Here is a 57,671-nt window from a genome sequence, read left to right on the forward strand (position 1 = left end):
ATTATTGGGATCGTCATCGGTTAATAACTCGACCGCTTGTACCGTACTCAAAAATACTCGCCCTGATAGCTCTGTAATCACAGGCGTGCTTTTAATAATATCCATCACCGGGCCTTTAATAACGCTAAAATGTAGCCGCTTTTGTTGCGCCATCAGCTCTCTATTTAGCATCGTCAGCATCTCTTGAGCGGTGAGATCAATGTGGTTAACCGCCGACATCATTAATACCAAATTAGTGGCTTTTGGATATCTGTTTAAAGCCCCTTGAATCTGAAGATGCACAGACTCGCTATTACCAAAAAATAAGCTTTCATCGACCCGCATAATCAGTAGATTATCATAAGTAATCACATCGTGACGATTTATATTACGAAAGTGTTCAGTGCCAGCCAGTCGGCCAACCACTGCAATATGAGGCTGACTAGACTGCCAGATGAGTCCTGCAAAAGAGGTGATAATACCGATGACCAAGCCAATATTTAGCCCAAATATCATAACACCCAAAAATGTGGCGCCATAATTCATCGCATCTAAGCGGTCTGTGCGCAGCGCAGTCTTTAAGGTGTCTAAATCAATCAGGCTGATAATCGACGCCATAATCATCGCGCCAAGTAACGCATAGGGCAGCGGGGCAAGACTGCGGTTTAACACCAGCAAAGCCGCTATCATCACTCCAACGGTGATAATGCTGGCCAGCGGTGTACGCGCGCCTGAGTCGACATTAATTGCGGTACGTGAAAAGCCGCCAGCAACCGGAAAGCTTTGGCTAAAGCCGCCCGCTATATTGGCCAATCCCAAGCCTCTTAGCTCGTCATTGGGCTCAAACTTCTCGCCGCGCATTCTGGCGTATGTACTGGCAACCGAACAGCTTGAAACGAAGGCAATCAGCGCAATAAGCCCAGCTCTGGGTAACAAGGTGATGATCTGTGACGGAGAGTCGAGCAGTGGTAATGTCAGCTGGGGTAGGCCATACGGTATCTCGCCTATCACCCTAATGCCATAATCGGACCAATTGCCTAAGTGGCTGGCGATGATAGCAATGATAACCACAATCAGAGGGAACAAACGCCCTGCCCATTTTGCAGCACTGTCGGGCAGCCAAGATTGCCACAACAGCTTACTGGCATAGCGATTTAACAAAAATAAGGCCAAAGTCACACCGCCAATGATTAAGGTAGGCGGATGCAAGGTATGCGCGTTGGTCACCAGTGAGTTAAGGGCGTTGGGTAGGGTGTTGCTAGAGACATTAATACCGGTTAAATACTTAGTTTGGCTAATAAAGATCAATACAGCGGCCGCACTGACAAAGCCGGCTGAGACCCCACGACTGATAAAGTGCATGATCCAGCCCAGCTTTAAGCGCCCAGCACCCCATAAGATAAGACCGACCATCAATGCCAGCAAGCTGGCTAACATTGCATATTGGGTGGTGCCTTCTTCTGCCAGGCCATGTAAGCCGCCGGCGGTCATAATGGCGGTAATTGCGACTGCACCCACTGCTTGAACATTGCTTGAGCCAATCCAGGCATAGGCCAATACCGGCACAATTGAGGAGTAAATACCATAAACCGGAGGCAGCCCAGCCAGTACCGCATAGCCTAGACTTTGCGGTATCACTAACACGCCGACTACCAAGCCAGCGATAACATCAGCCGGTAATGACTTGGCAGGATAAGGTGTCAACCAGCGGGGTATAAGTAGAGACAATGAACGAGACATAGGCATTACAATACCATTACTATGTGAAGCGGTGACAATACTATGTGGAGCAGTGAAAATGAAACCATTAAACAGATACCTATTCTATCAGTATTTGAGCCAGTAATAAGTTATTACCTTGCAACCAATTAGGCGGTGTGGATATATTTTCGATTGAATAGATAAAACACAATGGTTAATAAAACCATAACCAAATAGGACAGTACCAACTTGATATCAGCGCTACTGTAACCATTAATTAAGTATTAGAAGAATAAATATCGAAACAACTTGCAGCGTAATAAACAGACATCGCAATAACAACAACGATTTTAATCTGTATTTTTCAATTACCCTAAGGACTTTATTATGACAACTGAATCTGTTCACCTAGTTTGCCCAAACTGTGCGGCAACCAACCGCATTCCTCAAGCGCGTCTAACCGAATCGCCAAAGTGTGGTAAATGTCAGCATCAGCTACTGACTGCTAAGCCAGTGATGCTAACGGACCAAACTGCGCACAAAACCATTCAGAAAAACGATGTGTTAACCATTGTCGATTTCTGGGCGAGCTGGTGTCAGCCGTGTCATATGATGGCGCCGCAGTTTGAACAAGCGGCAGCACAATTACCGAATGTGGTATTTGCTAAGCTACAAACCGACCAATTTGAGCAAGCCGCTGCACCTTATGGTATTCGCAGCTTACCGACCATGGTTGCGTTTAAAGGCGGTAAAGAGATTGCCCGTCAATCAGGCGCATTACCTGTGAATCAAATCGTGCAGTGGGTGCAATCATTACAATAACGACAATAAATAATCAGGTTAGCCGGCTATAGCATCTAGATTGTTTTAGATGACTAGCATTCAAAAACCGCCAATCAGTGAATGATTGGCGGTTTTTTATTAATGATATGGTTCACGCGGTCATAATCTAAGCAAAGCACACTTGGCCTAAAACAACCGCTTTGCTCGCGCCAGTCACCGCAGGCAGGTTGCCAGTTTCACCCATGATGGTTTGACGTGCCAGCCACGCAAATGCCATCGCTTCTACCCAAGTTGGGGCAATGCCAAAATCTTGACTGGTTAATACGCGCCATTGCGGCAGTAATTCAGCGATTTGCTTAAGCAGATGACCGTTATAGGCGCCGCCACCACAGACGACTAGCTCGCCTTGTGTCATGTCGAGACGCTCGGCTTCGGCTTTAATAGCATCAGTCAATGTCTGCGCAGTGAGCATGGTTAGCGTGGCTTGGACGTCGGCAGGGCTAAGCGCTTGTTGCTGTTCGATATCAAGCTCAGCGATTTGAGCATTGAGCCAGTTTAAGTTGAAGTCTTCACGGCCAGTACTCTTAGGTGTCGGCAGCGTGAAATATTCGTGAGCGAGAAGTTGATCTAACAAGGCTTGGTTCACCGAGCCAGAACGTGCCCACTGTCCGTCTTTATCATATAACGGTTCAAACTCTGCATTATCAAAGTCGCCTTTGATTGTGCTAACGTGATGTTGATACCACGCATCTAGCAAGATGTTGGCAGGGCCAGTGTCATAGCCAGTAACTTGCTCAGCGTCGTTGGCAGGCAAGAGTGTGATATTGGATATACCGCCTAGATTGACCACGATACGGTGTTTGTCTGAGGCTGATTCGTCGATTGTTGTCGTTGATGCTGTATTGCCAAACTGTGCCAAATGAAATGCAGGAGCAAGTGGTGCACCTTGGCCACCCACTGCCATATCACGGCGTCTAAAATCTGTGACCACGCTAATACCTGTGCGTTCTGCGATAATATTCGGATCGACAAGCTGTAAGGTAAAGTTAAGCTTCGGGCGATGGCGTACAGTTTGACCATGACAGCCAATGGCTAAAATTGATTCAGCCGAAATGCCGGATTGTTCTAACAGCTCATTGACCACGGTACTGGCAAATTTGGCATACTCACAACTTGCCCAGCCAAACCACTCTAATTCACTGTGTGGTTGTTGCTCTAAGATAGTGTTTTTAACAGGATGTGCTAAGTCATTGGTACCATTTGGCTGACATAAAGCAAGCAGGGTATCACGCAAATTCTCTGGAAATGCTTTGCTGTGGGTCGCAACTATTTTGTTGTCTTGAACTTCATCAAATTGGCAAATCACCGCATCCATACCGTCTAGGCTAGTGCCTGACATCATGCCGATATAATAGCCACTGTCGAAGCTATCAAATAAGGTTTCAGAAAAAGCCTGTTCAAAATCATCAAAGGTTGGGGTGTCGTTATCGGTCATAGATTGGGTCATAAGATAGGTGCCGTGCTTTAAAATGTAAGTATGCTGATTATAGGCTGATTAACATGAGCTGTAAAAGGGCAGACTGTAATAGGGGTGATACTTGCTCAAAAATTGGTCGTAAAAAAGGCTATAAAGAAATGATTCTTTATAGCCTTTTAGCTTAATTCAATTAAATTCAGCTAAGAGATACGTTCGCTTATTTGAGTTTAATCAACGGCTGACCGTATTCAACGCCATCACCGGTTTCGGCTAAGATTTCATCAACCGTACCAGCAATTTTGCTTTCAACAGGCATCAGTTTGCTTAACACATCGATATAGGCCACGGTTTGGCCCACTTCGATATTGTCACCTACTTCAACCAAAAGCTCAGGACCACCATCTGGGCTAAATTGTATATAACCCACATAAGGTGCGCTGATGATTGCAGCCGCCGAGTCAGCTGGTTTATTAGCATTGTCGTTGGCTAGGTTTGACGCTTTGCTGCTTTGAGATGCCGTTTGAGCGGCAGACATAGGTTGGCCAGCCAAACGATTCACCACAGTGATCGATTTTGCACCATCAGCCACAGTCACTTGTTGCACGTGACTGCGCTCAACACGTTGTACCAATTTTTCAATAATCTCTATGTCCATTTTAAAACCTCAAAGCCGATAAACGAAACTGTATAAATTCACTTAATTGTGTAAGCTGGTTGTTAGCCACTGAAATATTTAATCAGTGTCATTAAGCTTAGACCACTCATGATAATAGCGATGACCCAACCAAATGCAGCAATCCATATTGGATGCTTATAATCACCAACAATATTCTTTCTGTACGCTGCGATTAGGATAATAATCATCGCAATCGGTAGAATTAGACCGTTTAGTGTACCAGCCAATACCAATAACTGCGCAGGCTTACCAATGGTCGCAAATACGAGCGTAGAGGTCAGAATAAATCCGATAATAAAGAAGCGCTTATTGCGTTCGATAAACGGATGGAAGTTAGACATAAATGACACAGAAGTATAAGCAGCACCGATCACTGATGTTACAGAAGCGGCCCAGATAACGATACCAAAGATGATCTTACCAACATTACCTAAAATGTGCTGGAATGGCGACATTGCAGGGTTAGATGGGTCTAGAGCGATACCTTGTGATACCACGCCTAATACCGCTAAGAATAGGAACACACGCACGATAGAGGCGATTAAAATACCCGATACCGAACTGCGCGTTACTGATGGTAGGTTCTCTTCACCACTGATGCCCGCTTCTAATAGACGGTGAGCGCCTGAGAAGGTGATATAACCACCAACCGTACCACCAACTAGGGTAACAATGGCCATCGCATCAATTTTGCTTGGCATCACTGTACGAGCGACTGCTTCAGCAAACGGAGGGTCTGACTTAAACATCACATAAATGATAAGAATCAATAAGATAAAGCCCATTAACTGGGTGAACTTATCCATTAATGGGCCAGACTCTCGGCTCAAGAAGATAGCAATGGCGATGACACCACTGATTAATGCACCGGTGATTGGCGAGATATTAAACATAGCGTTCATACCGAGGCCAGCGCCGCCGATATTACCAATGTTAAATGCCAGACCGCCGAGAACGACCAAGAAGGTTAAAAAATAACCCACACCTGGGAATACCAAGTTGGCCACTTCTTGGGCGCGCATTTTAGATACTGCAATCACACGCCAAACGTTTAGCTGTACACCGATATCCATGATAATAGATACTAGGATTACAAAGCCAAAGCTTGCCATTAAACTTTCGGTAAAAGTTGCCGTTTGGGTTAAAAACCCAGGACCGACCGCACTGGTTGCCATCAAAAAGGCAGCACCCAGTATGGCGGTGTTGTTCTTTTTAAGAGTGCTCTTCCTTAATGCTTTTTCTGATTTGTTCATAAACTTCCTTGTTGGAATGAAGGGCATGGGATAATACAAGAGCGGTATTGAGTGCCCGTCTTGCCTGTCACAAACTCTGTAATAGACAGAGTTATCGTGATTGTTTCTTTTAATCTAAATAATTTGATACGAATAAATTCCTGTTGGGCAAAGCGGCTTATGCCGTAATCGCAATGCCTTGTTGTTGTAATTTGGCTTTAATGTCAGCAGCAAACTGCACCGCGTGTTCACTGTCGCCATGTAAGCAGATGCTCTGAGCTTCTACCGGCACTTTAACGCCATCAACGCTGGTCACATAACCTTCAGTAATCATCTGTAGCGCATGCTGTGTGGCTTGCTCAGGGTCTGTGATGAGTGCGTTGTCTTTAGTACGTGATACCAAAGAGCCATCGCTTTCGTAGTTTCTATCAGCAAACACTTCTGAGATTGACGTCATGCCATGTTGTTTGGCAACGCTAATCAGATAGCTGCCTGACAGCCCCATAACCGCAAGATTTGGGTCAAAGCGTTTGATTTCGCTAATAACGATGTTGGCTAAATGTTCATCTTTAGCGGCTTGGTTATACAAAGCACCATGCGGTTTAACATAGCTCAGCTCAACGCCAACTAGGTCACATACTGCCTTTGCGGCGCCCAGCTGATAGCTGATAAGCGCACGATATTCGTCATCACTTAATTCTTGTGCGATACGCCCAAAGTTCTCTTTGTCATCAAGCCCAGGGTGTGCACCGACACGAACGTTGTTCTCTTTCGCCAGTTGCAAAGTGCGCAGCATATGCTGATAGGAGCCTGCGTGTAGTCCGCAGCTAACATTGGCTGAGCTGACAATACCCATTAGCGCATCGTCTTGACCACAGCCTTCGGCCACATCAGCGTTTAAGTCGACACTGGCGTTGTTCGCATTTGTATTAATTGTCATTTGCATATCTCCTAATGCGCTCAATGTAGTGCTGTCTTTGTTGACGAGCCTCTAGAGCGTCTTCCATTGATATCAATTCAAAACGGCAATGTTGTCCAAAGCGGGTTTGTGCCATCAGCCCAATATCGGCTTCGATGACGGTCGCTATCTTAGGGTAGCCGCCTGTGGTTTGCGCATCAGCCATCAATACAATCGGCTGACCTTGTGGCGGTACTTGAATCATGCCGGCAGCCACACCGTGTGAGCCCATGCTGATATCTTCAATCGGTTTTAATGCCACATCACCAACGCAGCGGTAGCCCATACGGTTACTGCTGGTATCCACTTTCCAGTTTTGCTGCACGAGGCGCATTTTTGATGCGTCATCGAAGCAGTCGTATTCGCTGTTTTTGACAATACGAATCACGTTATGTGCGTCGGCATCGTTATCACTAAATATACGTGCAACACCGATAACCGGTAATGGCGTGTGCGGCGTGGTCTTTAAGGTTATTTCATCACCTTGTTGTAAGAATCGACCGTCTTTGCCGCCAAACTCAGCTTTGGTATTGGTACTGGCCGAGCCAAGTACTGGCTCGATATCAAATCCGCCTTGTACACATAAATAGGCATACATACCTTGCAGTGGGCGAACCAACTTTAAGGTTTGACCGGCTTTGGCATTGATACGCCAGTAGCCATAAACACGGGTGTCGTCTAAATAAGCTTCATAAATAGCACCGGTTAAACAAAAACACGTATCTTGGCTAAACTGAATCTCCATAGCACCCAGCGCAAACTCGATAGCAGGCTCGTCCAGCTCGTTTTTCATGAGAGCATTGCCGGCTTGTAGTGCCCACGGATCCATGACACCGTTGGTGCCAATGCCTAAGCCGCGAAAGCCAAAGCGTCCCTTATCTTGAATGCTTGCGAGTGCGTTTAAGGCTAAAATTTTCATTGTGATTGCCTGTTTCTGGTTCTTATTAATGTATGGCGCTTATTGTTTATTATGTGTGCTTATTCGTTATCACACTAATTAGTTATAGTGCCTAATTGGGCTTGGTTATGCATCGTGAATATCGATGGCTTTAAACTGAAGCGTATCGCCCGCACTTAATGCGGTTGGCGGTGTTTGGGTTAAATCAAACAGTGGCATCTCAGTTTGTCCCAAAAGCTGCCAGCCGCCAGGTGACGAGAACGGATAAACGCCCGTTTGCTCACCGCCGATACCAACTGAACCTGCCGGAACCTTGGTACGCGGGGTCTCACGTCTTGGGAAGTGCAGTTTTTCAGATAAGCCGCCCAAATACGGGAAACCTGGCTGAAAGCCAATAAAGTAAACGGTATAAGTCGCTTCTGTGTGCAAACGAACCACTTCTTCAACTGATAGTCCAAGCGACTCTGCCATTGGTTTTAAGTCAGGGCCATATTGACCGCCGTAATGCACCGGAATTTCAATATGCTTGCCTTGAATGTCTTTGGCGTCAGTATCTTGGCTGATATCCGCAAGCTGCTGTTGCAAATCATTGAGCTCGTTAAAACTCAAAGGCTTGGTAAACACGCTAAGCGCATTCATACCAATAATGACCTCAACCACGGCATCAAGCTGCTCAATACGATCTGCCAATGCCCAACAGGTTTGCTGCTTTTCGAGCGTAATCGGCGGCTGCATGTACAGCGCAAGACTGGTTTCACTACACAGTTGCCACTGCATGGCTGAGTTATTATTGTCTGTTTGGGCTGTGGGCGTTTGCATCGTTTGCATCCTTTGTATTCGAGCTATCTTTAATCTTTAAAAACAGGCGTCTTTTAAAGTCAGTGAACTTGAGAGTTAATGATTCGAGATATTCTTCTCAATCCACTGTTCTAAATAGTGAATACTCACTTGACCCTGTTTAAAGCCTTCATCTGTAAACAAACGCTGATGCAAAGCAATATTGGTGTCGATACCTTCAATCTTGGCTTCGCTTAAAGTCGCTTGCATGCGTTTGATGGCATCCTTACGCGTTAAGCCATGCACACAAATTTTGGCAATTAAGCTGTCATAAGAGGGCGGTACGGTATAACCGGTCTCAATGTGACTGTCGACACGCACACCAAAGCCCGCTGGCAGGTGACAGTAGCTAATACGACCTGGCGTTGGCATAAAGGTATACGGGTTTTCAGCATTAATACGGCATTCAAACGCATGGCCTGAGAAAGTGATATCTTCTTGCTTATAGGGTAGCGGTTGGCCCGATGACACCAAGATTTGGGCTTGGATAATATCAATGCCAGTAATCAGCTCACTAATGGTGTGCTCTACCTGAATACGGGTATTCATCTCGATAAAGAAGAACTCGCCGTTTTCAAATAAGAACTCAAACGTACCTGCGCCAACATAATTCATGGTCTGACAGGCTTTAACGCACGCTTCACCAATTTGGCGACGCTGCTCTTCAGTGATGCCCGGTGCTGGCGCTTCTTCAATGATTTTTTGATGACGGCGCTGCATCGAGCAGTCTCGCTCACCCAAGTGAATGGCATGACCGTGCTTATCTGCTAATACTTGAACCTCGACATGGCGTGGCTTTTCAAGATAACGCTCCATATAAACCACAGAGCTACCAAAGTTAGCATCCGCTTCGCTACGGGTCACAGCAATAGCGTTAATCAGCTCACTTTCTTTGTGGACCACACGCATACCACGGCCGCCACCGCCACTGGCTGCTTTAATAATCACCGGATAGCCGACTTCTGCGGCCAGTTTAATAATGGCATCGTTGTCGTGAGGCAGTGCGCCTTCAGAGCCAGGCACACAAGGTACGCCTGCTAATATCATTTGTCGTTTTGCTTCGACCTTATCGCCCATTTGACGAATGTTTTTGGCTGTTGGGCCAATAAAGGTCAGGCCTGCTTGCTCAATACGCTCTGCAAACTGTGCATTTTCTGCTAAAAACCCATAACCAGGATGAATCGCTTCAGCACCTGTCATCAAGGCTGCAGACAAGATAGCATCTTGATTCAAATAGCTTTTATTGGCAGGAGCAGGGCCGATGCACACGCTTTCGTCGGCTAGACGGACGGCCATGGAGTCTTTGTCCATTTCAGAGTAGACCACGACAGAGTCGATACCCATTTTTTTACAGGCCCGCACAATACGCAGCGCGATTTCGCCACGGTTAGCAATAAGAATCTTTTTAAACATGACTGCTTCCTAGCATTTTTTAGACACAATAATTATTAATAGATACAGTGATTATTAAACAAGCAAATGACATATAAATGGTGATTTATAGTGGCACTAAAATCAGCTGCTGTGCGTTTCAAATAACTTCTGACCAAAGTCGACCACATCGCCTTCAGTGATTAAGATACGGTCAATCACACAGTCGCTTTCCGCTTTGACCTCATGCATGATTTTCATCGCTTCAATCACACACAGCGTGTCACCGGCGCTGACGCTATCGCCTTCATTAACAAACACATCAGCGCTTGGCTCTGAGCGCAAATAGAAGGTACCCATCATCGGCGCCACAATCGCATCGCCTTCAGGAGCAGTATCTGTTTCAGCTTTGGTGTCTGCTGATATCTCTGAAGCAGCTTGCTGACTAGCAGTACTGTCATTAGACACACGGCTGGTCGATTGTGCGACCTGTGCGGTTGAGCTACTGACGTTTGAGCTGTTATCAGAAACCGACTGGCGTACCACCACGTGGATACGTTGCTCGCCATCAACAACTTCAAGAGATTCGATATCAGAACGCTCGGCAAGCGCAATGATTTTTTCTACATCATCAAAATTAATATTCATGAGAGTCACTTAATTATTTCGAGGGTTTATTTACAGAGGTTTGTCTGGGCCTTGGCAACGGTGAGTGCATATAAATCAGTATCGGCTTACTCGATCACCATTCATTAGACTGGCAATGAGACAGCGGTTCTTTTATTTAAATGACAGATACTTTTAGATTAAAGACGATATTATCATGGTTGATGCACTTAGATTGACAGCAGGCGCTGGCTAGAGACAAATGATGGACAATTAAACCTGTTTTGTTGTTATTTTTATGTGGTCAATAAATAATAACGTAAAAAAAGCAAAAAACTAATTGTTATATACAAATATTCTCAATGGCTTGATCATTTGTAATACAAAGCTGTGTGTCTTTTGTATGAGATATGAGTGTAAAACTGATATAAATCGTGATAGCGTTATAAAATAAGACACAATGTCGGCCAGAACATAGCTTTTTATTGTATTCTTGATTAAAATCTTGCTAATCAGTTTTAATGATAGATGATTGTATGGTGCCAAGTCACCGTCTTAACTTTAAGTTAAGTCATTAATCAGTAACCAACAGACTGATTAAGCCAATTATAATAACGTCAATCCAAGCCCGAAGTTATCCAAATCTAAAAGACGTTCGATTTGACCTTATATAAGTCAATACTAACCACACTAATCCAAAGAGGTAATCATGACCCAGTCAGCAGATAAATTAAGTATCGAAGAACAGCTAGCCATTATTAAACGCGGCACCTTTGAGATTTATTCTGAAGAAGATTTAATTGCTAAATTAAAACTGGGTCGTCCGCTAAAAATCAAAGCCGGCTTCGATCCTACTGCACCAGATTTGCACTTAGGACACACGGTACTGATTAATAAGCTGAAGCACTTCCAAGATTTAGGGCATGAGATTTACTTCTTGATTGGCGACTATACCGCCAAAATCGGTGACCCATCGGGCAAAAACGCTACACGTCCACCGCTAACCGACGAGCAAGTGTTGGCAAACGCCAAGACATACGCTGAACAGGTTTTCAAAATCTTAGACAAAGACAAAACCAAAGTGGTGTTTAATTCTGAGTGGTTTAACAAAATGAGCGCAGGAGACATGATTCAGTTGGCAAGCCAGCTAACCGTATCGCGTATGCTTGAGCGTGACGACTTCGCCAAGCGTTATGCGTCACAAACGCCAATCGCTATCCACGAGTTCTTATATCCACTGGTTCAAGGCTACGATTCAATCGCGCTAGAAGCTGACGTTGAGATGGGCGGTACTGACCAAACCTTCAACCTATTAATGGGTCGCACCCTGCAAGGTCGCTACGGTCATGAAGCGCAGGTGTGCATCACTGTGCCAATCCTAGAAGGCCTAGACGGCGTCAATAAGATGTCAAAATCACTAGGCAACTATGTCGGTATCGAAGACGCACCAGGCACCATGTACCAAAAACTACTGTCGATGCCAGATGAATTAATCCATCGCTATTTTGAATTCTTAAGCTTCAAACCAATGGATGAAGTCAACGCATTAATGGCTGAGATGGAAAACGGTCGTAACCCGCAAGAAATCAAACGAATTCTAGCCGAAGAGCTCATCGAGCGTTTCCATGGTGCAGAAGCCGCTGCTAACGCGCACAAATCTGCAGGTAACGTATTAGCAGACGGCGAGCTGCCAGTTGATTTACCGGAAGTGACGCTTGAGTTGCCAGAAGGGCAGGACGCACTGTTCATCACTCAAATCTTAAACCAAGCAGATTTAGCCAAAAACAACGCTGCTGCCAAAGACATGCTAAAACGCAACACCGTCAAAGTAGATGGCGAAGAAGTCAACGCAGGCTTTAGCTTAACCTCTGGCCAGACTGTTGTGATTCAAGCCGGTAAAAAAGGCTTTGCAAGAGTGACGATTGCATAATGAATGCATAATGAATTAGTGCCTAATTAATAGGTGCTAATTTACAAAGAGTAGGAGGCTTAGCCGCGCTTGCTGACAGTATGTCCTTATGATGAGGACTGCTTAAACTGAACATTATTAACAGGTTATTGTCCTATGAATAAAAGCATTGCTGTGCCTCCTGTACTGACCTATCAAGGCTCTGCCCCTGGTCCGTTTCAGGATATCTTGCTTGAACCGTTGACCCAAGCGCACGCCGCTGATTTAGCCAAAGCTTGTCAAGATGGCGAGTTGTGGCTACCGGTTATTACCACTGTGCCAAGTCCCGATATGGTCGAAAGCTATATCGATCATGCCAATAGTATGGCCGATAGAGTGGCGTTTGCCGTGATTGATACCGATAGCAAAAAGGCAATTGGTACGACCAGCTTGTACGCCATCAGACCAGAAGTGAAACGGTTAAATATTGGTTACACTTGGTATGCCAAATCGTATTGGCGCACCCACGTAAACACCGTCTGCAAGATGATGTTGCTGCGTTATGCTTTTGAGACGCTGGGCTACTTAACTGTAGGCTGGCGCACTGACGTGGGCAATCTAAATTCACAGCGCGCTATTGAACGTTTGGGTGCCAAAAAAGACGGTATCGTTCGTGGTGATCGAGTCCGACAGGATGGGGTAATTTCAGACTCTGTGGTGTATAGCATGACCGCAGAAGAGTGGAAACAAGCCAAATTAAAACTAGAGGATAAGTTGCAACACTATGTTGGATAATAAAAACCAAGTCCCTCAAGGCATCTACCGCCATTACAAAGGCAATCTATACCAAGTGCTGCATACCGCGCATCATTCTGAAACCGAAGAAGCACTGGTCGTTTATCGCTGTTTGTATGGTGAATATGGCGTCTGGGTGCGTCCGCTTGAGATGTTTACCGAGACTATCGAGCTTGATGGCAAGCAAATGCCCCGCTTTGAGCTGATTAAAGCATTGGCTGACTAATAGCTAGGCTTGATTAGACCTATACCCATCACCTTAACAGCCATTTATCACGTATTAAGCCAACAGCTCAGTTTCAAGGGCTGTGGGGGCTAATCGCTAAGTTAGGAGAAGCGAAGCTACTGCGGTTTCTCAAACTGAGGATGGTCTGCATACCACTGATTGTGATCCTTAGCAAAAATAATAATCATCACTACCGGCGCTAACACGCTCATCCAAATCGCGTAAGTCAGTGGCAGCTGTAAGGTCACAGCGACAAAGCTTAGGGCGATAATAATCAGTGCCAATCCAAAGGCGAGTAAATTCGACTTAGAATGCTTGCACATCACAGTACGTAGCAAAGTTAAAGTTAGCAAAAACGCAGCCAGCTGCGGCATAATGGTTGCTATCACATACGTCTCTGATATCTGATCAGAACCAGGATGAGAGCTTAATACAGCACTGGTATCCATCACCAGCTTCAGCGCACTACTGAGCCCTGCAATAGAGGCAAATACGAAAAAGTGGCCGTAGCCAAATACGAATAGATCACGGCGGTGTCTATGCACGCTCAACATGTGGTCAAAAGGGATACTAAAGTATAGCCACCACATCGAAAATAGCAGAGCGACCAATCCAGAAGCGGACACAATAATCGAGCCTGCGTTATAAGTGGGGTCGATAACAAAAGAGTGGATAATACTGCTGATACCCACCACGCCCTCACCCAAAACGATAATGGTTAGCAGACCGTAGCGCTCAGCAATATGGCCTGGGTGCCAGTTATGGAACTTCTCTGAGCGTGCCCATAACGGCATAAACAGCTCTAAGAATATAAATAAAAACAACGAAGGCGTTTGCAGCGACTTTGGTAAAAATAGCCAAATGATCCACATGCTTTGTAGCGTGAACAAGCCAACAATACTACGCAGCGCGACTTGTCGATGGTCGGGTATGTTTCGATAGACGCGCCACCATTGGCTACAACTGGCCAAGCGCATGATGGCATAGCCGGTGACTCCAATCCACATCAATCCTTGGTCATAAAACTGATTGATATTGGCAGCAATCATTAACGAGCCAAACATCTGTAGCATCACAGAAATACGATAGACCACATCGTCAGGATCATAGCCTGACGCAAACCAAGTAAAACTGGTCCATGCATTCCATAAGATAAAAAAGGCAACCGTAAAGGTTAGAAAACCACTTAAGTCGTGCACTCTAAGTTGTTGATAAAAGCCACTGGCAGCAGCGGATACTGCAATCACATATACCAAGTCGAATAACAGCTCTAACGTGGTCGAAACCCGGTTGGGTTCTTGAGTGTCGCGTGCAACGATAGGCTTAATAAGTGCAGACTTTGCCATCAGCAGTACTCCAGTATTGAGCAAAAAGTGACCGGTAACGTTTGGATTGAGTGGTGTTTATGATAAAGCTTAAAGCATCGTATTTATAGAGGCTGCGTCAATACAGCGCAGTGAATACAAAAGGTGAGTATAAGTATAAGCGTTGGTATACTGATATGCTGATACGCAAGAAGGCGCTACCTTATCAGTAGCGCCTTCTTTTCATACTAAAGGCCATCGCCATCGCCATCAGCGACAGCTTAAGCACAGTGTTCGGCTAGATATTAATGTTATTAGCCGATTGTGCTTAATATAGTATCGCTAATCGCTAAATTAGTCTTTTGGGGTTGCTTCGATTTGTACAACAATTTTAACGTCTTTCATCATGCCGTTGTCAGCAAAAGTATTGATACCCCATTTGGTTCTGTCGATTGTGGTTTCAAAGTCGCCACCGCAAGAACGTTTTTTCAAGATAGGGTTGTCATAACAGTTAAACTTAGTAGCAGTCAAAGTCACTGGATGTGTTTGACCTACTAGGGTTAGGTTACCTTTTACTTCTTTTACTTTTTCGCCGTCAAAAACCCAGTCAGTTGATTGGAAATAAGCGCTTGGGTACTTTTCAACGTTGAAGAAGTCAGCAGATCTTAAGTGCTTAGTAAATGGTTTGAAACCTGTTTCTAGGCTGCCCATAGGGATGGTGATACCAGCAAAGCCTTTTTGTTCTTCTGGAGCATACTCAAGGACACCAGAGATGCCATAGAATCCGCCAGAGTTAGTGGTTGTGCCAAAGTGGTCAACATAAAAGCGAACGTTTGCATGATCAGAATCGATTTCATAAGTAGCAGCGTTAGCAGCGAAGCCAAAAGTGCCAAGACCAGCAAGTACAGCTAGGGTTACTGTGTTCTTTAATAATTTCACAATGAGATCTCCTAAAAAAAGCCTATATAGTTAGGCTGACAACGAAAAGAGCAGGTTATATATCATCAAAGCTCTATAACATTAACGTTGAAAAAATAAACGGCATCTATATCCTACCGCCGTTAAATGTTAAGGCCAGCTTACAGATAATAGCGTATTTGATAATATTCTAACAAAAAAATAGTCAAATTTGGGTATGAAAAGCGCAACAATCCAACTTTTTGGTTGTTGTTCGGTTAACAAAAGCGATTATTAGCATTGACTGGTACTTAAATCGATACTTGTGATTATTGGTGTTTGTTATTACCAATACTTTAAGTCGAGATTTACCAATAATCGCTTTTTATTTTAAGATCCGTTTTATTTTTAAGATCTATGGGGTGTTTTCTATGGGATGTTTATTGATAGGCAGGTTTGATTTTACGACCCATCAAGGTATTGGCTACCCAAGCTGGACCAATTAATAAAAACTGTAGGTCTTTAAAGAAAGACGGCTTTTTGCCTTCAATTTTGTGACCGACAAATTGTCCAATCCAGGCAATGACGAAGATGGCGGCCCATGCTTTAAAGCCCAGTGGTAAGGCACTGATGGCGGCCATGCTGATTAGCATAAAGATACCCATCGCAATAAATAAAGGCGTCGATAGGCGCAAGTAGAAGATAGCGACAAGCATAGTGGCCACGATGGTTACCCATGCGGCCATCGACATGCCCATGCCTAAGATGCTGACAAAGATGGTCGGCACACATAGCCAGTGAATTTTTTTGTTAATTGGGTTTTGGTGACTAACCGCATACTCTGACAGCCATTGGTCTAAGCTGCGTTTGTTGGAGCGTTTACGTGAGGCCATTCTAATATCCTTATTAGGTTGGGTTGTGAATATTGTTTTTTATCATGATTGATTCAGTGTAACCCATCAGCAGACGAATACAACTAACCATCTCTTTTTGTATGCTATGTTGTTTTATATGCCGTGTTTTCTATAACATCATTGGCATTCACATTGATTGGCTTCGATTCGCTTTGACTGATTGTCATCGAATAGGGCAATGAGCGGTAAAGCGTTATCCCTTGTTGTGACGGGTTATTAGGATTCTATTATTGCAGTAAGCGTCATTAATGTAAATATCGTCGTCACTGGCTACGTTTTGGATTGATTATTTGTCATAATAGCCCCATTTAAGCATACTATGACATAAATCAGCCACAATAAATCATTGGCTTATAACGCTGACCTAAGTCGGCTATATTCAGTTCGATTCATTGTTTGGTCTGACACTTAAGATATAAAGGAAATTTTGCGTATGATGCGTATTGGCCTATTTTTATTAACGAACCTGGCGGTGCTGATTGTGTTCAGTATCGTTTTTGGTATTTTATCTAGATTTTTCGGTCTAGGTGCTGTCCATGGCGCCGGCGGGTTGAATATTGCCAGCTTAGCAGTAATGTGTGGTGTGTACGGGATGCTTGGCTCTATCGTCTCTTTGTTTTTGTCAAAGTGGATGGCAAAGCGTTCAACTGGTACGGTCGTTATTGATCAGCCAAAAAGCACTATGGAAAAATGGCTGGTTGAAACCGTTGCTAAGCAAGCAAAAGCGGTCAATATCGACATGCCAGAAGTGGGTATCTTTGACAACTCACAGCCGAATGCCTTTGCTACTGGTTGGAACAAAAACAAAGCGCTGGTCGCGGTTTCATCGGGTCTATTACATAGCATGACCCCTGATGAAGTCGAAGCGGTATTGGCGCATGAGATTGGTCATGTTGCTAATGGCGATATGGTGACCCTAGCCTTGATTCAAGGCGTGGTGAACGCGTTTGTGATGTTCTTTGCTCGTATCATCGGTAGCTTTGTCGATAGAGTGGTGTTCAAGAATGAAGACGGTCCTGGTATCGGTTATTTCGTCACCAGTATTGCGATGGACATCTTGCTGGGCTTCTTAGCGTCAGCGATTGTGATGTGGTTCTCGCGTCAACGTGAGTTCCGTGCCGATGCGATGGGTGCTAAGCTGGCAGGCCGCGATAAGATGATTGGTGCATTAAATGCGCTACGTCCAGCTGAAGCTCGTCCTGATCAAATGCCTGAGAACATGCAAGCGTTTGCGATTGCTTCTGGTCAAGCACAAGGCTTTAGTATTGCCAACTTATTCCGCTCACATCCGACTTTAGATGATCGTATTGATGCGTTAAAAAAGTACAGTCCTAGCAAGTCTTAATTGTCAGTAACTCACATCAGTAACTCACAATAATTAAGTGCTTGATACAAAATAAAAAATACCGCGATTAAAGTCGCGGTATTTTTTTGTTTCAGTCAAGGAATCTAGGCTGTCGTTTCTATCCGAGCGTTGCGTTGCCATTCATACAGACCAATAAATGAGTTAATCTGATACACCATGGTTTGAATCGCAAAGATGTAGTTGCCTGTCATTAAGTTGACAATCAGCCACACAAAGTTCACCACAATCCAAATCCACCAGTTGAACGAATAACGCAAAATCATTGTGGCCTGTGCAGTGATAGATAGCACAAAAGCGAATACGTTAATCCAGTAAAAATCAATCATTCCCAAGAACTGACTGCCGTCATCTTGCACCACAGCATAGCCTTTTTCAGCCAGCCACTCATTGACGATAGGGAACAGCATCAACCCAACACTGATGAATATCAAGGTGATGATCCAAACCCACTTTGTGGCTGATTTGGGTATCATATTGCCGTCTGGGTCTTTGTTTTTTGACCAATAAAATAGGCCATAAACGTGGGTAAAGAAGTTAAATAGTGGGGCCATCATTAGACCGACAGCGCCGGAGGTTGCTTGTACCACAACCTCACCGGCAGTGGCCGCCATGCCGAGACCATTACCCATCACGTTTTTGCGGAAGGACAACGACACCACACAGACTAAGCCCACGATGGATACAGCGAGGTAAAACCAGTCTAACTGAGTGTGCTCGGTGGTGAGCCAAAAGCCTGAACTTAATGCAATCACACCAAATAAAAACCAAGCAATAATCCACTGCATGGCCCATTTTCCAGTTAAGTTATCTAACAACTTAATGCGCATAAAAATTCCTTATTTTGCGAAAATATGGGTATCAATATAGTCAATCGCTTGTTGATAGCGCTGGAAGTAATCAGGGCTGCTGATACGATGGGTTGTAATGTTATGACGATGGAAAATTTCGCTTAAGCGGTCCTCAAAGCGATCGCGCGCGTCCTCTGAGCCTAATGAGCGCATACCATCGGCAACCCAAGGGGTGTTGTTGGCCAAGAATAACGTATGATCAAAACGGAACTCATCAATACAGGCCGCTACAAAAGGATGGGTGCGACCTTCGTATTCTTCACAAAAGGCTTGAGTAGTCACAAAGTCGGTATCAACAATGGTGACCGGTGACTTGGCCTGATACATGGCTTCACGCACCGCTTGAGCATGATCCAAGGCGATAGGCGCGTAGTCACTATACTGCAGCCCTTCTTCTGTCCCGCCCAAATGAGTGTCTACATACAGTCGACCCATCTCTAACGCCAAATCGGTGCCATAGTAGTTCGCAATTTTGTGCGCAAGGACTGTTTTACCCGAGCTTTCACCGCCGACAATAGCAACGGTACGCGTATAGTCACCGCGGGCTTCAGGATGAATGATGTCCCAATTGGCAATGGGGTTGTAATGAATAGAAATACTATCGAATTCAGGATGTAGCGGGGTCGTCGCAACATCAATATTGAGCGCAGAAGTGACCGCTTCTTTCGACAGTGGGTGACCTTCTGTGACCAATAAAGTGGCATCTCCGGTAATCTCAAAGGTGTTTTGGATGTAGTCTATTTTGGCATTATAGCCGTCGATATTGATGGTGATGTCTTCAATGCTGTCATGCACAGGGAATGAAAAATCATCGCAAATATGGATTTTTATAAAAGGCATATCGCGACACGCCATCTGTAACCAACGTGCTTTATCTTGCAAAGTCACTGGAAATTTAGGGTTTGGATTCGGGTGACGGGTGATAACGATATGTAAAATGTCGACCAGCGAAGAGGCGTGCAAGATACTGCGAATATGACCCAAATGCAAAGGTTCAAAATGCCCAATAATTAGCCCAGGTTTTTGCATAATATAATCCTTATTAATATCAAAATAGCGGGTATCGATAAGCGAATAGAGTGAGATTATGTATGAATTGAAATCAATGAAAAGTATTTTTAAAACAATAGGTTATAAAATGTTAGTAAACTGCAGTTGTGCTAGATTTGCGCAATACTTATTAGTCATAATGTTACAAAGTTGGTGTAAACTCCCAACAGCATTTTTGTTAAATATCGCTATAATAATAACTGTTCCAAATAAAACGTTCATTCACTGCGATTAACTCTGCTATATCCATAAAAAACATCAATAAAAAAGCCAATAAATATAACAACATTAGCAGTGATAAAAATAATCATAAATTAGCCGCTAATTTAATAACAATAATAAATAGCTGCTAAACAGCAAACAGTACAGCAGTGAACAAAAATAACGATAATGAACGATAAACACAACGGCAAAAAATAATAAGAATTCTAGGTCATTAGTATCAGCAACATCAAGATTCACATTAAGCAACAATCAGATGTGATGACAAAGCGCTGTTTAATGAATAGGTATAGTATAAGCAATAATTGCAATAAAAGCTGTCAATACGAAGCGAAGCAATCATCAAGGAGGTACTAGATATGGCTAAGTTAACAAAACTACATCGGTCTCGCAATCACCGCATGATTGCTGGTGTGATGGGCGGAGTGGCTGAATATTTTGGTTGGTCACCGAACCTGACCCGTATTTTATTCGTCATTATTTCGTCAGCTAGCGCTGCGGTTCCAGGTATTTTGATTTACCTTATTCTATGGCTAATCATGCCAAAAGCGACTGCCGCATCTTATGCTGCATAAATAGCTGATAAATAAGTGCGCATAAATAGGCCAACGCTGCAGAGCTCAGTGCGTTACTTTAGTTCAGCATTAGGGCTCAGTGGTAGAGTGCAGTATTGGTTCATTAATATAATGACACATTATCGACTGTATAAGACTTATAAAAAAACATATAATAATAAAAAGTAAATATTGACATCTGTTTGTGGTGATAATTAGCAGCTGATCACTATCAAACCGCTTTCCTCCTGCCTAGATGGGTTACCATCTAGGTATTTTTTTGTCTATATTTGCATCAATTGAGCTAACTATATAGATAAAATAACGTTTTTTTAGTATGGTGAGCGTATTATTGTGAATCATACAAAAAATGGCATTACCTCACTATTTATCTCTGTTTATTGCGCTTTTTTTATTTTATTATTTATAGTTTCATTGATATTTTTATTAACCTTATTTATCTCAAAAACATGGCGATATTATGACTTTTCAAGAACTGATTTTGACATTGCAAACTTATTGGGCAGAAAAAGGCTGTGTGGTGTTACAACCTTACGATATGGAAGTCGGTGCAGGAACGTTCCATACCGCGACTTTTTTACGTTCATTAGGGCCTGAAATTTGGAACGCCGCTTATGTGCAGCCATCACGTCGTCCTACTGATGGCCGTTATGGTGATAACCCCAACCGTTTGCAGCATTATTATCAGTTCCAAGTGGTCATGAAGCCAAACCCGCCTAATATTCAAGAGTTGTATCTGGGTTCACTTGAAGCTATTGGTATCGATACCTTGACCCATGACGTGCGTTTCGTCGAAGACAACTGGGAGTCGCCAACCCTAGGTGCTTGGGGTCTGGGCTGGGAAGTATGGCTAAACGGTATGGAAGTGACTCAGTTTACTTACTTCCAGCAAGTGGGCGGCCTAGAATGCTTCCCAGTCACCGGTGAGATTACTTATGGTCTTGAGCGTCTGGCCATGTATATTCAAGGTGTCGATAGTGTTTATGACTTAGTTTGGACCGATGGCGAATTTGGTAAAGTAACGTATGGTGATGTATTCCATCAAAACGAAGTGGAGCAATCAACCTACAACTTTGAGCATGCTGACGTGCCTAAGATGTTTGATTTATTTGACTTTTATGAGCAGCAAGCGGACAAACTAGTGGCAGCTGACTTGCCATTGCCAGCCTATGAGATGGTGTTAAAAGCCTCGCATACCTTTAACTTACTCGATGCGCGTGGTGCGATTTCGGTCACTGAGCGTCAACGCTTTATTCTAAGAGTGCGTACTTTAGCGCGCAAAGTGGCACAAGGTTATGTGCAGGCACGTGCTAAGCTTGGTTTCCCATTGGCCGATGAGGCGCACAAAGAGGCGGCCTTGAAGAAGTATTTGCCGAAAGAAGAGTCGTCGACAGACGAGGCAAACGCTAAGCCAGAGAACAAGTCTAAGCAAAAATCAAAAGACAAGTAATGCAAAATGAGCATGTGACCAAGTAAACGTCACTGCCTGACATATAGCGACTGTCTTACCTATAAAAATATATAACCTCTTATAAAAGCAGAGACCCTCATGAGTACAATTTTATTTGAACTAGGTAGTGAAGAGCTACCGCCAAAGAGCCTAAAGCCATTACGTGACTCACTGCAAGCCAGTGTTGAAAGCCAATTAAAAGACGCGAATATCAGCTATAACAGCTTAAAAGCCTTTGCTGCACCGCGTCGCCTTGCTATTCAAATTGAAGGTATCAGCGAAAAGCAGCCAGACCGTATCGAACAAAAGCGTGGTCCTGCGGTCAAAGCGGCCTATGATGCAGACGGCAATCCAACCCGTGCTGCACAAGGTTTTGCCAAGGGTCTAGGTATCGATCCTAGTGAGCTGATTACCATTGAAACCGACAAAGGTGATTATATCGGCTATGAGCTAACCGTACATGGTCAGGCGACCACTGAGCTGCTGCCTAATATCTTCCAAACCGCCTTGGATAACTTGCCAATCGCCAAGCGTATGCGTTCAGGTGCGAGCCGTGAAGAGTTCGTACGCCCCGTAAAATGGTTGGTATTGATGCAAGATGATCAAGTGATTGATGCCACAGTGCAAGGCCTACAGGCGGGTAACCAAACCTTGGGTCATCGCTATCATTCACCTGAAGCGCAAAATATTGCTCATGCCAAAGACTATGAAACCGTGCTTGAGAATGCCAAAGTCATTGCTGATTTTGATCGTCGCCAACAGTTAATTACCGATCGTGTTAAAGCCTTGGCCGATGAAGTCAACGCTGAAGCCATTGTGCCGCAAGACTTGTTAGATGAAGTGACTGCCCTGGTTGATTTGCCAGTGGCGCTGCGAGCGACATTTGAAGAGCGCTTTTTGCAAGTGCCACAAGAAGCTTTAATTAGCACCATGCAAGCGGATCAAAAATATTTCTGCTTAACCGATAAAGACGGCAAATTGCAGCCATACTTTATCTTTATTAGTAATATCGAATCAAAAGACCCAAGCCAAGTAGTCACTGGTAACGAGAAAGTGGTACGTCCACGTTTGGCCGATGCTGAGTTCTTCTTCTTACAAGATCAAAAGCAGCCGTTGATTGAAATGGCAGAAAGCTTAAAGAATCGAGTATTCCAAGATAAGCTGGGTACGATTTGGGAGAAGTCTGAACGTATCGCTAAGTTGGCAGGCTTTATTGCTGCGTTATTTAAAGAAGAAAATATCGCCGGTTACGCTGACATTGATGTTGAGCAGACCACACGTGCAGCGATATTGGCCAAAGCCGACTTGACCAGTACCTTAGTGGGTGAATTCCCAGAACTGCAAGGGGTTGCCGGTACCTATTATGCGCGCTTAAATGGTGAGCCTGAAGCGATTGCCGCTGCGATAGAAGAGCAGTATTTACCGAAGTTCAGTGGTGATGCATTACCAAAAACAGCAGTCGGTATTTGCCTAGCACTGGCAGATCGTATTGACACTCTGGTTGGTATTTTTGGTATCGACCAAGCCCCAACTGGCTCAAAAGATCCGTTTAGCTTGCGCCGTTCAGCCATTGGCGTGCTGCGTATCTTAATTGAAAAGCAGTTGCCGATTAATCTGGTCAGCTTGATTGAACAAGCGATTGTTAATTATCAAGGCAAACTGCCTCATGCTGGCGAGACCTTAACCCAAGTTATCGACTTTATTAATTCACGTTATCGTGCGATGTATACTGAGCAGGGCGTGAGCGTTGATACCATTCAAGCGGTATTGGCCATTAATCCACACATGCCACTTGATTTCGATCAGCGCATTCATGCGGTCAGTGAGTTCCGCAGCTTACCGCAAGCGGCGACCTTGGCTGAGATTAACAAACGTGTGGCCAATATTTTAGCCAAATCAGAAGGCGAAGCGTCTGAGTCAGTCGATGAGTCATTGCTAACAGAAGAGGCTGAGAAGACCTTGTATCAAGCATTGAGCACAGCCAAAACAGAAGTGGCGCCATTGCAAGCTGCTGCAAATTATACTCAAATCTTACAATCACTTGCTACGCTTGAAGCACCGTTAACTGGCTTCTTTGATCACGTCATGGTTAATAGTGATGATCCGGCATTAAAAGCCAATCGTCTGACCTTATTAAAGCAGGTGCGTGAGCTGTTCTTGACTGTCGCCGATGTGGGTGAATTACAGATCTAAAGTAGTTTAAGCAATAAAAGCGCATAGAGCACATTTATCGTGTTCTTGCTTTTGCTAGTTCTTACTTTTGCTAGTTCTTACTAAAGAAACTGATGCTAAACAAGCTGACGTAAAGAAATTGATGTTATAGAGCAGGGCGTGATCATAGGGTCAGGTCCTGTTTTTTTAGGCTCAATTTTATCCTAGCAGTAATATTGTAAGTAAAAGTTACAAGTTAACATTATTCATTTTGATTGGCTTATCGCATAATAGAATATCAGTATTAAGTAAGCCGTTATAATAAGTTATAACCTTTATCAAACGGACTGATTTTAATTTCATTGTTTAATTGAACCATTTATTTAGGTATACGCTGTCATGATTGAGAACTGGACACGAGAGCTGGTTACACAGCGTGTGTTGACCGCGACTTTGTTGGTTATTTTATCGATTCTGTGCTTTAAAGTAGTACAGTTTTTTATCGTGCCTGCCATTTGGGCCGCTATTTTGGCCTATGTTACGTTCCCGGTATATCGTTTTTTCCATCAAAAGGTGATGCTGAGCTCAAATCTGAGTGCCGGCATTATGACCATTTGTATCTCGCTGATTCTAGGCGTGCCAGTGGTATTGGGATTGTTTGTGTTGCAGCAAGAAGCGGTCAACTTATACAGCACCTTGTTACATCGCATCAAGGTCGGTTATGTCGATTTGCCTGAAGAGATTAAAGATCTACCTGTGATTGGTCAGCAAATTAAAGACATGTTATGGGAAATTAACAAAGATCCTGAAGCATCGCTGAGTGCCTTTAGAGCCTGGTTGCAGTCGCACCTGTATTACGGCAAGTTAGCGCTGGATGTCGCATTAAGTACCATGGCTAAGCTGGGTATGGCGTTGATGACCATCTTCTTTTTCTACCGTGATGGTATCAGCTTGATGAAGCAGATTCGCCAAGCGCTGCGTAATATCATTGGCAACCGTATTGATGACTACATTGACTCGGTGGGATCAACCACGCAAGCCGTGGTTTATGGCATTGGCTTAACGGCTGTTGCGCAAGCAGTATTAGCCGGTGTTGGCTATTACTTTGCTGGGGCGCCGAACCCTATTTTGCTAACGCTGATGACCTTTGTGGTCGCCTTAATTCCGTTTGGTACGCCATTTGCTTGGATGGGCGTTGCGCTATGGCTATTCACGCAGGGTATGGCAGCAGAGGCGATTGGTTTGACGCTTTGGGGTATGTTGGTTATTAGCTGGGTAGATAACCTAATTCGTCCGATTGTTATCTCAGGCGCGACTAAAATTCCATTTATCATTATCTTTATCGGGGTGTTAGGCGGCTTAACTGCCTTTGGTTTCGTGGGTCTATTTATTGGTCCTGTGGTATTAGCAATTGGCTTGGCCGTATGGCGTGAGTGGATTAATCAACATCGAAATATTATTTTTGCACCTTGTTATACTCAGTTAGATGAGCACGAGTGGAAGCCTGCCGATAGACCCATGTCACTAGAGATTTCACCCAACGTGGTGACCTTTAGTAAGTATCCGTTTGCTGATGCGCCAATCGAAGGTATTACTCCTGAGCCACTAGGCTCTGATGGGTCACATAAAAAAGATCATAACCATTCAGACCTACACCATGACTAAGCATCATAAAGACAACTAAAACAATAAATTAATAAAATAAAGGATAAATTTGTCCATGTTCACTATCGTTGCTGACAGTAATATCGCCCATTTACATGATTATTTTAATGAGAAAAATCTTAAGCAACCGGTCAATGTCATCACTATGGCAGGACGCGATATCACGGCAGACGTGTTACAGCAGCATCAGCCGGATACGCTGCTGATTCGCTCGGTCACTCAGATAACGCCACAGCTATTAGATAGCAATAGCAGCGTTAAATTTATTGGCTCAGCGACCATCGGTACCGACCATGTTAATGAAGGTTATGTCAGCCTAAGAGGCATGCGCTTTGTGAATGCGGCGGGCTGTAGCAAACATTCAGTGGCGCAATATGTAATGACTGCTATTTTGCAATTGCGTCCTGAGTATTGGTCAGATGATGCCAATAAATCAGACAAGCCGGTTAAGTTAGGCATCATTGGTCTGGGTAATATCGGCACCACATTGGCACGCTATGCACTTGATTTGGGCTGGGAAGTGTTGGGTTATGATCCGTTTCAATCAAGAAACGTGATTAATAATGCCAGCTTTGATGAGGTGATTAGTAACAGTGATGTCATCAGTTTACACGTGCCGTTGACCCTGCCAGGCTATAGTGAGCTGCCGACTCAGCATATGATTAACAGTGCTGTTTTGGAAAAGATGCCGGCAGATACCATGCTCATTAATACCTCACGAGGTGCTGTGGTCAATGAAGCAGACTTGCTGGCTAATTTGGATAAAAACTCTGAGCGTCAGGTTGTACTTGATGTATTCGAACATGAGCCAACCGTCAGTGCTGAGCTAATAGATAAACTGGCCATTGCCACACCGCATATTGCCGGTTATACAGTCGAAGGCAAATTACGTGGTACGCAAATGATCTTTGATAGTTTCGCCCGCTCTTACGGCCCTAAGGGTGCGGATGTGCTAGACATTGAACCGATGGCGCTGATGGATGACTTGTTACCTGATAATCCGTATCAATGGCAGCAGCTAAAAGAGAATCCACAACAGCTGACTGAGTTTTATGATATCAAAGGTGATGATAAGCTGCTAAGAGACAGTGTCGATAGCAGTGAGCAAGCCGTACCTGCCAAGGCGTTTGATGCGCTTCGCAAAAACTATGCCCTGCGCCGTGAGTGGTTGTTCAATACCAGACAATAATGTAGGGACTATAATAGATAGTCGATAACTAAATCATACCTAACCAACAAAGCCCAAATCTTGTTTGGGCTTTGTTGACTAACAAACCATTGAGACATTATGACCAACGATTTATCTTCACATTTGTTGACTGAGCACATTGATTATCACCCAACCATGAGCTTACCGATGGCGCAAAAGCGGGCGCAAATGCTGGCAACGATACGCCAGTTTTTCGCAGAGCGTGAGGTGCTAGAAGTGCAAACGCCGATGATGTCTCAGGCGGGTAACACCGATATATTTGTGCCGTCTATATCGACTAATGTAACCGTGCAAGATAAGCCGCAGACTCATTATTTGCATACCTCGCCTGAGTTTGCGATGAAGCGGATGCTCGCAAGCTGGCAGGTCGCCATGTATCAAATCTGTCCGGTATTTAGGGACAACGAAGTGGGCGGTCGTCATAACAGTGAATTTACGATGCTTGAATGGTATCGCCCAGACTTTACGCTTGAGATGCTTGCAGACGAGCTGGCCAACTTGCTCAGTGTGGTCTATGGCACACCTCAAAACCTAACTCATTATAGCTACAGCCAAGCGTTTGGCGACTATGTCGGCATTCATCCTTTAACCGCCAGTCTGGAGTCTATCATTGAGGTTGCCACGCAGCATGGCTTTGGGCGTTTAGGATTGGGTGATGACCGTCAGGGCTGGCTAGATGTGCTGTTTAGCCATTTGGTAGAACCAAAACTCGGCTTTGATGCACCGACTTTGATTACCAATTATCCGCCGGCAACAGCCGCACTGGCTAAGGTTGAAAAAGACGATGACGGTAACGAGGTTGCCAAGCGCTTTGAGCTGTATATTAACGGGATTGAGATTGCCAATGCCTATGATGAGCTAGCGGACGGTCAGGCATTAAAAGCACGGTTTGAGGCCGATAATGAGGAGCGTGCGCGCCGCGGATTACCGATTATGCCCATTGATGAGCATCTCGTCGCCGCTTGTGATGATCTGCCAGAGTGTAGTGGCATTGCGTTGGGTGTTGATAGGCTATTAATGGTGCTAACTGGTGTGGATAGCATTGATGATGTTATTGGCTTTGGGGTTGGTCGGGCTTAGTTTAGCTTCAAATTATAAGAACAAGACAGACGTAATTTTAGAATAAATGGTGACTGGCACTCATTTAGTTGTCGGGCTATCTTCCTGCGCTTTCATCTCTTTCATCATCGCACTCAGCGCCTTGCTGTTTTTGTAATAAGCACGGCAACCAGAGCACATCATAATATGGGTGTGTAGGTTTAGTTTTTCAGCAGTACGTAGGTCGCGTTCGTGTGCGTCGCTGGCAAGCTGAGTAATTTGAAGGCAGTTTTTCATTATAAGTCTCTAAGTGTTTGATTTAATTTTTTCTATTTTAAATAGTTGGTTGGTAATGGGACAAAGCTATTGTCTAAGCTTGTCTAACGAACTGTGCAATTAGGTTTGAAACCAACGAATGGTTAAACAGGTCTGCAGCCCAAGTCTTGCGCGATGCATTAATACATAATAAGCACTGCTACTAATTTGCATGTTGTCGCAGATTTCCATCGTCGATAAATCAACATATTCCCGCATCAAAAAAGCCCGCGCTTGATCACTGGGTAAATTCACCAAACACGCTTCTAATATTTGCCAAAACCCCTCTGACTGTACCTGAGTTTCAGGATCGCACCAGCTGCTATCAAACTGACTGGGGCGAGAGTCTTTATGCCAAAAGCCAGCATCATCGAATAGGGTGTTAATAAGCGCATCTTCCGCACCGTCTTCACCGTTATGCATATTTGAAATTAAGCTGTATTTGCTGTTTTTGCGTAAACTATCGACAATTTTATTTTTTAAAATAGCGAACACCCAGCTTTTAAACGCTGACTCGCCTTTAAATTGATGGCTGTGCTGCAGTGCGGCCATGAGTGCATCTTGCACCACATCTTCAGCGAGGTGATAGTCATCGAGCTGTAGGCGAGCAAAGGCTAGCATTTGTATGCGGACAGCATCGACAAACTGCGGCGTTACTTGGCCAAAGTCTGAGTGATTGGTGTCTGAGTCGTCGATGTTGTTGGTATCAGTATCGTTAGAGTTAGTATCAGCATCAGAGTCGGAAAAAGGGTGTTCATTAGCGAAGGTCATGAGTGGGGTCTTGTATTATAAAATGTTCAATGAAAGGCAGTGCTTAAAGGTGCATGAATAAAGGTGAGTAGGTGAATAAATAGCTACTTCAAATTGGATGGTGACTCTGAGAGCAGCTAATTAGGGTGGGCGGGCAGACTAACGATATTTAGCAGGATGCGCAGAAGGGTTTAAATAGTAGTCTAAACTAACATAACGGCCGGCACCATACAATAAAGTGACCAATAACATGACAGTATAAGTTGCCGCAAACTCGATGCCATTATTTAAGATGACGAAGTTACCGGTTTCAGTCAGCCAGTCATAATTGCCTTGGGTTTGCAGAATTTCACGCGCTTTTTCTAGACGTGCTCCGGCTTCTTGAGAGTTGGCCAAACTGGCATCACTGCCCCAAAATCCAAATAGATTCATCAGACTAGACAGGCTCGTTTCTGGGTTGGTCGGAGTGATGGCGTACCAACCGTTTTTGGCATGTACGCTCACCATAGCAACAATCATGGTAACGATGAGTGAGAGCGACACAAAGCGTGTGCCAATGCCAAACAGCAATGCAATACCGCCAACAAACTCCGCCAAAATAACCAACACTGCCATCAGAGCCGGTAGCGGTAATCCAAGCCCCCAGTCGCTATTGCCAAACCATTCAACGATGCCGTCAAAGCCTGTGATTTTGGTCCAACCAGCGCTGATAAAAATAGGCGCAAGATATAGACGAACGGCAAGCGGCGCAATAAAATCGAGCGACTGAAGCTTATGAATGGTTTTATTATAGGGTGTTAATGCTGTCGATAATGCGCTCATGAGGGTGCCTTAAGGTGTTCAATAATTTTATTTTGAGTTGATTCTGATGTCGTTATTAACACCTGTTGCTCGGTTAATTGCTGCAGTAGTGGCAAGCCAAAGTCGACAATCACTTGCGTGTCTGCATAACCCAGATGATGTGCAAAACTTTCTAGTAGCTGATTCGATTGGTTAGGCAAGACAGGATCATGTTGATCGATAAAGTCGAGCAAAGCATGGGTTACCGCATTAATTTGCATAAACTGCACTTCCTCGCAAGCTCGATAAATCAGAAAAAAGCTGTCCTGTTCTGACACTGAGTGATTGTCTGCATTAATCTCATGCACTGGCCACTGATAGTGCAGATTTTGCAACGTAGGATTTAGCGTGAGTTGGTCAGGTTCAGTAGATATTGCTTTAAAATCAGGATAAGTATCAACCAACAGCTCCATCCATTCATAATGTGCTAATTCAGCAAAGTAGGGCGGTAGGCTTAAAGCGCTAAGTGTCTTTGGTAACGATAAGTAATCGACAAAGCTTTGATTAATCTCAGTGAAATAAGGGCTGTGACACGGATGATTTAAAAAGAATTGCTCGCTGACCTGTTGCCAATGGCTGTCGCTAATTAGCGTCTGACAGACCGGAAAACACTTATCAATAAAGCTGCGAATATTATTAAACACCAAAGACTGATACAGCTGAGTGACACGCGTGCTGTTAGCTGTAGTAGCCGAGGTAAACTCTGAGCCTATCTCGCTATCAGCTGTTACTTTAGTTTCAGTCGCTAGTGCCGTTGTTGATGTTAATACATTAGTTAACTGCTGATGACGCAAAAACTGACCAAAGCTGTGCTGAAATGTTGAAAGAGAGTCAGGAGCGTTGGAGGCATTAGTGGCAACAACAGGCATCGACTGAGTAAACTTATCCAGCGTATTAGTCGTCGTATTACTTGTTGGTTTAAGCGCAGACATTAGCATCTCCAATGAGAGATGGGCTGTGCTTGCCAAGTTGTAACTGTTTAATTTGCTCAACCTCATCAATCAAATCTGATAAGTCAGGAAAATTAAAATCACGCTCAAGACAAGTCGGCAAATGGCTAGCAGGTCTGCCTGTTTTCTGCTCAATCAATTGATAAGCATCCGCCAGCAGTGCCCAAACAGGGTCAATTACCGTATTGCCGTGTGTATCAATAATTAATCCATCATCATCGGTATAATGCCCAGCGACATGCAGGTAGCACGTGCGCTCTAGCGGTAATTGACGCAAATACTGATGCGCATCAAAGCCAAAGTTTTGGCTATTGACGTAGATGTTGTTCACATCTAAATGTAGCAAACAGTCGGCCTCGGTAGCGACAGCGGTGATAAATTCAGCATCACTCATATCGCTACCGGATGGCACAAAATAGTAAGAGGCGTTTTCAAAGCCGATTTGGCGACCCAAGATATCTTGAGCACGCTTAATACGATCGGCGACCCAGTGCACCGCCTCAGACGTGCAAGGGATAGGTAATAAATCGTACAGATGACCCGATACATCGCTGCACCAAGACAAGTGCTCAGTGTACAGCTCGATATTATGGGTCGTCATAAAGTCTTTGACGTTGTGTAATAAATCAACGTCTAATTCGGCTGTGCTACCAATCGATAACGACAAACCGTGACAAATAAAAGGATGACGCTCAGTAAATTTGCGCAGCTGCCGAGCGTAATGACCGCCCATTTGACCGTTGGTATTTAGCCAGTTTTCTGGCGACACCTCAAAAAAATCAACGGCATCAAGCGCAGTATTGTCGTCGTTTAATGCTGACAACAGCTCTCGACGCAGTCCTAATCCTGCACCGCCTAAGCTTGACGCACTGGTAAAGGCATCGTTTGCTTGACGGGCTGTATTAGGCATTGATTGATTCATTAGTGACATAACGGTCCTTGTGGGTGTAAGTAAGCGAGTGCTTTAGATTATTGACCGCACTTGGCTTCGCCGCACTTAGCTTCTGCTGTTTTGGTTTTTTTCTTAATGGTTGCGCCGCACTTGGCATCACCACATTTGTTGTCGGCTTTTTTAGTGGTTTGTTTTTTGGTAGCGTCTGCACCACATTTCGCGTCGCCACATTTAGCATCTGCAGCTTTGGTCATGCTGTGCGCGCTTTTCATAGGCTTGGCTTCAAAAGGGCTTTGAGCGTTGGCACATGCGCCTAATGTTAATAGTGAGCCTAAGGCTAAACTTGTCATAACGGTTGTCTTTTTCATAATCATTTCCATATTAAGTGAGGTAGTCCATAACCTGTAAAACAGTGACTGTGTAAACCGCATATGAGATATTTTTAAGTACCATCAGAGTGTGGGCGACAAGGTTGCTATTTTGCATATGCCAGAACATAAAAGGGTGTGGTAAACATTAGCAGCTCAGGGAAGGATTTAATCTTACAAAACCAAGCTGTTACTAATTAGACGCTGTGAGTGCCCGTTTTCTTACAATTATTTTGAAATTAATTTGAATTGATTGATGTTTTATTGAAACTGCCTGTATAACCTTTTGATTAATAAAAGAATTATTAAAATAAATAATGAGCGATTTATTTTAAAATCATTTGTATGACACACAAAAAAGCAGCCAGATAATGAATATCTGACTGCTTGTAATAAAATAATGTCTAACGTGCTATCTGATTAATCTAAAACTATTCAGTTGAAATAAGATTTAAGATTAAGCGATAACCACTATTTATTCACAGTCGCTACTGCGTCATCAATCTTAGTATCGCCATTTTGGATACTAAATACTTTCTTAATCGTATTATTTGCGGTCAATACAGATGCTAGCGTTGCTGCCACATCCTTAATCGCATTCTCGCCTGCTGAATCGTTATTAATAGCGATTTTACCCGTTGGCTCACGCTCTTTTAGCGCACCGGCTTGCACGATAGTGTAATCAAGTCTGCTGTTATGAATCAGCCATTGGTCGGCATAGTGCTTGGCAATGTAATAGTCTTTCAGCTGATCAATACCTGGCAATGTCCACTTAGTGGTGTCTAACGAGAAGACCGCGCTTAACATGATATAGCGTGATAACCCCTTAAGCTGAGCCGCTTGCATGGTTTTGACCGCACCATGCAGGTCAATGCCTAACACGTCTTTACCGCCAGAGCCTGCCGTGAAATATACCGCATCATAGTTGCCCGCGACCTGTCTGGCTACGGCTTCTTTATCAGCGGTCAAATCCAATGCTAAATGGGTGTAATTTGGGTTATCAAACAGAGGTTTGTTGTCACGCGAAGTGCCAGTTACAGTGTGGTTTTTATCTAAGAGCTGTTGCACTAATTCTGAACCAACACGGCCGCTTGCGCCAATCACTAAAATATTCATCGTATGCTTACTCCTATTCTTTTTGTTCTATATGAGTTTATGGTCTGGGTTTACAGCCAATAATTTATATAAATACCTTATCAAAAATAGGAGGTCAGTCGGGTGATAGGTTGTAGGGGTTAGATAGAGATTGGTTGCAGAATGTATAGGCTTTGCAAGAGATGAGGGTATAGAGGGTTGGAATTGGATGAGAGTGTATTGGATAAGAGTGTGACTGTAGAAAATAAACCGGCACGATTAACGCACCAGTTTATTCAGTCCATCAGCAAACTGCTTTTTGTCTTTATCCGAATACGGCTTTTGACCGCCCATTTGGGTTAAATCAAGCACGCCTGTTGAGCGCATGGTATCCATAAAGTCACGGGCGTTGAGCTTTTGCTTGATATTATTCTTGTCATAAATAATGCCGTGCGGGGTCATTACTTGCCCGCCATTATCTAGCACGTCATTGGCCAGTGGAATATCACTGGTAATCACCAAATCACCGGGCGCAACATTATCAGCAATATAATCATCGGCCACATCAAACCCTGAGCCCACAACCTTCATCGTAATCAGCGGAGATTTACGTACTTTAATCGGCTGATTGGCCACAAAGATAGCAGGCGTATTGGTGCGGATAACCGTCTTAGTGATTAAGTCTTTGACCACTAATGGACAGGCATCGGCATCAATCCAGATGGTCATGCCTGTCTTGTTTTTAGGTGCTGAGCTGTTGTCGGTTGATTCGATGCTCAAGAGTCTAAACCCATTTTATTTGGTAATACCTTAACCAATTGCTCTAACGCAGGGTCTAGGTCAGACACATCGTTTGGCATGAGCGTAATGTGTGCAATTTTGCGGTCAGCACGCTCTTCTTTGTGGTAGGTGTGATAGTGCGCACCGTCAATCGCAAGCACATCAGCGATGTTTGGATATTGACCTAACACGTTAACCATAATAGACGGATGCACGTTATCGGTGTCGCCCAGTGGTAAGCCTACAACCGCACGGATGTGGTTTTCAAATTGACTGGTGACAGCGCCTTCGATGCTCCAGTGACCTGAGTTATGCACGCGCGGTGCAATCTCATTGGCCAAAATCACATCATTGTCGTCTTCATCTTTGCTAACAAATAATTCAAGCGCCATGGTGCCGACATAGTCGAGATGAGTCATGAGCTTTTCAATGGCATTTTTCGCTTCTGGTAACAGATGACTGGTACCAACCGCTGGTGCCTCTGAAGTCGCTAAAATGCCAGTATGGTGATGATTTTCGACCAAATCATAGCAGCGCATATTGCCGTCTTGGGCACGCGTGGCAATGATAGATACTTCACGACTAAAGTTAATAAAGCCTTCGGCAATCAGTGGTGCTGGGGTTGGGGTTAGATTGCCTTTACCACTTACCGCATCACCCAGCGCTTTCCACGCCTCATTGATGTCGGCTTCTGTTTTTACCACAAACTGACCTTTACCGTCATAACCGCCACGGCTGGTTTTTAGTACCAGTGGTAAGCCAAGCGCTTGACTGGCATCTTGTAATTCTTTCTTTGAGCTGACGCTTTTAAAAGGGACGGTTTGGATATCTAACTCATTAAACAGTGATTTTTCTTTGAGGCGATCTTGTGCCACTTGTAGCGCTTGAGGCGGCGGGAACATGCCTTGTTTTTGACCGTCATCAGACATCTTTTTCAGACGTGCTACGGTATCAGCAGGGGTGTTTTCAAACTCTAAGGTGAATACATCGGCCGCCGCAATAAAGTCTTCCAACTGTTCGCTGGTGAATACTTGACCATACAAAGAGGCTGGGCAGTTTGGCGCGTCTTCTAAAAATACACAGCGATAACCCAAAGGCAGCGCGGCTTCGGCCAACATCATGCCGAGTTGACCGCCACCAAGGATACCGATAGTGCGGATAGATTGAGTTGCTGGATAAGCATTGGCTGTAGTCATGTTAGGCTCTTTATACGTTTAAGGTTAAAGATATGTGAATGATATAAAATATATATAGGTTATCAAAATAGTATAACGCTAAAAAAACAAAAAGGTGCCGATTGCACCCCTTTGTCATGTGGTTATCTGTCTATTGTGATTAACGTATTTTTGGTTAACGCGTTGTGGTTAACACATTGTAGTTAACGCAATTTAACTATTAATAATACCCGGTGTTGGGCTCGCTAAGATAGTATCTGTTTGCTTTTGACGGAACTCAACCAATTGCTTAGCAAGCGCTTCATCATGCAGTGCTAAGATTTGTATCGCAAGTAGTGCTGCGTTATAAGCACCGGCTGTGCCAATCGCTAAGGTACCAACGGCAATGCCTTTTGGCATTTGCACGATAGACAATAAGCTGTCCCAGCCGCTCAGCGTCGATGATTTCACAGGTACGCCCAATACTGGCAACTCTGTTTGGCTGGCGCACATACCCGGAAGATGAGCGGCGCCACCAGCACCAGCAATAATTACTTGTAAGCCTTTACTTTTGGCTGACTTGGCGTAATCAAACAATTTATCTGGCGTGCGGTGTGCAGAAACCACTTCGCATTCAAAGGCAACACCAAAGTCTGCAAGCAATTGTGCAGCTAGGCTCATGGTTGCCCAGTCAGATTGCGAACCCATGATAATACCAACTGTTGGGTTGCCTTCTGGAGACGGGATAGGACCAAGTGCTGAGTCTGATGATTGTGTGCTTTTGGCGTTTGCCATGGTTCGAGTTTCCTTACAAAAAACATTCATCATACAAAATTTTCAACCGAATAAAAAGTAAATTTTTAGCATAATCGGTTCTGTGACATTACGGCTCGGTTAAGCGCTGACGCTATACGCTGCACCCTTATGGCGCTATCTGTGATCCGTTTCTGGTATATATTGTATAAAGTTATCGGCAGATAACGGAAAAGGTTGAGTCGTATCAAAGCGATAGGCGGTCAGATAACCGGTACCTGCTGCTGAATAATCGGTGCACACCACTTGCGGACTTAAGGGTTCAGGGGTTCCTGTAAGCCAATAATGGCCGATAAATACTGGCTTATCGGTCTGTAGCATAAAGTCAAGCTGCTCGGCGACAGCGTCTTGTGGAATTTGTGCCAAATCAGAGCCCGGTGCGCGTGCGATATCAACGATGCGTCGACCTTGTAGCGAGCCGTGCTGCTGTGACAACCACCATTGCACTCGCATTCTGCGGCGTACCTTGCCGTCTTTATCGGTAAAGCTGACGCCCTCTGGTAAGGCCACTTCAACGCCTTTTAAGATACGCTCCAATGCTTCATAAGGGTCAGACTTTTTTTGTCCAGTTAGTTGTAGCGCATCGAGAGTCAGGCGCTTATCGGCAGTGAGTAACGGCTCAAGCACCGCCATTTGCTCAGTATCCCAGCAAGCATGCACAAAGCAGGCGTGCTCAGTTTCTATCCATAAGGGTAACTCATAAAAGCGGTTAAGCCAATATTGATGTGCTTCTGAACCAAAAGGTATTTCGTCCAAAAAGGCTTGGTGTTGATGGGTATGCGCGCGGTTGTGTGAGCGCAAATAGCGTATTTTATCTTTGTCTTTACCCTCTTTGTTCTTCTTATTCTTCGTGCCTTTGCCCTGTCTGAGTTTGTCTTCGGTTGCATAGGCCAGTGCGTTATATTCATGATTGCCCATCACTGCATCAGCGACATCGGCGTCTATCATGGCAAATACGATTTGTAAGGTTTCTAGCTCTTGAGTACCTCGGTCAATCAGATCACCAATAAATAGCGCTCTGTGACCTTCGGGCGGGCAGTAATAATCGATATTTAAGCTCGGATGCGTCGTTAGTGTATAGCCTAACGTCTTGAGCAGACCTTTTAATTTTTCTGCATGGCCATGTATGTCACCAATCACATCATAAATCATGGTTAGGCTCCGTAAATAAAGTGGGTGTTCATAAAGTTATTTAGACAAACGCATTAACCCATATAACCTATTAAATATAACTATTAAAAAGTAGCGCGTATTAGAGATTGAGTCAATATTAGTGCTAGCAAATCCTTTTAAATGGATTATCTAAATAGGCTCTCCAAACAGATTGCAGCATTGAACTAGGCGCACTGAATATTAATGGTTAAAACCAAAAAAGCACCCAAATGATAGGTGCTTTTTTTATCAGTGTTTTTACATCGGTGCTTTGGTTTGATATTTTTGAGTGTCTGTTTTACCAGATTTGATTCTATATATTAGGTTTTACGCGAAATAAAACCAAAGATAAATAAGATTACCGCAACCACTAAGAAGATGTATGCGAAGCTCTTACTGAGTCCTGCGACATTACCAAAACCAAGCAAGCTTGCGATTAATGCGATAACTGCAAAAATAATAGCCCATCTAAACATAGGTCTCTCCTTTATAATACAGACATTAGAGTGTTTTTATTTATTGAGATGTTTTTAATGTTAAATAAAGTATAGGAATAATAAAAAAGGTTTGGGTAAGAAAGTGTTATCTATTGATGAGAGTCTTGTTGCATTCGTATAAGGCAGGTGCCCAGCGTAAGATGTTGTAAATAGGATGGGTTACAGTATAGTGTTAAATAGACAGTGTTATGAGAATGAAGGCGTTATAGAGTAAGAACAAGCACTGCAGACAGCCTATTGTAGATAATACGTCAAAACAGTACTTTAAAAGTTATTAAAAATAACAGAGATTTATTGAAAATAATTGAAACGAACAACTGTTTAAGCGAGGTAATATGGATTGGTCAAAGTGGTTTGAGATGGACTGGCAAACAGCGGTAGCCATTACCGCAACTGGCGTGGTGATTTATTTTGGATTAATCGTGTACACCCGTCTAATGGGACTGCGTAGCTTTGCTAAGATATCCAGCCATGATTTTGCGATGACCGTTGGTATCGGTAGTATTTTGGCCTCAACCGTGGTGTCAGAATCGCCTTCTTTATCCAAGGGTTTATTTGCCATAGCGCTGTTATTTATCCTACAAGCCATTGTCTCTTTATTGCGCCGTAAGGTGAAGCTGTTTAAAAAAGCGATAGACAATCAGCCCATATTATTGATGGCGCATGGCGAGTACTTCTGGGACAATATCGCAGAAGCGAGTCTCAGCAAAAGTGATGTCGGTGAGGTGCTGCGTAAAAATGGCATTAAATCTAAAACTGAGGTGTTTGCCATGGTGATGGAGACCACAGGTGACATGAGTGTGATTAAACAAAATGACACCACCCCAGATATCGACCTATTTGAAGATATTAGAGAGTCGGAACACTTAATTAATCATCCCAGCTTTAAATCAGGCCGTTAATTTAATATTTAGTGGTTAATCGTTGCTAATGAGTCATGAGTCGCTGTATGAAACCGTTGCACAAACGACTAGACTGAATAGTTCAATAGAGTGGCTATTTAAATAGAGAAGTTATATAGAGTAGAACTTAAATAGAGTAGAGCACTAAATAAACACAAACATAAAAAACGTACATAAAAAACAATAGCAAAAAACAGCACAGATAATCACTGGATAGCGAAACCCCAATCAATGGAAAAAAACTTAAAATCACGGTTAATGGCGCCTTTAGTAGAGCCTTATGCTCGCTACTTACATGCCAATATTTTGCATGCCATGCGACTGGGTATCGCTGTTGTGGCATCGTTGCTGTTCAGTCGCTGGAGCCAGATTCCGCATTCAGAATGGTCAACCATTACGGTGTTTGTCATCTTAGGTCTACTTCAATACCAAGGGGCGATCTATACCAAAGCCAAAGAGCGGATGCTGGGTACCATATTGGGTATCATCGTCGGACTGCTGCTATTGTGGCTCAGTCATGGACTGCTTGGCTTTGCAGCGACCTCATGGATTTATTATCTGTTGGTAGGCGTTATTAGCGCCATCATTGGCTATTACTCTATCAAGCAACTGGGCTATATTGGGCTGCTGACTGGCATTACCATGTGTATGGTGATTACCAGCAATGACAGTGTCGGGCCAGATGGGGTGGCTCGGGCGCTGAACGTATTGATTGGTACGTTAACCGCGGTGTTGGCCACTTTAATTTTGCCATTAAAATCTACCTTGATGTGGCGTTTTTTGCTGGCCAATAATTTAGAAGCATGTGCCGATATGTATGACGAGGTTGAAGCTTATATTGCCGATCCCAGCTTGGATGAGCGCTTTGCGCATACTGATGAGAGTCAGGGAGCGCTTGATGCCAACTCTGATGAGCCATCAGCAGACAAGCTATCGGATAATAGTGGATTGGCTGTGATAGGCAATCCTTTATTGGTCAGTGATAAGCCCAACAGTCATTGGTCGAACAGCCATTGGCCAAGCAGCAGTCATTCAGGTAATGGATTAAATACTTCAGATGCTGATAATAGAAAAGACACTGGCACAGACAATCAGCCTACAGACGCAGATAATGACTCGAATAACGAATATAACAAACATTATCCTGCCGGCACCACCATTAATAATATAGAACTGCCGCATATTCATCTGGATTTGGGTGCAACAACCGCAGCATCAACCATGGAAAGAAGTACGCACACAGCGGCCACCACTTATGTTAATACCGACATGGTTGCTCAGTTTAAAGAAATTAATAAGCGCTTGTTGCGGGTGCGCGGCCATATTGAAGCGACGGCCAGAGAGTCAAAAATTGATACCCAGACGTTGGATATGATTCAACGCACCCATCGCAATATTATCGGTACCATTGACTTGCTGCTTAGTGCTGCGCCTAAGCTAGCACAAAGTCCGATTGATACTGAAAATCGTATTTTGGTTGATCATTATCATCGTGAGTTGACCCAGGCCATGCGTCACATGGCGGCGGTATTACGCAGTCCCAGTGATGAGATGTTCCGTCCGATTACGCGGATTTTGGTGTCTGATTATCCCAGTATTCACGCATTGAGCTTTGAGTGGCAGGGCTACTTTTGGTTAACTCAGACCTTACAAGGACAGCTGCAAAGTTTGAGCGATTTGCTGCAACAAACCAAGGCTCAATGGTATGCCGGATCAGGCTTGCGTTACCAACGCCAAGAGCAGCGCCGCATACATGCTCATGGCGGTGAGAGCGATCTAGACGTGTAACGATGCCATAAACCAATCTGACTGTAACGATGAGCGTTAGCAGTCAGTTCATGATGAATAAAGGAAATAATATGCCGCTGCAATTACTGTTATTTGCTGGATTCTCCGGCATTACCGTATTTTTGGGTGGGCTACTGGCCTATCAGTTTGACCATCATGTTAAGCAAAGCTTGTTTAAAGAGCAGTGCGTGCATACCCTGATGTCATTTGGTGCCGGTATTATTTTATCTGCCATTGCGCTGGTGTTAATTCCTAAGGGGCTCGAGAACTTGAGCGTTTGGCACATGGCCGGATCGTTCTTATTGGGTGCGGTTTTATTCATGTTAATTGACCGCTCTTTGGCCAAGACCGGTGGGCAAATGGCAACTCTGTTGGCGATGCTAATGGACTTTATCCCAGAAGCCATTGCTTTAGGTGCTGTATTCGCGGTTGATCCGTCAATGGCGATGTTATTGGCGGTATTTATTGGCCTGCAAAACTTGCCTGAGGCGTTTAACGCATTTCGTGATCTGGTGCAAAATGGTTTTAGTGTCAAAGCCACACTGGCCATATTTTTTGGGCTCAGTTTCTTTGGCATTATTGGTGCCTCAATCGGCCATTTATTTTTACGCGATTATCCAGGGCTGACTGCGCAGCTGATGGTATTTGCCAGTGGCGGTATCTTATATCTACTGATTCAAGACATCATTCCTGAAAGCAAATTAATGAATAACTATATGATTTCGTTTGGCGCAACGCTGGGCTTTTTGGTCGGTGTGGTCGGTGAAATGCTGATTTAGTATTGTGCTTACTGACGGATATAAGCGATAGCAGACAGCGAATATAGTGAATACAGAGCATAGGATAACAATGACTGACTTTGATCCAAAAAAACAGCCACTAAGCTACTTTGCGCAAAAGCAGCAACAGATTAATACTTTCGTCGCCGAAGCCAATACCCTATTGGCAGACAACCCCTTATGCTACACCGGCCATTTTATTAGCGGTCAACCGCTGCGCCCTGACATATTGTTTGTCAGCATCAATCCAGGCCACAGCAACCGTGAAAATTGGGAAGATATCGAAGCCCGCCAAGCGCAAGCAGTGGTGATGGACTTTGAAGTAGTGGACTGCAAGTATATTGCCGATGCGGCACGTGGTAGCCGCTATGCCAACCGTATTGTCGATGTCATCTGTGGCGGTGATGTCAGTCGTTTGAAGCACTGTGCAGAGACCAGCTTTGTGTCTTATTTTGCGGCGCCCAAAGAGGCGGTATTACAGGCGCAACTGTCTGAACTACCAGAGCCAATGCAACAAATCCATGATGAATTGACGCGTCTGGCGATTGAGCAGATTAATCCAAAACACATTATTTGCATGGGCTGGCGCTCGTTTGATCGGTTCTTACAGCATTATGGTGAGGGCAATGAGATCACGGTGCACAAGTTACCGCTGATGGGCAAGATGGAAGACTATTACGCCACTACTGAAGTCAATGGGGTGACCGTGCATGGTCTGCGTCACTTATGTACCAAGCTTAGTTTAGAGATGCGCGCTCGTTTGGGTGAGATTTTTACTGATATTTGGATCCAAATAGAGTGTGGGAACGTTAAATGATTTAAATATTAAAAAAGCCCTCACTATTGTTATAGCGAGGGCTTTTTTAATGGCAGCTGGTTAGTAGTGGCTAGATTTATATTGTTTAACTATAATACATACTGATAAACAAAAATTAAGTGCTTTTAACAAATTCGATATAGAATCGATATCTGGTTTAATTTATATTAATCAAATATATAGCATCTCAATATCATAACGGAGCTTTAATAATTGATCGACAGTTAAATCTGATTTAGTGAAATGGTCGTTATGATGATATGAGATTGTGACGGTGAGCGTTATAGTGCGTTGCTGTACTGATGCCCAGTGCGGTCAGCGTTCAAGTAAGGAGAATAACGATGAGTGATACCAGTCAACATTTAGAAGCGGCTATTGAAAAAGAAAAGCAAAAAAATAGGGTCATGCCACGTCATCCTGAAAGTCGGCTCGATCCAGACTGGTTGTTTTTATACGAAAAACTGCCAGCAAGCGAGTGGTATTCATCAGATTATGCTTACAAAACCTCAGGTTGGCTCAATGTGCATACCAATATTCGAAAACGCCAGCGCATTTTGCGTCAGCTGAGCGAAGAGTATTTGATGGGAGCGCTGAACTGGGAAAATTACCGTTCACAAATTTTAGAGCGCATCGGCATACATGTGTTAAAGCTGCATCAGCATCACAGTGTTGAAGACCGTGGCTTTTTCCCAGACTTTGTCAGCTCGTATCCGCAGCTTAAGCGTGGCTTTGAGATTTTAGAAAAAGACCATGTCAAACTTGACGCCTTGCTTGATGATTTACTGCTGTTAAACGATGAGTTAGCAAAGGCTGATATAGAAGACAAAGCACTGGCTGAGCGTTTATATCAAAATTTAGTGACAGGCACTGACTTTTTATCGCAGCATTTAACCGATGAAGAAGATTTAGTAGTACCTATTTTGGGATTACGTGATGGTTAAATAAGTTAGATAGTTTTTCTAGTAAATATTAATAAAAGAACCCTCGTAAATTACTTTACGAGGGTTTTTTAGTTGCAAACTGTTTGTGTTCGGTGAGCACAGTTGGCGCTACCGCGCAGTCGGTTTATGATAGACCTGTTAAAGTCTAATATAAGGTCTAGTACAGACCTAATAACCGTATAACGATAACAATGTATTTATAATAAACAATAAAAAATAGGAGACAACACTCATGCAAAAGCTAATTGGCATCGTGTTTGCATTCATTGGTCTGGCATTAACCATGGCCTTATTTAACTCAGGTAATAACACCCCAGTGGCACAGTGGCCAAGCGAAGGTTTTCAAAACCTAGTGTTTAGTATTGGTTGGTTAAGTCCTTTCCCAGATTTCGTGGTTTATCTCATCGCTATTTTATTGTTGCTGTTGGTTGCGGTCGTCTTTTATAAAATTGGCAGCAAATTATATGGTGCCATCAGCCGCTAACATTAATCTTAGTTTAAGCTGTTTGAAGCTAACAGCATCCTGAGCAGTCGGCTGACTTTTAACAGTCAGCCAACCTAACTCAAACCAGTTAATCAATTTAAGTTACTCAGTGATTGAAATATCACTCACGTTCTGGAAGCCTCTTGGCAACTGCGTACCGCGATTGCCACGTTTGCCAGTATAGTTGGCTAAGTCGATAGGCTTTAAGGTCACATGACGTTTGCCAGCGGTGATGGTTAGGCTGTCGCTGTGAGTTAATGCAATCACTGCTAATACTTCTTCACCGTCTTTTAGGTTAACCAGTTTGTTACCCTTACCGCGTTGCTGTTCTGGCAACTCATCAATTGGGAAAATCAACAAATAGCCCGCTGAGGTGACGACCGCAATTTGATCTTGCGCTGCTACCTTGGTATCACCTTCGTTATCAGCATCACTCTCTGCATTGACCGCATCAATATAAGCAACGTTCAACAGCTTACTGTCTTTGTTGCCTAAGTTTATGATGTTTTTACCTGCTTTTTGATTGGTATCTAGATTGCCCAAGGTATTGATAAAGCCATAGCCTTGTGAGCTGGCTAGAATGATACGCTGTTCATCATCACCGGCAAGCAGCTGTTCAAAGCTGGCACCAGCGGCTGGCTTTAATACACTGGTCAGCGGGTCACCTTGACCACGCGCGGACGCCAGGGTGTGCGCCTCGATGCTATAGCTGCGCCCTGTGCTGTCCATGATATATATCTTGGCATTGGATTTGCCGTGCACGTGCGCCTGATAGCTGTCACCCGAGCGATAGCTCATACCGGCAGCATCGACATCGTGGCCTTTGGCAGCACGAATCCAACCGGCTTTTGACAAGATGGCAGTAATGGGCTCACTTGGCACCAAGTCAGATTCTTTTAATGCGGTCGCTTCTTCACGCTCAACCACTGGCGACATACGATCATTGCCATGCTCTTTCATATCGGCTTCAAGCTCATCGATCATCAGCGCGGTTAAGCTGTCACGATTATCTAGTAGCTCTTGGATTTTCGCACGCTCTGCTTCAAGCTCATCTTTTTCAGCACGTAGCTCGATTTCTTCTAAGCGTGCCAACTGACGTAAGCGAATATCCAAAATCGCATTGGCCTGAATCTCACTTAAATCGTAGCGGCTCATCAACTCTTGTTTCGGATCATCTTCTTCACGGATGATGCGAATGACCTCGTCGATATTGAGATACGCAATCAATAGGCCGGCCAAGATGTGCAGGCGTTTTTCGATTTTATCCAAGCGGAACTGCAAGCGGCGAGTCACCACATCACGGCGGCTCACCAGCCATTCGCTTAGCACTTCTTTAAGGTTTTTCACCTGCGGCTTACCGTTGAGGCCAATCATATTCATATTGACCCGATAGCTGCTTTCTAGGTCGGTACTGGCGAACAAGTGACTCATCACTCGATCGACATCGACTCGAGTCGAGCGCAGCTCTAGCACGATACGACAGGCATTTTCATGATCCGACTCATCATGGATATCCACTACCCAAGGCAGCTTCTTATCCATCATTAGCTTGGCAATCTGCTCTTGCACCTTGTTACCCGATACTTGATAGGGTAGGGCGTCGATAATGACCAGATTCTTCTCTTGTTTATCAACATGATAAATGGCGCGCATCTTATAGCTGCCACGCCCAGTCTCATACATTTGCTGCAATTCTTTTTTGGGCGTGATGATTTCAGCATAGGTTGGCAGGTCTGGCGCAGGCAGTGATTGAGTCAGCTGTTTCACTGATAAGTCTGGATTTTTTAACAGTCGAATCGCCGCACGCACCACTTCATTTAAGTTATGTGGCGGAATATCTGTTGCCATACCGACTGCAATACCGGTGGTGCCATTAAGCAAAATATTAGGCAAGCGTGCGGGCAGAGTCATCGGTTCTTGCATCGAGCCATCGAAGTTGTCTTGCCAATCTACTGTGCCTTGTCCCAGCTCAGCAAGCAGGGTATTGGCATAGGCCGACATTTTGGCCTCGGTATAGCGCATTGCCGCAAACGATTTTGGATCATCAGGACTACCCCAGTTACCCTGACCAGTAATCAGCGGATAGCGATAACTAAAGGGCTGCGCCATCAACACCATCGCTTCATAACAGGCGGTGTCACCGTGCGGATGGTATTTACCCAGTACGTCACCGACGGTACGGGCAGATTTTTTTGGCTTAGTAGTGGACTTGAGTCCAAGCTCGCTCATCGCATAGATAATACGGCGTTGCACTGGCTTTAGACCATCTGCAATATGCGGCAGCGCCCGATCCATAATGACGTACATGGCATAGTTTAGATAAGCCTGCTCGGTAAACTCAGCCACCGATCGGGTATCCATGGCTTCATTTGGAATGACAGTTGAGCTTGGTGGCGTTGAAATATCAGACATAATAAGTGACTTTGCCTTGTAAAAAAGTAAGAGAAAACAGTCGCTAACAGGCGTCAACAACAGACGCAGCGGCGCCTATTATAAACGCACAATAGGGTATTTTTATAATAATATAGTATAGCGTTTTAGACCTTGTATCGTAACGGATATTGTCTGGATAAAAAAGCACAGATGACTTTTATGCGTCAACCACTGACGTTTGGCTTTTATTTTCATCCTTATTCTTTTGTTTTCATTCTTATTAATGCCAGACAATTTAAATAGCCTTACACCCTTCCTTTGCTAAAGGAATGGCTAGGGATGGATTTCAAAGTAAGAGTCAGAAATCGATGTTATTAACCACTCTCAGGGTCAAATAAGCACTTCAAAGCAAGAGCCAGTCATGGATTTTTAACCGCTTTTTAGAGCTAGGAAAGCTTTTGATTTTATTGAAATTTATTCATAAGTTCATAGAACACTGAATACTGAACAAAAGCAGAGTAATATCAGTAAAAGTGGTCTTTTATCGACTAATAATGGACTAAAGATAGGCTCAACAGCTTATGATGACAGCACTGTCTCTTCTTTTATAACGAATTGGGCAGTTTGTAGTTGTCATTAGCTCATGAAATAGTGTATTTTAGATTGACATATTTAACTGTTATTACAGAAGAAATTACCGTAGATATACGATAAATCTTGTCGTATCACCGCCAAAAATAGTAGCAAACCATAGATAAATGTAGTCACTCTATCTTATTAATAGCATTAGCATTATTAATACCATAACTTTTTAGGAGATCCGCAGATTATGGACAATCAAACCACCCAGTTTCGCCGCAATGACAAACCTTGGCTGAAAACCTACGAAAAATACGGCATGCAATACGACATTGAAATGCCACCAGCCGATACGTCGCTGATTGAAATCTTAGAAGAAAACTTTGTTAAGCACGCCGGCAGAATCTCTTTTGTGTGTATGAACCAAGAGTTATCCTATGATGACTTAGATCGTCATAGCCGTCATATGGCTGCTTATTTGCAGTCGTTGGGCCTAAAAAAAGGCGATAAAGTTGCAGTCATGATGCCAAATATCTTGCAGTCGCCTGTCGCTATTTTGGCGATTTTGCGTGCTGGTCTTATCCTAGTTAACGTTAACCCACTGTATACCACTCATGAGCTTGAGCATCAGCTTGAAGACTCTGAGTCAAAAGCACTGATTATTTTAGAAAACTTTGCCAAAACTTACGCTGACATCGCCAAAAAGACCGTTGATCACGTGATTGTGACCTCAATGGGTGATTTGATGAGCCCAGTAAAAGGCTTTATCGTCAATACTGTGGTACGTCATGTGAAGAAGATGGTGCCTCCGTTTAACATTCCAGGCAGCGTTAACTTTAAGCAAGCGCTGAAAACTGGCGCCCAAAAGACCTACACACGCCCAACCGATATCGGTTTAGATGATGTGGCCGTATTACAGTACACCGGCGGTACGACTGGTGTGGCAAAAGGCGCTATGCTGACTCATGGTAACTTGGTTGCCAACTTGATTCAGGCAGATACTTATATTGGTGATGCCTTTGATCACTTCGAAGAGCGCAATGAGCAGCCAGTGATTATGACTGCTTTACCGCTGTATCATATCTTCTCGTTTACGGTTTGTGGTATGTATGGTCTGCGAAAAGGCGCGATCAACTCACTGGTACCAAACCCACGTGATGGTAAGAGCCTATTAAAAGCATATAAAGACTATCCGCCAGCCTTCTTCCCAGCGGTAAACACCTTGTTTAACGGCTTGATTAACAGTGAGCACTTTAGAGTACTGGATCACAGCAAGCTTGAGATGTCGATGGGCGGTGGTATGGCGGTATTAAAAGATACGGCTGAGAAGTGGAAAGCAGGTACTGGTAACGTGATTGTTCAAGGTTACGGTTTATCTGAAACGTCACCAGTTGCTTCTGCTAACCCAATGGGTCTAGACGAATTCCCAGGTAACATTGGTGTGCCATTCCCAGCGACTGATATGGCGATCTTAGACGAAGACGGTAACGAAGTTGAAATCGGTGAGCGCGGTGAGATTTGTGTACGTGGTCCACAGGTTATGAAAGGCTACTGGAAGCGTGAAGAAGCGACCAACGAAGTCATGACGCCAGATGGTTACTTCCGTACCGGTGATATCGGTGTGATGGATGAGCACGGCTACTTCAAGATTGTTGACCGCAAAAAAGACATGATTATTGTGTCTGGCTTTAACGTGTATCCAAACGAAGTGGAAGACGTGATGACTGGTCATCCAAAAATCTTAGAGTGTGGTGTGATTGGTATTCACAGCGATAAGAGTGGCGAAGCGCCTAAGATCTTTGTGGTACGTCAAGACCCAAGCTTAACGGAACAAGAAGTGATTGATTATGCCAAAGAGAACCTAACTGGCTATAAACGTCCGCGTGCGGTTGAGTTTGTCGATGAGTTGCCAAAATCAAACGTTGGTAAAATCTTACGTAAAGACTTGCGTGAGATGGAAGCGAAGAACAACCCGCAGTAAACTTAAAGTCTCCTGAAGTTTCTGAGATATAAGGAGTAAGGAGCGAGATGGATATAGAGAGTGATATCCCATCTCGTGCTTTAAGTTTTACTCGTTAACGAGTACAATTAAAAACCGTTCAAAAGGATACGAGCAATTGCCGTATCCTTTTTTTGTGTGCATGTTTTGTGCGTTTGTGCACCGGTACCTTGAACATCAGTATTTTTATCTAGCCAAACCGCACTAATAGGGTGACAGGGCAGGTCTATCGTCAACCTAATGGGTAACACTAAACCCTTTAGGATGACTAACTATAGATTCAGCATATGGATTTAGCGAGCCAGTAGCCCAGTAGAGTCTGAGTTTAGGCACGCTTATCAGTGGTTTAGTGGCTATAGATGTAAAAGCAATACGCTCTTTTACAGTTGCAGTATATCTGCCGGTATCAGTAGCCTTTATAATAAGGATCATCTAATACATTAAGAGTGACGCTGTTATCCAGGAAATAATATAATTTATCTAGTAAAATCAAATATATAAACAACATACATTACAGGTAACCTCATGACTACAGATACGAATGCTATCAACCAATCTTCGATCAGTGAGCTGCATGGCACTTTTCCGACTTATCCAGATATCCCAAGTGATCGCCCATGGTTAGCCTCTTATGATCGCTATGCAATTGTGGATCATATCGAACAGCCAGATGAGCAAAGCTCGTTACTTGAGGTATTTGAGCGTAACTTCGCACGCTATGCCAGTCGTGATGCGTATATCTGTATGGGTGCCTCAATCACCTATCGTGAATTAGATAACTATAGCCGTCAAATTGCCGCTTATTTGCAGTCATTAGGGCTGACAGTTGGTGACAAAGTAGCGGTGATGATGCCAAACGTACTGCAATATCCGATAGTTGCGCTGGGTGTATTACGCGCCGGCATGATTTTGGTAAACGTTAACCCACTATATACTAGCCGTGAGCTTGAGCATCAAATCCATGACAGTGGTGCTAAGGCTATCTTTATTGTCGAAAACTTTGCCAAGACCTTTGAAGATGTGGAAGATAAAGGTGATGTTGAGCACGTTGTCATCTGTAATATGGGCGATATGCTGGGCATGGTACGCGGCTTTGTGGTCGATTTTGTGGTACGCCATGTTAAAAAGATGGTACCGAGCTACAACATAAAAGGTAGTGTGTCATTTAAACAAGCATTAGATACGGTATCAGCACATCAATATAAGCGCCCAGAGCTTGATTTAAGTCATGTGGCCTTGCTGCAATATACTGGCGGTACCACTGGTGTGGCAAAAGGCGCCATGTTGACCCACGGCAACCTAATCGCCAATATGCTGCAAATTAATGCGGTGATGGACGCCGCGTTTGGTGATACTGCCAGTGGTGAGGTTATTTTAACCGCGTTACCGCTGTATCACGTTTTCTCTTTCATGGTATGTGGCATGTACGCCATGTATGAAGGCTGTGCCGGCCTATTGATTCCAAACCCACGTGATTTGGACGGTCTTATTAAAGAGATGGATAAATACAAACCAGCGTTTATCCCATCAGTGAACACCTTATTTAACGGCCTAGTACACCACGATAAGTTTAAAGATTTAGACTTCTCAAATCTAAAAGCTTCTATCGGCGGTGGTATGTCAGTATTACCAAGTGTTGCCAAAGCTTGGCATGAGGCGACTGGTTTACCAATCGTTGAAGGTTATGGCTTGTCAGAGACCTCACCTGTGGTTAGCTTTAACCCTATGAATATCTCTGAGTTTACTGCCAAAATCGGGGTGCCTGCGCCAGATACAGATGTCATCTTAATTGATGATGATGGCAATGTGATGCCAATTGGTGAGCGTGGTGAAATCTGCGTTAAAGGCCCTCAGGTGATGGTTGGCTATCAAAACCGTCCAGAAGAAACTAAAAATACCTTTACCGAAGACGGTTATTTCAAAACCGGTGATATCGGTATTATGGATGAGAAAGGCTTTATTAAGATTGTCGATCGCAAAAAAGACATGATTTTGGTATCTGGCTTTAACGTCTATCCAAATGAAATCGAAGAAGCCATGACTCAGCATCCAGCAGTGCTAGAAGTAGGCGCTATGGGTATTCCAAGTGATGAGCGTGGTGAAGAACCAAAAATCTTTGTGGTTAAAAAGAAAGGCTCAAATGTGACTGAAAAAGAGCTGTTAGACTTCGGCAGAAAACAGCTAACCGGTTACAAACGTCCTCGTCATGTACAGTTTGTTGATGAGTTGCCAAAATCTAACGTGGGTAAAATCCTACGCAAAGAGCTGCGTAAAATGGAAGGCTTAGATTAAGCTTAATCCAGTTACATTGACAGATTTATTAAGGCAAGCATAAGCCCACCTATCAAAAGGGCGACAAAGGGGAAGGCTCAGACTTCCCCTTTTCATTGTGTTGCTATTGCTTTATCATCGTCATAAGCGCTTATCTATTAGTGATGCAGTGCAACAGTCATATAAATTAAAGATGGCACAGAGACACTCTGTCAGTGTCAGGTCTATTATTTAACCTAAACAGATCTGACCAAAATAGAGTCAACGCCATTAGAACAACAGCTATTCAAATCAAAAATAGGCGATTATCGCCCAAACTTTTAATACAGGAAATAACAGAATAATGCGTATAGACAACCGTCAGCCAAATCAACTTCGCCAAGTCACCTTTGAGCGCAACTATACCAAACACGCAGAAGGCTCAGTGCTGGTCTGTTTTGGTGATACCAAAGTGTTGTGCACCGCCAGTGTCGAATCAGGTGTACCGCGTTGGTTAAAAGGTCAAGGCCAAGGGTGGGTTACTGCCGAATATGGCATGCTACCGCGTGCGACCAATACTCGTAACCAACGTGAAGCCGCTCGCGGTAAGCAGTCTGGACGCACCCAAGAGATTCAACGTCTGATTGGCCGTAGCTTACGTGCCATGGTCGATTTAAAAAAACTGGGTGAGAACACCATTTATCTAGATTGTGATGTGATTCAAGCCGATGGTGGCACACGTACCGCGAGTATTACTGGCGCTGCGATTGCTTTAATTGATGCGCTAGAAGCACTACAACAAAAGAAAAAGCTAAAAGAAGATCCATTAATTGGATTGGTCGCTGCGGTATCGGTGGGCGTTAAAGATGGCGAAGTACTGCTTGATTTAAATTACGCTGAAGATTCAAATTGCGATACTGACTTAAACGTAGTGATGACCCAAAAAGGCGAGTTTATTGAGATTCAAGGCACCGCTGAAGAAAAACCATTTACCCGTGCTGAAGCAGACACTATGTTAGCCGTGGCAGAAGCCGGTATTGCTGACTTGGTTAAGCTACAGCAAACTGCTTTGGGCTGGTAACAAAAAGCCATCGGTTAACCGCTACGCTTGGGCTAGAATAAGTGCAGGCTTATTTGCCTTTCAAAGTAGAAGTTGTCTTTCAAAGTAAAAACAGAAACAAAAGTAAAGTAGGGTCACTATGCTACAAGTCACAGACACAGGCGCAAACATCACCTTGTCGGGTAAAGCAAGCGGATACGGCGATGGGGTATTCTGGTTTGGCGTGGCCTTACTGATTGGCGCTATCGGTGTCGCCATGGCGATGAGTCTGTTGCCAGAACGATTGGCAATAGGTGCGCTGGCGGTATTAATTATTGGCAGCTTTATCTTTAATGTCATGCGCAATAAACAAAAAAATGCCGGCCATGGCGAAATCAGCTCAGGTATTCTAAAAGTTCAACACGGCATGTTTGTGCATAATATGTTTGGCAAAACTCAAACCATCTCTGTACAAGCCGATGACAACATTGAATTAAGCAACTCAGCGCTCACCATTACCGATGCTAATGGCAATCGTAAGTGTCATATTACCGGCTTTGATTCGGACAAAGAGGCGCAGGTGATGAAGGCTATCTTGCAAGGCCAACAGTTTGGCAAGCGTAATGCCAATATTAAAATGCAATCATCATAATCTCTATAAGCTATTATATTTACAAGCTATACTCTCTATAAGCTAACCTCTTCTCTATAAGTTGTCTTTTCCATAAGTTATCTTTTTTATAAAGCATATCCTCACATAGACTAAACCTTTGAGGTTATTGTAAAAACATCTATAAAAACAGCAAAATAGCTCATATCCTGCTTGAATTGAAACCGACAACTGGTTTATATTTTAAGTCTATCGTAATGATCCCTTAGGCCTGATATTAAGGAGTGCCCCATGGATGCGGACACTTTGGCTATGATGCGTATTAAACCAAGCTCTATTTTCAAAAAACCTATCCTATTGACTGCCTTAATCGGTACGTTAGCAAGCCCAATGTTGCATGCCGATGCCCTTGGCGATTTAATTCAGCAAAAGAACCAAACCTTTACACCGCCTTCATATTCTGGTGGCAGTACAAGCAGCGTATCGCCTTTTGTGTCAGCAGCGCCGCAAAACTTTCATGTTAGTTATGCGGCTGCGCCAAATATCAAAGCTGAACATATTGATACTCTGTATGCCGCTGAGCAAACCGCAACGCCGGCCAGCAAGCAAGTATTGCAAACCGTGCGTCAGATGGCGTTAGATCGCAAAGAGATTATCAAAGGCTCGTGCTGGGATTATCTGAATGCTGCCTTTACGCGGGCAGGGGTGACCCGTGATACGGTGTTTAAGGGTGAGTATCCATCAGGTCCGTTTGTTGATACCAATGAAATAAAACCGGGAGATTGGCTGTATTATGTCAATCACAGCTATAACGATGTTGAGCACAGTGGTTTGTTTGTGGGCTGGCTCGACCGCAGTGCTAATCAAGCGTTAATACTTAGTTATGCAGGAGAAAACCGCCGAGAGCCAGCGCGTTATAAAGTATATGATGTGTCACATACGTATAATATTATGCGGCCCAGTTTTTAATAGAAATAGAAATATAAAAGCTAAAAAAATATAAAAAAAGCGACCTAATATACTTTTAGGTCGCTTTTTTAGTTAACTAGCGAGAGAGGGTTAAAACGGTTTAACAATCACCAAGATAACCACCGCAATCAAAATAAACACTGGCATTTCGTTAAACCAGCGCCAGAACACATGGGTCTTGTGATGCGGATTATCGACCAATTTCTTACGATAGGCACCACACATGCCATGATAAGCAGACAGCAATACTACTAACAGCAGTTTGACGTGTAACCAGCCTTGCGTCTTATACACATCCCAGCCGATGTATAGCATCCACAGGCCAAATAACCAAGTGGCAATCATGGACGGCGTCATAATACCGCGGTATAGCTTGCGCTCCATGATGACAAAGCGGTCTTGGCTGATTTTGTCTTCACTCATGGCATGATAGACAAACAGTCTGGGTAGATAAAAGATAGCAGCGAACCAACAGACCATCGAAATAACGTGAGCCGCTTTAATCCAGTTTAAATATTCCGCCATAAATCAATTACCTGTTACGTGTTAAATAAGCATGCCAATCACTGTTGTAACGGATGTACTAAGCGCAGCATTGCTAAATCTTCTGTAAATGGCTGCGGCTACCACTCATAGCATTGGTAACCGGTACCACAGAAGGTTCAGCCTTCGAAGCTGTCAGCCCTAGCTGTGCCATCAATCTGTCATCGTTGGATTGGCTTGCGTTGCCAGTGGTTAATAGTTTGTCACCATAAAAAAATGAGTTGGCGCCGGCCATAAATGCCAATGCCTGCTCAGAGTCAGATAAGCTTTCACGGCCTGCTGATAAGCGTACATAGCTTTTTGGGCAGCAAATACGAGTGACCGCAATGGTACGAATCCACTCTAATACCGGCAGCTCACCTTCGCTCAATACTTTATCGCCGAGAGGCGTGCCTTTAATCGGAACCAATAAATTCACTGGGATAGACTCTGGCGGCACAGGCATGCTGGCAAGCTCATATACCCAGTCGACACGGTCTTCACGGGTTTCACCCATACCGACAATACTACCACTACATACGTTAATACCTGCATTACGTACGTTTTCGATGGTATCTAGGCGATCATCGTAGCTGCGGGTGCTGACCACTTCATCATAATAGCGACGTGAGGTATCTAGGTTGTGATTATAGTAATCAAGCCCAGCTTCAGCTAATTGTGCTGACTGCTCAGCATCCAACATACCTAAGGTCATACAAGTTTCCATACCCAAGGCTTTTACTTCTCTAATCAGCTCAGCAACATAAGGCATGTCTTTTTTACTGGGATGCTTCCACGCGGCGCCCATACAGAACCGTGATGAGCCAGAGGCTTTGGCGCGTCGTGCTGCTGCCAACACTTTATCCACTTCTAGGCGCTTTTCAGCTTGCAGTTTGGTTTTGTCACGATGATGTCCGGACTGTGAGCAATAACCACAGTCTTCAGGGCAATTGCCAGTTTTAATGGACAACAAGGTGCTGATTTGAACCTCATTTGCATTAAAGTGTTCACGATGAATGGTTTGCGCCTTTAATAGCAAGTCCATAAAGGGCAGTTCAAATAGCTGCGAAATATACTCACGGGTTATGGGCGTGCTGTTGGGTGTCATAGTGGTCATCGTGTCATTATTAGCAGCGGTCGGCTGTGTCATTGTTGCCAAAGTCGTCATTATACAATCCTTTGCAAATCAGGGGCATTCATATCAGCTTAAGGGTTTAAACCTAAGACTTTATGCGATGCCTCTGTTTTTTATTATTTTATAAAAATCAAATAACCCCGTCGACTTTACTAGGGGCTTAAAATTGGGCGCTTTTTAAACTTAAGCGCTAACAATCTAAGAGCGAGTCGCTTAAATTGATGTCTGTGTACAATTGTACCATTAATTCAATGTTGTCGTCTGTCAGCAGCTAACGTTGCTAAGCCTATTTTAGTCGTTGGTTTATTTGATACCGTATCGTAGATTTAGGTCAAATTTACGATAGTTTTACGGTATTAGATACTGTATTAAATCAACCAAACAAAAACGCCTAAGTAGCAGGCTGGCCACTTAGGCGTATTATATCAACTAACAGATTTGCAGGTTGTTAGATTACTGATTTTTTCAGCGTGCTGATTAGCCTAACTACTTGATACTGATTGGCTCATCTGACTCATGTTGATTAGCGCTGGCGTTTGTTGGCGGCCATGCTGAGTACTTGTGAGGCTAAACCTTGCGCTTTTTCAGCAAAAGGACGTGCTTTTTCTAATAATGGTTTTACTTCGTCTGGAACGGTTGGCACGATATGCTTCGCCAATTGTCCAAACCACATTAGCAAGCTGTAGTCACCTTCAACCGTCATTTCTTTGTCTTGGATAGCGCTCATAAACGCTGTGATATCACCAGAAGCTAAGAGCTTAACACCTGTCATAGAGTCTTTAAAATCAATGCGCAGACGTGGATCATTAGCTGAGCCAGCATATTGATTAAATGTCCCTTCATCGAACACATAATAACGAGCAATACCATCTGCAGAGCTACCAAACTCGATACTAACTTTACGATCTTCTAACAGTTGCTGAATCTCAGGATCGTCACTTTTGGCCAACATTGCTAGACGAATACCAACGGCAGTCAATAGGGCATCGAGGGGATTGGCTTTGACATTAAAAATAGGAAAAGTAAACATGAGTGAGTCCAAATTAAAGGGTGAATGAAATAAGACTGAATATGATGTTTTTATAACGTGTTATGGCTAAACCTGCAAGTTTTTTAAGTATAGCTTTTAAATCACAGCTGTTGCAGTTTTTGTTGCGCTATTGATTGTGCTGTCATTGTAAAACAGTGGATTGTTATTTTGTATGTCAGTATGTCGCTTTTTTTGTCAATCAGTCATCACCTCGTTTATAAGTAGAAAGCTAGAGCTGATAACAACAAACCCCATCATTTGACGGGGTTTGTTTTATAATTTTTATTATTAATAGTTTTTATTAATTGCTAGTGTGTCGTGCTTAAGTCGTTAATTAGATTATTAAAACTTCGAGTGTTTAAAACGCTTCAAGCATTGAGTAATAAGTGACAGTGGTTTAGTTACGAAAGCGTGGCTTATAGTTATTGTAAATCGGGGTGTGCTCGATATATTTAGCTTGTTGTTTGCGCGTTTTGGCGGCTTTACGCAGCATAGCGACTTTATTAACAATAAGCTTAAACGCTGAGCGACGACTTAAAGGTTCAACGCCAGTACGCTTAACAGGGATAACTTGCTGCTGGGCACTGTATTGCTTATAGCGATAGCCAATAAAGGCAGCAATAGCGAGCCACGAGATGACCAGCGCGGCAGCATAACCGTAACCTCTGCTCATAGCCGTCATATTGACTAGGATGGATTGAATGCCTTCAACAACCACCCAATAACCCATGCCGGCGAATAGATAGCTAAGTAGATAACGACGGCCTGATAAGAAGGTCGCTAATAAGCCGATAACGAGTAGTACAAAGCCTAGTGTAGACCCCGTAAAAGCGCTCGAAGAGCCAGTGTGGCCAGTAGCCATAATGGTAAGAATTGCCATGTTAATTGCCTCATGAACGGTCAACAGAGATAACAAAAAAGTGTGTCATCGGTGTCGATTGTTGCGATTGGTTACGTGTTATTATGCAGATGTTTTGTGAAAATACAAAGACTATCTGACGAACAGACGACAGCAGATGTCGTTTATTTTTATTAAAAAATTGACACAGGTTGCTAGGCTAGACCGTTCATAATGTCGCCAAAAAATTAAAATTTTAAGAAAATTGTAACCAACGTCAGTTTATGGGCAGGATTTAAAATTGAGAGCCGCTTTGAGCTGAATTCGCCAACATAAGCAGAAAAAATGAGCTCAGTAAACAAAAAAACCAGACTCTATGGCCACATAAAGTCCGGTTAATTAAACAAAAGTCGTGTTTTAACACTGATTTTCAAGTCGAATTGACTGTTAAATAGTGGATTATCTTTGGTTATAACAGATTAGCGTAAGTCTTGTGCTGAGTAACCTAATACGTAAAGCACGCCTTCAAGGCCAGTGGCATTGATAGCCGCATCAGCACGTCCACGTACGATTGGCTTAGCGTGATAAGCAACACCCAAGTCAGCAATGGCCATCATCGGTAGGTCATTGGCACCGTCACCGACACAAATAACTTGGGCAGTACTGATGCCCATGCGCTCAGCCACTTGCTGCACCAAGCTCGCCTTGCGCTCGCCATTGATGATAGGCAGTCTCACATTACCAGTCACCTGATCAGCCTCTATATCTAACTCGTTGGCATACACTTCATCAATACCAAGCTCTTGAGCAATACGCTCGGCAAAATAGGTAAAGCCGCCTGACACCAATACTGTGTGATAGTCCAATGACTTTAAGGTTGCCATTAGGGTGCGAGCGCCTGCAGAGAAGGTCAA

At 43.8% G+C, this 57,671-nt stretch carries 54 protein-coding genes (2 of these 54 only partly in view); 22 read left to right on the plus strand and 32 right to left on the minus strand.

Annotation, left to right across the window (positions count from 1 at the left end; all coding sequences use genetic code 11):
• Positions 1-1,719 carry the 5' portion of a SulP family inorganic anion transporter gene (locus tag A6J60_RS08470; RefSeq protein ID WP_096066530.1) on the minus strand. The gene continues 39 nt to the left of window position 1, outside the view, so only the first 1,719 of its 1,758 coding nucleotides appear in the window; the start codon lies at positions 1,717-1,719; its stop codon lies off the left edge, out of view.
• Between the two features lie 348 nt (positions 1,720-2,067).
• Here A6J60_RS08470 and trxC point away from each other — a divergent pair, with 348 nt between their 5' ends.
• Positions 2,068-2,502, plus strand: coding sequence for a thioredoxin TrxC (trxC, locus tag A6J60_RS08475; protein ID WP_096065603.1), 435 nt, complete (start codon positions 2,068-2,070; stop codon positions 2,500-2,502).
• Positions 2,503-2,629: 127 nt separating this feature from the next.
• Here the strand turns inward: trxC and A6J60_RS08480 are convergent, their stop codons facing one another.
• The 8 genes from A6J60_RS08480 to accB form a co-directional block, all read right to left on the minus strand.
• A complete protein-coding gene (locus tag A6J60_RS08480) occupies positions 2,630-3,970 on the minus strand; it encodes an anhydro-N-acetylmuramic acid kinase (protein ID WP_096065604.1) in 1,341 nt (446 codons plus the stop codon).
• A 187-nt stretch (positions 3,971-4,157) separates the two neighbouring features.
• On the minus strand, positions 4,158-4,595 hold the full coding sequence (locus tag A6J60_RS08485; protein ID WP_096065605.1) for an acetyl-CoA carboxylase biotin carboxyl carrier protein: 438 nt from the start codon (positions 4,593-4,595) through the stop codon (positions 4,158-4,160).
• A 62-nt stretch (positions 4,596-4,657) separates the two neighbouring features.
• Positions 4,658-5,869: an NRAMP family divalent metal transporter gene (locus A6J60_RS08490; RefSeq protein WP_096065606.1), complete on the minus strand. Its 1,212-nt coding sequence runs from the start codon at positions 5,867-5,869 to the stop codon at positions 4,658-4,660.
• Positions 5,870-6,026: 157 nt separating this feature from the next.
• Complete coding sequence (gene pxpA / locus A6J60_RS08495; protein WP_096065607.1) at positions 6,027-6,788, minus strand: 5-oxoprolinase subunit PxpA; 762 nt, start codon at positions 6,786-6,788, stop codon at positions 6,027-6,029.
• On the minus strand, positions 6,778-7,725 hold the full coding sequence (locus tag A6J60_RS08500) for a biotin-dependent carboxyltransferase family protein (RefSeq protein WP_096065608.1): 948 nt from the start codon (positions 7,723-7,725) through the stop codon (positions 6,778-6,780). The genes pxpA and A6J60_RS08500 overlap by 11 nt, the downstream gene beginning before the upstream one ends.
• A 105-nt stretch (positions 7,726-7,830) precedes the next feature.
• Positions 7,831-8,523, minus strand: coding sequence for a 5-oxoprolinase subunit PxpB (pxpB, locus tag A6J60_RS08505; protein WP_264755573.1), 693 nt, complete (start codon positions 8,521-8,523; stop codon positions 7,831-7,833).
• Between the two features lie 75 nt (positions 8,524-8,598).
• A complete protein-coding gene (accC, locus tag A6J60_RS08510; RefSeq protein ID WP_096065609.1) occupies positions 8,599-9,954 on the minus strand; it encodes an acetyl-CoA carboxylase biotin carboxylase subunit in 1,356 nt (451 codons plus the stop codon).
• A 102-nt stretch (positions 9,955-10,056) separates the two neighbouring features.
• Positions 10,057-10,560: an acetyl-CoA carboxylase biotin carboxyl carrier protein gene (gene accB / locus A6J60_RS08515; RefSeq protein WP_096065610.1), complete on the minus strand. Its 504-nt coding sequence runs from the start codon at positions 10,558-10,560 to the stop codon at positions 10,057-10,059.
• 667 nt (positions 10,561-11,227) lie between these two features.
• Here accB and tyrS point away from each other — a divergent pair.
• The 3 genes from tyrS (at position 11,228) to A6J60_RS08530 (ending at position 13,427) form a co-directional block, all read left to right on the plus strand.
• On the plus strand, positions 11,228-12,448 hold the full coding sequence (gene tyrS / locus A6J60_RS08520; protein ID WP_096065611.1) for a tyrosine--tRNA ligase: 1,221 nt from the start codon (positions 11,228-11,230) through the stop codon (positions 12,446-12,448).
• Positions 12,449-12,583: 135 nt separating this feature from the next.
• Positions 12,584-13,201, plus strand: coding sequence for a GNAT family N-acetyltransferase (locus A6J60_RS08525; protein WP_096065612.1), 618 nt, complete (start codon positions 12,584-12,586; stop codon positions 13,199-13,201).
• Positions 13,191-13,427 (plus strand): DUF1653 domain-containing protein, encoded by a 237-nt coding sequence (locus tag A6J60_RS08530; RefSeq protein WP_096065613.1) that lies wholly within the window; start codon positions 13,191-13,193, stop codon positions 13,425-13,427. The genes A6J60_RS08525 and A6J60_RS08530 overlap by 11 nt, the downstream gene beginning before the upstream one ends.
• Before the next feature lie 116 nt (positions 13,428-13,543).
• Here A6J60_RS08530 and A6J60_RS08535 read toward each other — a convergent pair whose 3' ends face one another.
• The 3 genes from A6J60_RS08535 to A6J60_RS08545 all read right to left on the minus strand — a co-directional run bounded on the left by A6J60_RS08535 (position 13,544) and on the right by A6J60_RS08545 (position 16,521).
• Positions 13,544-14,773, minus strand: a complete 1,230-nt coding sequence (locus tag A6J60_RS08535; protein WP_096065614.1) for a low temperature requirement protein A — start codon at positions 14,771-14,773, stop codon at positions 13,544-13,546.
• Positions 14,774-15,085: 312 nt separating this feature from the next.
• Positions 15,086-15,670, minus strand: coding sequence for a YceI family protein (locus tag A6J60_RS08540; RefSeq protein WP_096065615.1), 585 nt, complete (start codon positions 15,668-15,670; stop codon positions 15,086-15,088).
• Between the two features lie 398 nt (positions 15,671-16,068).
• Positions 16,069-16,521 (minus strand): DUF962 domain-containing protein, encoded by a 453-nt coding sequence (locus A6J60_RS08545; protein WP_193778043.1) that lies wholly within the window; start codon positions 16,519-16,521, stop codon positions 16,069-16,071.
• 454 nt (positions 16,522-16,975) lie between these two features.
• On the opposite strand from A6J60_RS08545, the gene htpX reads away from it, so the two are divergent.
• Complete coding sequence (gene htpX / locus A6J60_RS08550; protein ID WP_096065617.1) at positions 16,976-17,887, plus strand: protease HtpX; 912 nt, start codon at positions 16,976-16,978, stop codon at positions 17,885-17,887.
• A 104-nt stretch (positions 17,888-17,991) separates the two neighbouring features.
• On the opposite strand, the gene pnuC is transcribed toward htpX, so the two are convergent.
• Positions 17,992-18,735, minus strand: a complete 744-nt coding sequence (pnuC, locus tag A6J60_RS08555; protein WP_096065618.1) for a nicotinamide riboside transporter PnuC — start codon at positions 18,733-18,735, stop codon at positions 17,992-17,994.
• Between the two features lie 9 nt (positions 18,736-18,744).
• A complete protein-coding gene (nadR, locus tag A6J60_RS08560; protein WP_264755596.1) occupies positions 18,745-19,803 on the minus strand; it encodes a multifunctional transcriptional regulator/nicotinamide-nucleotide adenylyltransferase/ribosylnicotinamide kinase NadR in 1,059 nt (352 codons plus the stop codon).
• Between the two features lie 584 nt (positions 19,804-20,387).
• On the opposite strand from nadR, the gene A6J60_RS08565 reads away from it, so the two are divergent.
• The 6 genes from A6J60_RS08565 to epmA all read left to right on the plus strand — a co-directional run bounded on the left by A6J60_RS08565 (position 20,388) and on the right by epmA (position 28,159).
• Positions 20,388-20,603: a PspC domain-containing protein gene (locus A6J60_RS08565; protein WP_096065620.1), complete on the plus strand. Its 216-nt coding sequence runs from the start codon at positions 20,388-20,390 to the stop codon at positions 20,601-20,603.
• Positions 20,604-21,063: 460 nt separating this feature from the next.
• Complete coding sequence (gene glyQ / locus A6J60_RS08570) at positions 21,064-22,053, plus strand: glycine--tRNA ligase subunit alpha (protein ID WP_096065621.1); 990 nt, start codon at positions 21,064-21,066, stop codon at positions 22,051-22,053.
• 99 nt (positions 22,054-22,152) lie between these two features.
• Complete coding sequence (gene glyS, locus A6J60_RS08575) at positions 22,153-24,246, plus strand: glycine--tRNA ligase subunit beta (protein ID WP_096065622.1); 2,094 nt, start codon at positions 22,153-22,155, stop codon at positions 24,244-24,246.
• A gap of 357 nt (positions 24,247-24,603) precedes the next feature.
• Complete coding sequence (locus tag A6J60_RS08580) at positions 24,604-25,869, plus strand: AI-2E family transporter (RefSeq protein ID WP_096065623.1); 1,266 nt, start codon at positions 24,604-24,606, stop codon at positions 25,867-25,869.
• 49 nt (positions 25,870-25,918) lie between these two features.
• Entirely contained in the window at positions 25,919-27,058 is a 1,140-nt protein-coding gene (locus A6J60_RS08585) for a 4-phosphoerythronate dehydrogenase (protein ID WP_193778044.1), read from the plus strand.
• A 99-nt stretch (positions 27,059-27,157) separates the two neighbouring features.
• Positions 27,158-28,159, plus strand: a complete 1,002-nt coding sequence (gene epmA / locus A6J60_RS08590) for an EF-P lysine aminoacylase EpmA (protein WP_096065625.1) — start codon at positions 27,158-27,160, stop codon at positions 28,157-28,159.
• A gap of 60 nt (positions 28,160-28,219) precedes the next feature.
• Here the strand turns inward: epmA and A6J60_RS08595 are convergent, their stop codons facing one another.
• From A6J60_RS08595 to A6J60_RS08650, 12 genes are all read right to left on the minus strand, one after another.
• Positions 28,220-28,414, minus strand: coding sequence for a dsDNA-mimic protein (locus tag A6J60_RS08595; RefSeq protein ID WP_096065626.1), 195 nt, complete (start codon positions 28,412-28,414; stop codon positions 28,220-28,222).
• Between the two features lie 99 nt (positions 28,415-28,513).
• Complete coding sequence (locus tag A6J60_RS08600) at positions 28,514-29,203, minus strand: sigma-70 family RNA polymerase sigma factor (protein ID WP_096065627.1); 690 nt, start codon at positions 29,201-29,203, stop codon at positions 28,514-28,516.
• Positions 29,204-29,341: 138 nt separating this feature from the next.
• Positions 29,342-30,004 (minus strand): DoxX family protein, encoded by a 663-nt coding sequence (locus tag A6J60_RS08605; protein WP_096065628.1) that lies wholly within the window; start codon positions 30,002-30,004, stop codon positions 29,342-29,344.
• A complete protein-coding gene (locus A6J60_RS08610) occupies positions 30,001-30,954 on the minus strand; it encodes a DUF2063 domain-containing protein (RefSeq protein WP_193778045.1) in 954 nt (317 codons plus the stop codon). Before A6J60_RS08610 ends, A6J60_RS08605 begins: the two co-directional genes overlap by 4 nt.
• On the minus strand, positions 30,941-31,903 hold the full coding sequence (locus A6J60_RS08615) for a DUF692 domain-containing protein (RefSeq protein WP_264755574.1): 963 nt from the start codon (positions 31,901-31,903) through the stop codon (positions 30,941-30,943). Before A6J60_RS08615 ends, A6J60_RS08610 begins: the two co-directional genes overlap by 14 nt.
• 38 nt (positions 31,904-31,941) lie before the next feature.
• Positions 31,942-32,232 carry a hypothetical protein gene (locus A6J60_RS08620; RefSeq protein ID WP_096065630.1) on the minus strand — a complete coding sequence of 97 codons (291 nt, stop codon included), beginning with the start codon at positions 32,230-32,232 and terminating at the stop codon, positions 31,942-31,944.
• Between the two features lie 471 nt (positions 32,233-32,703).
• A complete protein-coding gene (locus A6J60_RS08625; protein WP_096065631.1) occupies positions 32,704-33,348 on the minus strand; it encodes an NAD(P)-dependent oxidoreductase in 645 nt (214 codons plus the stop codon).
• Positions 33,349-33,585: 237 nt separating this feature from the next.
• On the minus strand, positions 33,586-34,035 hold the full coding sequence (locus A6J60_RS08630) for a YaiI/YqxD family protein (protein ID WP_096066533.1): 450 nt from the start codon (positions 34,033-34,035) through the stop codon (positions 33,586-33,588).
• 47 nt (positions 34,036-34,082) lie between these two features.
• A complete protein-coding gene (locus tag A6J60_RS08635) occupies positions 34,083-35,282 on the minus strand; it encodes a 5-(carboxyamino)imidazole ribonucleotide synthase (RefSeq protein ID WP_096065632.1) in 1,200 nt (399 codons plus the stop codon).
• A 192-nt stretch (positions 35,283-35,474) separates the two neighbouring features.
• The gene (gene purE / locus A6J60_RS08640) at positions 35,475-36,035 is read right to left on the minus strand and encodes a 5-(carboxyamino)imidazole ribonucleotide mutase (protein ID WP_096065633.1); all 561 of its coding nucleotides are present in this window, start codon (positions 36,033-36,035) and stop codon (positions 35,475-35,477) included.
• A 135-nt stretch (positions 36,036-36,170) separates the two neighbouring features.
• On the minus strand, positions 36,171-37,205 hold the full coding sequence (locus A6J60_RS08645; protein ID WP_096065634.1) for a metallophosphoesterase: 1,035 nt from the start codon (positions 37,203-37,205) through the stop codon (positions 36,171-36,173).
• 320 nt (positions 37,206-37,525) lie between these two features.
• Complete coding sequence (locus tag A6J60_RS08650) at positions 37,526-37,681, minus strand: DUF1328 domain-containing protein (RefSeq protein ID WP_096065635.1); 156 nt, start codon at positions 37,679-37,681, stop codon at positions 37,526-37,528.
• A 356-nt stretch (positions 37,682-38,037) separates the two neighbouring features.
• Between A6J60_RS08650 and A6J60_RS08655 the strand changes: the two genes are divergently transcribed.
• The 6 genes from A6J60_RS08655 to A6J60_RS08685 all read left to right on the plus strand — a co-directional run bounded on the left by A6J60_RS08655 (position 38,038) and on the right by A6J60_RS08685 (position 43,413).
• Positions 38,038-38,604, plus strand: coding sequence for a DUF421 domain-containing protein (locus A6J60_RS08655; RefSeq protein ID WP_096065636.1), 567 nt, complete (start codon positions 38,038-38,040; stop codon positions 38,602-38,604).
• A 231-nt stretch (positions 38,605-38,835) separates the two neighbouring features.
• A complete protein-coding gene (locus A6J60_RS13535; protein WP_227526101.1) occupies positions 38,836-40,392 on the plus strand; it encodes an FUSC family protein in 1,557 nt (518 codons plus the stop codon).
• Positions 40,393-40,442: 50 nt separating this feature from the next.
• Complete coding sequence (locus tag A6J60_RS08670) at positions 40,443-41,171, plus strand: ZIP family metal transporter (protein ID WP_264755575.1); 729 nt, start codon at positions 40,443-40,445, stop codon at positions 41,169-41,171.
• A 70-nt stretch (positions 41,172-41,241) separates the two neighbouring features.
• The gene (locus tag A6J60_RS08675) at positions 41,242-41,988 is read left to right on the plus strand and encodes a hypothetical protein (RefSeq protein WP_096065638.1); all 747 of its coding nucleotides are present in this window, start codon (positions 41,242-41,244) and stop codon (positions 41,986-41,988) included.
• A gap of 341 nt (positions 41,989-42,329) precedes the next feature.
• Positions 42,330-42,929 (plus strand): hemerythrin domain-containing protein, encoded by a 600-nt coding sequence (locus A6J60_RS08680; RefSeq protein WP_096065639.1) that lies wholly within the window; start codon positions 42,330-42,332, stop codon positions 42,927-42,929.
• A gap of 232 nt (positions 42,930-43,161) precedes the next feature.
• Positions 43,162-43,413, plus strand: coding sequence for a hypothetical protein (locus tag A6J60_RS08685; RefSeq protein WP_096065640.1), 252 nt, complete (start codon positions 43,162-43,164; stop codon positions 43,411-43,413).
• 102 nt (positions 43,414-43,515) lie between these two features.
• Here A6J60_RS08685 and parC read toward each other — a convergent pair whose 3' ends face one another.
• Positions 43,516-45,825 carry a DNA topoisomerase IV subunit A gene (gene parC / locus A6J60_RS08690; protein ID WP_096065641.1) on the minus strand — a complete coding sequence of 770 codons (2,310 nt, stop codon included), beginning with the start codon at positions 45,823-45,825 and terminating at the stop codon, positions 43,516-43,518.
• A 790-nt stretch (positions 45,826-46,615) separates the two neighbouring features.
• Between parC and A6J60_RS08695 the strand changes: the two genes are divergently transcribed.
• From A6J60_RS08695 to A6J60_RS08715, 5 genes are all read left to right on the plus strand, one after another.
• Complete coding sequence (locus tag A6J60_RS08695; RefSeq protein ID WP_096065642.1) at positions 46,616-48,346, plus strand: AMP-binding protein; 1,731 nt, start codon at positions 46,616-46,618, stop codon at positions 48,344-48,346.
• Positions 48,347-48,889: 543 nt separating this feature from the next.
• Positions 48,890-50,656, plus strand: coding sequence for an AMP-binding protein (locus tag A6J60_RS08700; protein WP_193778046.1), 1,767 nt, complete (start codon positions 48,890-48,892; stop codon positions 50,654-50,656).
• A gap of 322 nt (positions 50,657-50,978) precedes the next feature.
• Positions 50,979-51,695 (plus strand): ribonuclease PH, encoded by a 717-nt coding sequence (rph, locus tag A6J60_RS08705; RefSeq protein WP_096065644.1) that lies wholly within the window; start codon positions 50,979-50,981, stop codon positions 51,693-51,695.
• Positions 51,696-51,813: 118 nt separating this feature from the next.
• Positions 51,814-52,305, plus strand: a complete 492-nt coding sequence (locus A6J60_RS08710; RefSeq protein ID WP_096065645.1) for a hypothetical protein — start codon at positions 51,814-51,816, stop codon at positions 52,303-52,305.
• 249 nt (positions 52,306-52,554) lie between these two features.
• Positions 52,555-53,232, plus strand: coding sequence for a hypothetical protein (locus A6J60_RS08715; protein WP_096065646.1), 678 nt, complete (start codon positions 52,555-52,557; stop codon positions 53,230-53,232).
• Positions 53,233-53,322: 90 nt separating this feature from the next.
• Here the strand turns inward: A6J60_RS08715 and hemJ are convergent, their stop codons facing one another.
• The 5 genes from hemJ to serB all read right to left on the minus strand — a co-directional run.
• Positions 53,323-53,757 carry a protoporphyrinogen oxidase HemJ gene (gene hemJ / locus A6J60_RS08720; protein WP_096065647.1) on the minus strand — a complete coding sequence of 145 codons (435 nt, stop codon included), beginning with the start codon at positions 53,755-53,757 and terminating at the stop codon, positions 53,323-53,325.
• A gap of 73 nt (positions 53,758-53,830) precedes the next feature.
• Positions 53,831-54,871 carry a biotin synthase BioB gene (gene bioB, locus A6J60_RS08725; RefSeq protein WP_227526189.1) on the minus strand — a complete coding sequence of 347 codons (1,041 nt, stop codon included), beginning with the start codon at positions 54,869-54,871 and terminating at the stop codon, positions 53,831-53,833.
• Positions 54,872-55,412: 541 nt separating this feature from the next.
• Positions 55,413-55,919, minus strand: a complete 507-nt coding sequence (locus tag A6J60_RS08730) for a hypothetical protein (protein WP_096065649.1) — start codon at positions 55,917-55,919, stop codon at positions 55,413-55,415.
• Between the two features lie 397 nt (positions 55,920-56,316).
• Positions 56,317-56,799 (minus strand): AciT family ciprofloxacin tolerance protein, encoded by a 483-nt coding sequence (gene aciT, locus A6J60_RS08735; protein WP_096065650.1) that lies wholly within the window; start codon positions 56,797-56,799, stop codon positions 56,317-56,319.
• Between the two features lie 437 nt (positions 56,800-57,236).
• Positions 57,237-57,671, minus strand: the final stretch of a protein-coding gene (gene serB, locus A6J60_RS08740; protein ID WP_096065651.1) for a phosphoserine phosphatase SerB. Its footprint extends 879 nt past the window's final position; the window shows 435 of its 1,314 coding nt (coding positions 880-1,314); the start codon falls outside the window, past its right edge; it ends in the stop codon at positions 57,237-57,239.

Source organism: Psychrobacter sp. FDAARGOS_221, assembly GCF_002313155.2.
In the GTDB taxonomy this organism is placed as follows: domain Bacteria; phylum Pseudomonadota; class Gammaproteobacteria; order Pseudomonadales; family Moraxellaceae; genus Psychrobacter.

Coding starts and splice junctions, on each gene's coding strand:
- A6J60_RS08700 (WP_193778046.1), top strand. CDS start 48,890: ATGACTACAGATACGAATGCTATCAACCAATCTTCGATCAGTGAGCTG.
- A6J60_RS08730 (WP_096065649.1), bottom strand. CDS start 55,919: ATGTTTACTTTTCCTATTTTTAATGTCAAAGCCAATCCCCTCGATGCC.
- rph (WP_096065644.1), top strand. CDS start 50,979: ATGCGTATAGACAACCGTCAGCCAAATCAACTTCGCCAAGTCACCTTT.
- A6J60_RS08680 (WP_096065639.1), top strand. CDS start 42,330: ATGAGTGATACCAGTCAACATTTAGAAGCGGCTATTGAAAAAGAAAAG.
- aciT (WP_096065650.1), bottom strand. CDS start 56,799: ATGGCAATTCTTACCATTATGGCTACTGGCCACACTGGCTCTTCGAGC.
- A6J60_RS08580 (WP_096065623.1), top strand. CDS start 24,604: ATGATTGAGAACTGGACACGAGAGCTGGTTACACAGCGTGTGTTGACC.
- glyS (WP_096065622.1), top strand. CDS start 22,153: ATGAGTACAATTTTATTTGAACTAGGTAGTGAAGAGCTACCGCCAAAG.
- trxC (WP_096065603.1), top strand. CDS start 2,068: ATGACAACTGAATCTGTTCACCTAGTTTGCCCAAACTGTGCGGCAACC.
- A6J60_RS08620 (WP_096065630.1), bottom strand. CDS start 32,232: ATGAAAAAGACAACCGTTATGACAAGTTTAGCCTTAGGCTCACTATTA.
- A6J60_RS08545 (WP_193778043.1), bottom strand. CDS start 16,521: ATGGCCTCACGTAAACGCTCCAACAAACGCAGCTTAGACCAATGGCTG.
- htpX (WP_096065617.1), top strand. CDS start 16,976: ATGATGCGTATTGGCCTATTTTTATTAACGAACCTGGCGGTGCTGATT.
- A6J60_RS08605 (WP_096065628.1), bottom strand. CDS start 30,004: ATGAGCGCATTATCGACAGCATTAACACCCTATAATAAAACCATTCAT.
- A6J60_RS08615 (WP_264755574.1), bottom strand. CDS start 31,903: ATGTCACTAATGAATCAATCAATGCCTAATACAGCCCGTCAAGCAAAC.
- parC (WP_096065641.1), bottom strand. CDS start 45,825: ATGTCTGATATTTCAACGCCACCAAGCTCAACTGTCATTCCAAATGAA.
- bioB (WP_227526189.1), bottom strand. CDS start 54,871: ATGACCACTATGACACCCAACAGCACGCCCATAACCCGTGAGTATATT.
- tyrS (WP_096065611.1), top strand. CDS start 11,228: ATGACCCAGTCAGCAGATAAATTAAGTATCGAAGAACAGCTAGCCATT.
- A6J60_RS08500 (WP_096065608.1), bottom strand. CDS start 7,725: ATGAAAATTTTAGCCTTAAACGCACTCGCAAGCATTCAAGATAAGGGA.
- A6J60_RS08710 (WP_096065645.1), top strand. CDS start 51,814: ATGCTACAAGTCACAGACACAGGCGCAAACATCACCTTGTCGGGTAAA.
- A6J60_RS08635 (WP_096065632.1), bottom strand. CDS start 35,282: ATGACTACAGCCAATGCTTATCCAGCAACTCAATCTATCCGCACTATC.
- A6J60_RS08480 (WP_096065604.1), bottom strand. CDS start 3,970: ATGACCCAATCTATGACCGATAACGACACCCCAACCTTTGATGATTTT.
- A6J60_RS08525 (WP_096065612.1), top strand. CDS start 12,584: ATGAATAAAAGCATTGCTGTGCCTCCTGTACTGACCTATCAAGGCTCT.
- A6J60_RS08595 (WP_096065626.1), bottom strand. CDS start 28,414: ATGAAAAACTGCCTTCAAATTACTCAGCTTGCCAGCGACGCACACGAA.
- pxpB (WP_264755573.1), bottom strand. CDS start 8,523: ATGCAAACGCCCACAGCCCAAACAGACAATAATAACTCAGCCATGCAG.
- A6J60_RS13535 (WP_227526101.1), top strand. CDS start 38,836: ATGGAAAAAAACTTAAAATCACGGTTAATGGCGCCTTTAGTAGAGCCT.
- A6J60_RS08715 (WP_096065646.1), top strand. CDS start 52,555: ATGGATGCGGACACTTTGGCTATGATGCGTATTAAACCAAGCTCTATT.
- hemJ (WP_096065647.1), bottom strand. CDS start 53,757: ATGGCGGAATATTTAAACTGGATTAAAGCGGCTCACGTTATTTCGATG.
- A6J60_RS08630 (WP_096066533.1), bottom strand. CDS start 34,035: ATGACCATCTGGATTGATGCCGATGCCTGTCCATTAGTGGTCAAAGAC.
- A6J60_RS08655 (WP_096065636.1), top strand. CDS start 38,038: ATGGATTGGTCAAAGTGGTTTGAGATGGACTGGCAAACAGCGGTAGCC.
- glyQ (WP_096065621.1), top strand. CDS start 21,064: ATGACTTTTCAAGAACTGATTTTGACATTGCAAACTTATTGGGCAGAA.
- A6J60_RS08530 (WP_096065613.1), top strand. CDS start 13,191: ATGTTGGATAATAAAAACCAAGTCCCTCAAGGCATCTACCGCCATTAC.
- A6J60_RS08650 (WP_096065635.1), bottom strand. CDS start 37,681: ATGTTTAGATGGGCTATTATTTTTGCAGTTATCGCATTAATCGCAAGC.
- accB (WP_096065610.1), bottom strand. CDS start 10,560: ATGAATATTAATTTTGATGATGTAGAAAAAATCATTGCGCTTGCCGAG.
- A6J60_RS08600 (WP_096065627.1), bottom strand. CDS start 29,203: ATGACCTTCGCTAATGAACACCCTTTTTCCGACTCTGATGCTGATACT.
- A6J60_RS08695 (WP_096065642.1), top strand. CDS start 46,616: ATGGACAATCAAACCACCCAGTTTCGCCGCAATGACAAACCTTGGCTG.
- pxpA (WP_096065607.1), bottom strand. CDS start 6,788: ATGACAATTAATACAAATGCGAACAACGCCAGTGTCGACTTAAACGCT.
- purE (WP_096065633.1), bottom strand. CDS start 36,035: ATGGCAAACGCCAAAAGCACACAATCATCAGACTCAGCACTTGGTCCT.
- A6J60_RS08625 (WP_096065631.1), bottom strand. CDS start 33,348: ATGAATATTTTAGTGATTGGCGCAAGCGGCCGTGTTGGTTCAGAATTA.
- A6J60_RS08535 (WP_096065614.1), bottom strand. CDS start 14,773: ATGGCAAAGTCTGCACTTATTAAGCCTATCGTTGCACGCGACACTCAA.
- A6J60_RS08610 (WP_193778045.1), bottom strand. CDS start 30,954: ATGTCTGCGCTTAAACCAACAAGTAATACGACGACTAATACGCTGGAT.
- A6J60_RS08685 (WP_096065640.1), top strand. CDS start 43,162: ATGCAAAAGCTAATTGGCATCGTGTTTGCATTCATTGGTCTGGCATTA.
- A6J60_RS08565 (WP_096065620.1), top strand. CDS start 20,388: ATGGCTAAGTTAACAAAACTACATCGGTCTCGCAATCACCGCATGATT.
- A6J60_RS08490 (WP_096065606.1), bottom strand. CDS start 5,869: ATGAACAAATCAGAAAAAGCATTAAGGAAGAGCACTCTTAAAAAGAAC.
- accC (WP_096065609.1), bottom strand. CDS start 9,954: ATGTTTAAAAAGATTCTTATTGCTAACCGTGGCGAAATCGCGCTGCGT.
- A6J60_RS08645 (WP_096065634.1), bottom strand. CDS start 37,205: ATGATTTATGATGTGATTGGTGACATACATGGCCATGCAGAAAAATTA.
- A6J60_RS08485 (WP_096065605.1), bottom strand. CDS start 4,595: ATGGACATAGAGATTATTGAAAAATTGGTACAACGTGTTGAGCGCAGT.
- pnuC (WP_096065618.1), bottom strand. CDS start 18,735: ATGCGCATTAAGTTGTTAGATAACTTAACTGGAAAATGGGCCATGCAG.
- epmA (WP_096065625.1), top strand. CDS start 27,158: ATGACCAACGATTTATCTTCACATTTGTTGACTGAGCACATTGATTAT.
- A6J60_RS08670 (WP_264755575.1), top strand. CDS start 40,443: ATGATGAATAAAGGAAATAATATGCCGCTGCAATTACTGTTATTTGCT.
- A6J60_RS08675 (WP_096065638.1), top strand. CDS start 41,242: ATGACTGACTTTGATCCAAAAAAACAGCCACTAAGCTACTTTGCGCAA.